Genomic DNA, 56,394 nt, shown 5'->3' with positions numbered 1-56,394 from the left:
AATAATTTTAAAAATACCTTTATTCCCTGGTTTAACATGAATGATTAGTCATTGATATACGTGATCTAAATATAAGCAAAACTAAAATCCTATAGAATAATTAAAAATGACGTATGAAGCAGCAACATTCAAGGGACCAAGTAAGCCATACCTAGAGATTAAGGATGTACCAACGCCAAAACCGGGGCCTGGGGAAATCCTCGTTAAGGTAGCAAGCACGGGCATATGCCACAGCGACATACACCTGTTTAAGGGCGACTTTGGGCCCGTCATGCCGGGCTTCATACCTGGGCACGAGATCTCCGGCTGGGTTGAGGATTTTGGGCCCGACGTTAAGAACCCATGGGGCTTAAGGAAGGGTGACCCAGTCATTGTATCTTGGATCGTCCCAGACGGCATATGCAAGTACTGCGCCAGCGGTAAGGAGAACTACTGCCCAGCGGCTGCGGGCAGGATGCCGGGCCTTGTTGGGCTTAATGGTGGCCATGCTGAGTACCTAACAGTCCCCGAAATAGCGGTTATACCCTGGAGAGAGGTGTCGATGTTTACTACGCATCGCCAATAGCCTGCGCCTACGGCACTGCATATCACGCACTGAGGGAGGCCGGTGTTGGACCTGGCACGAGCCTGGTCATAATCGGCGTTGGCGGTGTCGGTCTATCGGCTGTTCAATTAGCGAGCGCCATGGGTGCGTACCCAATAATTGCCGTGGACATTAGAGACTACGCATTAGATAAGGCCAGGGAGCTTGGCGCCACCCACGTGATAAACTCGAGCAAGGAGGACCCAATAAGCAGGATAAAGGACATACTCCCGGATGGCGCTGACGTAGTTCACGAAGCTAGGCCGGAACCTGACCTCAAGTTATCCATGGAGGTGGTGTCCAGGGCCGGCACGATAGTTGTGACTGGACTTGGCGGTCCAAAGTCGACATTCAGCGTTAATGTGCTGCCGTTTGTAATAAATGGCGTTAGGATAATGGGAAGCCTGGGCTACAGGCCTAGGCTTGACCTACCAGAGATAATTAGGCTGGTGGCTTCGGGTAAGGTGGATATCAAGAAGTTGGTCAGTCACGTATACGCTCCTGAGCAGATAAACGAGGCATACGAAAACCTGGAGAAGGGACTTCACGCAAGGGCCATTGTTAAGTGGGGTTAGGGTTTAACCGACCTTATCAAATCAAACTAAAAACAATGATATCACTGTCTCCTACCGAATATTGCCATTAACTGCCTAGTTATTGGAATCGGCACAGCGTCTGGATTAACGAAGACGTCGGCAATACATGGTCCACTAGACTTATAAATACACCTCTCAAGCCCAGACTCCAGCTCCCTTTTATCACTAATCCTGATGCAGCCCACATTAAGCGATTCGGCGAACTTGCAGAAGTCCATGGGATACGTGTGCGATGCATAGACCTTACCACCATAGAGGAACCTCTGCTGCAGTTTTAGTACTCCCTGAGCCCTATCATTAAATATCACAAAGGCTATCCTAAGGTTTAACTCGGCAGCCGTGGCTATCTCCATACCAGTCATAAAGAAGGCCGCGTCGCCTGTCGTGGCGATAACCGTCGCCTCAGGCCTAGCCACCTTAGCGCCAATCGCCGCTGGTATTGCAAAACCCAGTGAGGTAAAGCCCGCCGGGTTAAAGTAAGTCCTTGGCCTGTAGACGGGTAATTCAAACATGGCCACTTGATTACCCCCAGCGTCACAAGTGACCACGGCCTTTCCCTCACGCATGTCGCTGTCAATGACGTGGGCAAGAGCTCTAACCAATTCACTTGGGTTTATCCTGGACTCATCATAACCAAGCTCCCTCAGTTGTTGATTGCCTACGGAAGCCTTAACCTCATTAATTAGCTTGATCCCTCTATCCCTACCAGGTCCTTTACCCCTAACCCTATCATACAGCGCATTAAGGAATTCCAGAGCATCCGAGACAATCGCCAAGTCGGTCTTGTAATTCCTGCCAATATCGTTTGGGTCAACATTAACGTGAATTAGCCTCCCCCTTATCGGTAGTGACCACATGCCCGTGCCCAGCTCGCTAAACCTAGTGCCTATGGCAAGCACTACATCGGCGTTCTCAACAAGCTTGACAGCCACAGTATCCCCGAAGTAGCCCGCGGCTAAGCCTCCATGTAATGGGTGATCAAAGGGTATTGCACCCTTGCCCATGATTGATGTAACGACGGGTGCGCCCAACTCCTCGGCAACCCTAACTAGGGCCTCACTCGCATTGGCTGTTATGATGCCACCGCCAACGTAAATAACGGGTCTCTCAGCATTGAGTAATTCCTTGGCGGCTGCGTCGACCAGGCCCATGTCAGGTTTAACCCTGGTCGGTTCCTCCTTGGTGTAACCGGTCCACTCAGCTTCGCTATCAATTATGTCCCTAGGCAACTCCACGTAGACAGGGCCTGGCCTACCCTCCTTGGCCACTTTAAAGGCCTTAGCCAACGTCTTTGGTATTTCCCTGGGTTCCTCAACCCTAACGGCTAACTTCGTGAATGACTTAAAGATGCTTAGTTGCGCATTGGTGTCTCTAAACTCGTGGTAATAGCCCCTGCCCGCCGTCTTTATCGGTGTTAAACCGGCAAGCGCCACTATAGGAACGCCCTCAACAGCCGCCTGGGCAAGTGGCGTTACTAGGCCGGTGGCGCCAGGGCCGGCCGTGACGATGACAACACCAACTCTGCCACTGGCCCTTGCATATCCATCGGCCATAAACCCCATGCTAGGTTCAAAGCGCCCAAGCACATGCTTAATCCTCTCACTATAATCATGTAATGCCGCGTATAGGCCTAGCACGTGTGTTCCGGGTAGGCCGAATACGGTATCCACACCTTCCTCGATTAAAGACCTAACTATTACCTCTCCACCGGTTACCATAGCCATCACCTCCTAAGCAACATTAATGCATCCCTAACGCCCCTCACAACGTACAGGGTATACCTCTTAACGGACTCCCGCGTTACCCCAGCAATGTGGCTAGTCACAAATAGATTAGTGACCTCACGTCTCTTAAATGCCCTCAGTAATGGCGATGATTCCTCTGTTGGTGGTTCACCGGTGAGTACATCCGTCGCATACCCAGCTATCTTGCCGCTCCTTAAGCCCTCAAGGATTGCATTCTCATCAACCACCTCACCCCTGGCCGTATTAACAATGAACACGCCATTCCTCATAAGCCCAACCTCCCTCCTACCAATTAAGCCCTTGCTCTCCCTGGTCAATGATGTGTGTATTGTTATGAAGTCAGACTGCTTGAGCAATTCATCAAGGCTCTCGATCCTAACGGCATTAACCTCAATGAACCTCTCCCTATCCACAAACGGGTCATAACCCAAAACCCTCATTCTGAAGGCATTGGCTATTGAAGCCACGTAGGAACCAATCCTACCAAAGCCAATAACACCAAGCGTCTTACCAAATAACTCAATACCTGGCGTTAACAAGGAACCCCACTCACCACCCCTAACCCTATCCATGTTCTCGGGAATCCTCTTAACCATCATCAGTAACAGGCCGAAGGTGAACTCTGCCACGCTATAGGTCGACGCACCGGCAGCACTAACGACCTTAATGCCCCTACTCTCGGCATACTCGACATCAATGTGATCAGTACCCACGGACGCCGTACCAATGACCTTAAGATTCCTGCCGGCATCAATAATATCCTTAGTAATCCTATGCCAAACACTGATAATTACTGCATCATAATCACCAATGATCTCCTTTAATTGCCCAGTGGTCACGGGCTTAACATCAACCTCACCAACCTCACTGAGCATTTTCATGGCCTGAGGACCAACGTCTGGGTCCGTGAGTGGCACTGTAACCAGGATCCTCATATAACCGCTTAATCCCTGGGTCAGTAATTAAATGCTCATTATATATATCATATAGAAACCAGGAAACCAAGTGATTTTAAGTAAAATTTAAGTTTATAGATTCTGCTTATTTATCATGACCTACGCGCAGTGTTTATTATGTCTATGAGCGACGCGGCATCCATTATATTACCCATTACCTTAATGGCACCTGAGAAGTAGGCCTGCATGGCATCGAGCTGCCCCTTAATCATCTTCAACAGGTTATCCTTATTCACTTGTATCGTGGCGGTTGGTGACTTGTGAGTACCCTTAGTAAGCTTTACGGTGCCTCCACCAACCTCTACATAGAACGGTTCATAACCCTCCCCAGTAAATTGAAACACCTTCACAGGACCAGAAACCTTGCTGGCTATTTTTGGTAGTGCCTGCTGGGTCATTGAGTTTAGTAGTTCAAAGGGATCCTCTGACATACTATGAGAGTAATAAGAGGGGTTGTTTTAAGTAATGTTGCTATTTATACTATATATGATCACTCACCCTTAAACTCGGGTCTCCTCCTCATGGCGAAGGCCATGACGCCCTCCTGAGCATCCTTCGTGTTAACCGCCATACTGAAGAAGGCGGCCTCAAGCATCAGACCAATGTCAACAGGCACCTGCGTCCCAAAGTTCACGGCATACTTCGCATAGGTCAGCGCTATTGGTGGACCCTGGGCAAGCCTCAGCGCAAATGACCTAACCTCATCCTCAAACTTCTCCTTGGGCACAACCCTATTAACAAGGCCAATCCTATACGCCTCATCAGCCTTAATCCTATCACCAAGCATTATCAACTCCTTAGCCCTACCCAAACCAACATACCTAATCAACCTCTGCGTGCCTCCCGCGCCCGGTATTATGCCCAGGTTAATCTCAGGCTGACCAAGCTCGGACCTCTCTGTGGCTATCCTGAAGTCGCAAGCCATGGCGATTTCCAAGCCACCGCCAAGGGCGTAACCATCAATTGCTGCAATCACGGGCTTGGGGAACCTCTCAATCTTACTCACAGCCTCCTGGAACTTCCTATTATAAATGAAGAAGTAATAGGTGTGTAGTGGTCCCTGGAATGAAGTCACATCAGCGCCGGCCGAGAATGCCCTATCGCCAGCGCCCCTTATTATCACGACCCTAATCTCCTTATCATCCCAAAGCATATCAAGAGCCTTACTAACCTCATCAAGCATTGTCAGGGTTAAGGTATTAAGCCTGTGCGGCCTATTGAGTATTATCCAGGCAAGCGGCGGTTCCCTCTTGAGTATTATCTCCTTGAACTCCGTAACGCCAGTAGCGCCGTAGTCATAAAAGCCCTTACCACTCTTCTGCCCGAGCTTACCCTCCTGAACCATCTGCGTGAGCAGTGGATCCGGCTTGAATAGGTCGTAATTATACTTGGAGTACAGCTGGTTTAGGGCCTCAACGACCTTATCAATGCCAAACTCATCGGCATACTCAAATACGCCCTTTGGCCAACCAAGGCCCATCTTAACGCCCTTATCGATATCCTCCCTACTCGCTATACCCTCCCTAAGCAACCAAGCCGCCATGTTAATTGCCGGAGCAAATATCAGCACCAGGTCAACCTTCTCACCAGCCTCCCTGGGTATGTTAGCCCTCTCGTACGGGCCACCCTTATACTCATAGAAACCACGGCCACTCTTTTGGCCGAGCCAGCCCTTCTTATATAACTCCTCAATCAGTGGACATGGGACCCTAAGCATTGGGTCCCTAACAGCAACCGCAAAGCCAACCAGGTAACCAACGTCTATTCCCGTGAAGTCCTGAAGCTCAAAAATGCCCATGGGCAAACCAGCCCTGTACTTAACGGCTGAGTCTATCTCGACTACAGAGTAAATATTATTAGCAACCAATAAGCACGCGGCCGAGTTTAGAGCAACTAAAATCCTATTCACAACAAAGCCAGGCACATCCTTATTAACCATTATCGGCTCCTTACCAAGGCTCTTAACGAAGTCGTAAGCCCTCTTGGCAACCTCATCACTAGTCTGCGCACCCTTAATAATCTCAACAAGGGGCATCAGGACCGGTGGGTTAAAGAAGTGAATGCCAACAACCCTCTCAGGCCTCTTTGTGGCACTTGCAATCTCGGTTATCGGCAAACTACTCGTGTTCGTGGCCAATATCGCATGCGGAGGCGCATTTGCATCCGCCTCAGAGAATACTTGCTTCTTACGGTCGATGTCCTCCGTCACAGCCTCGATCATTAGGTCAGCATTCTTAACGGCCTCAGCAACAGACAACGAGGTCTTTATTCTACCCATGACCTCACCAACCTTCTCCTTACTAATCGTACCCCTCTCAGCCAGTTTATCGAGACTCCATTTAATCCTCTCCAAGGCCTTGTTTAGTATGTCCTGCGATATGTCGACCATCACAACCTCATAACCAGCCAGGGCGGACACCTCCGCTATGCCGTGACCCATCATACCTGATCCTATCACCGCGACCCTCTTGATTTGTGTACTCATCATACTTCGAAACTTGGTTAAGTTCTTAAGTGCGATTTCAATTTATTCAAATTATTCGCGTCAATGCCATATATAATGAATATAGTGATAATAACCAAGCAATAGTGAACAGAGAGGCATTATTATTTAAAGCATTCCCGAGAAATACTGGGAACTATGAGAAACGTTGCAGTGGTCGGGATAGGCCACGCCAAGTTCGGACGAAGAACAGACGCAACAATAGGGGAACTTGCCTGGGAGGCCGTCAAAGAGGCCCTTGATGATGCAAGGCTTGACCAAAAGGACATCCAATACTTCGTAGTGGGCAACGCCGGCGGCTGGAGCGCCGAGTCACTACCCGCAGTAGTCGTAGGCGAATACTGCGGATTAAGCCCAGGGGCACGATGAGAGTCGAGGCAGCCTGCGCCACGGGAAGCGCCGCGCTCTATAATGCCTACCTAGCAGTGGCCTCGGGGATGGCGGACGTACCATGGCAATAGGCGTGGAAAAGATGTACGAATCACCAACACCCACAGTAGTCGAATTCATAGGCAGGGCAGGCAACTACTTCTGGGAATTCGAAAACTTCGGACTAACGTTCCCAGGCTACTACGCACTCTACATGACCGCATACATGAACAGGTTCGGAGCAACCGAGGAGGACTTCTGCAAGGTAGCAGTTAAGAATCATTACTACGGCTCAATAAACCCAAAGGCTCAATTCTACGGCTTGAGGATAACCGTCGACCAATGCCTCAAGTCAAGGTACGTAGCATGGCCAATCAAACTCTACGACTCAAGCCCAATAACAGACGGAGCAGCCGCCGTCATACTAGCCAGTGAGGACCTGGCCAGGAAAATAACAGACACACCAGTGTGGATCAGGTCCGTAGGTGTGGCCACAGGCACCGCGAACCTAAGCAAGAGACCAGACTTCATAGGACTAGACGCAGCCTACCAAGCAGCTGAACAAGCATTCAAGAGAATAGGCATTGAACACAAAGACACTTGGAAATACTTCGACGTCGCCGATGTACATGACTGCTTCACAATAGCCGAGGTCATGGCATACGAAGACCTAGGCTTTGTAGAAAGAGGCATGGGCATACAACTAGTTAGAAATGAGCAAACATATAAAGGCGGTTTGATACCTGTTAATTTAGACGGTGGACTAAAAGCAAAGGGTCATCCTATCGGGGCCACGGGCACGAGCATGGCTGTTGAGATGACTAAGCAGTTGAGGCAGGGTGTTGAGCCTAGGGATAGGCAGGCCGATATCTATACTGGTTGGGCATTGGCGCATAATGTCGGTGGTACTGGTCATTATGCCTATGTAACTATTTATTCGCTGGATAAGAATGGTTCGCCGAGGGTGAAGCCCAAGAGGTGATGGTGATGTCCCTGGAGGCCAAGTATGAGGAGTTTTGGAGGCAGTCTATTAAGCAGTTGAATGAGGTTGTCAAGGCCACGGGACTGCCCATAGCGCCTGATGAGAAGGGTCAGTATAGTCTGTGGTATGATGTTAGAGAGATGAGGCTTAGGTTTTCGATTAGTGTTGAGAGGATTAAGAGGTTCTTTGATGGTTTGAGGGAGGGTAAGGTGTATGCAACGAAGTGCAGGAGGTGTGGTAGGTATTACTTCCCGCCCCAGGCTGATTGTCCGTATTGTAGGGCTAGTGATATGGACTGGGTTGAGGTTGGTGGTGAGGGTGAGTTGTTGACGTACACCGTGATAAACACGAAGCCCCTTACATACTCGCATTACCCGGATTATGTGGTGGCTATTGCTAGGATGAGGGAGGGCTTTAATGTGTTGGCTTGGTTGAGGGTTGATGATCCAAAGAGGGTTAGGGTTGGTATGAGGGTTAGGCTTCAGGTTGTTAGGAGGGAGCCTGAGGGTTACTTGACGTATGAGTTTGTGCCTGTGGAGCAGTAGGTGGTTGTTATGTATAAGTATGTGATTGTTGATGATAGGGGTCCCGTAACGGTTTTCACGCTTAATAGGCCTGATAAGTTGAATGCCTGGGGCCTGAGCTTAGGGCTGAGTTGCTTGATGCACTGCGTAGGTTTAATGCCGACCCGGGCAAGAGGGTTGGGGTATTGACGGGCGCTGGTAGGGCCTTTTCCTCTGGCGCTGAGATTTCCGTTAAGCCAGTGGTCCTGGGGCTGTGGATCTTGAGGGTGAGCTTAGGAACTCATTTCACTTGATTCTTAAGGAGATTAGGTTTAGTGATAAGTTGTTTATTGCGGCTGTTAATGGTGTGGCTGCGGGGGCTGGTATTAGCCTTGCCGTGGCTTGCGACTTCGCCTTTGCCTCTAGGAATGCTAGGTTTGTTTTGGCTTTTCAGAATCTTGGTATTGTTCCCGATACTGGTTTGACGCTTATGATGGCTAGGTTGGTTGGTGCTAGGGCGCTTAGGTATTTGCTTATTGGTGGTGAGTTTACGGCTGAGGAGGCGGAGGCCATGGGCCTTGTTAAGGTTGTTGATGATCCATTGGGTGAGGCCTTGAGGTTTGCTAACGAACTTGTTCAGGGCCCATTCAAGGCTTATTCGTATGACAAGAGGTTGATTAATGAGGCGTTGTTTAAGGACCTTGATCAGTTCCTGGCTGTTGAGGCTAGGTTGCAGGGTGAGTTGGGTAATACTCATGATTTTGTTGAGGGTGTTAGTGCCTTCCTTGAGAGGAGGAGGCCGAGGTTCACTGGTTCTTGATCGTTTGATTTATGTAAAAATATTTGGTTTAAGTAATTGAATTTGCATCTATAGATTAAAATATTAGCGAATAATTTTTAAATCCCAGCAATATAGAGATTATTAATGCTGGGTAATTACTTTATTGATTTCCATGTTCATCCTGGTGCAGAGCTTTGGGTATTAAGGGAGAGACTTCACCGTGTTGGTGCCGTTGCATCTGTACTATACCCGATTGATGTTGACCCGACACTTAGCTTAACCCTTAATGGTCTATATAGATTAGGTAGGGACTTGGGTATGTATGTTGATGTCAAGTCCGTGGTTAGGGAGGTTTATGACTTGGTTAACAAGTGGCCTGAGTACATGATTGATAATATGAAGCTTTGGTATGAGGTTTTTAAGGAGGGTGTTAGTGATTTCTTCATACCATTCTCAAGTATTAACCCAAGCTTTGGTAGTAAGTATGTTAAGCAGAAGATTAAGGAATTGGAGCACCTGGGCCTTAGGGGCGTGTTCGTCTCCCCAACACTTCAGTTCTTCAACCCGGCCACAAGTCCAGCGTTTAAGCAGTTGATGGAGTATGCAGAGAAGAATAATGTTTTGATTGTGATGCACTTGGGGATGCCTAAGGATGTTGATGAGAGGATAATTACGCATGTGATGCCTAAGAACCTTGCTGAGGTCCTTGAAGAGTATAGGCCTTACATGGTCATTAATGGTCTTGGGACGCCACCCGAGAGGTTTAGCCTTTGGGTTAGGGAGGTTCTTAGGGTGATGAGGAAGTATGATAATACGTACCTAAGTACGCCGGGGATTAATTGCTACCTGTTTAATGATGAGTCGGCGAAGCGATATTGAATACCCTGGGTCCAGATAGGATTTTGTTTGGTAGTGGTTATCCGTATAGGAGGTTTAGGGATGTTTTGGGTGATGTTAAGTGTGTTGATGGTAGTGATGAGGTTGATAATATCGATAAGGAGATGATCATGATGAATAACGCGATTGAGTTGTTTAAGTACCATGGCTTTAGGATCAATGAGAACCTAAGTACTTAAACTTATTGGCTTTCCGTGCCCTGGATAAATAATCCTCGGCCTTAAGCTAAGTAGCTTATCCATACTTCTCATGGCCTCCTCCATATTTAACGTGAACTCCCTCGGCGGTGGTGCTGGTTTTCCGCCATGCTCAACAATTGCGTCCCCACTGAATATTATACCGTCCTTGAAGTAGGCTGTGCTACCGGGCGTGTGGCCAGGTGCGTATATTGCCTTATAGCCCTCGATAGCGTCGCCGTCATTAACCTTAATATCCACACTCACGGGTTTTATTCTCATGAAGATTGATATAATTGATTGAAGAAGGCCTGTAGCTTGGGTTTTTCCTTACCCTCAATGATGCTGGATTTAAGTATTGACGCAACAACCTTGCAGTTAAAGGCCTTAGCGATTTCGTGGGCATACCTGGTGTGGCCAACGTGGTAATGCGTTATGAATAGGTACTTTATGTCGATGCCATGTTCCCTAGCCACCTTAGTTATGTCGGTAACCCTTGCGCCGACGTCTATAAGTACGCCATCGCTCGTTAGATAACTGTTCGACATGCTCCTTATTATGTAAACCTCCATATTTTTGATGAATTAGCTTTAGTATTTAATAAGGATTTGGTAATTATCAACCAAGACTTATTTGAAATCTCTCCCTGAGCACCTTCTTATCAACCTTCCCAGTGCTTGTCTTTGGCAGTTCGGAATCAACGATTACCACTTTATCTGGTATCCACCACTTGGGCATCTTGCCTCATTAACTAAGCTCATTAAGTAATTCTTTATCTCGTCCTCCGTAACCTTCTGACCGGGTTTAGGCACTACAATTGCCACGGGCCTCTCACCCCACTTTGGATGGGGGGCTCCAATAACAGCCACTTCGTAAACCGCTGGGTGTGTGCTTATTAAGTCCTCGAGTCTCGTGCTCGATATCCACTCACCGCCACTCTTGATTACGTCTTTTGCCCTGTCCATGATCCATACATAGCCTTCGCTGTCCCAAACGGCTATGTCATCGGTGTGGAACCAGCCATCGCGCCAAGCCTTGTTGGTCTTTTCTGGGTCATTTAGGTATTCCCTGGTTATCCACGGGGCCCTAACCACTAGTTCACCCATGGTCTTACCATCCATTGGTACGTCCCTACCCTGCTCATCAACGACCCTAATGTCCACGAGAGGTATTGGTAGGCCGGCGCTTAGTATGATATCTCTCTTTCTGTCCTCAGGCCAGTCCTTCATCTTTGGTTTCTCCATTGTTAGTAGTATTACTGGCGCGGTCTCTGTTAGGCCGAAGCCTGGACCACGTGTATGCCCCTCCTGTTTGCCTCCTCAAGGAGTCCCCTGGGTAGTGCTGAGCCCCCTATTACGAACTTTAGACCTCTTAGGTCATACTTTGGCGAGTCTGGGTGATAGAGTATGTTGTATAGTATTGTTGGTACTCCATTGGTTATTGTAACACCCTCTTCCTTGATTAACCTCAGTATCCAGCCCCAATCGAAGCGCCCTGGGTATACCTGCTTGATGCCGACCAGGGTGGCTATGTACGGTAGTCCCCAGGCATGTACGTGGAACATGGGTACGAGGGGCATTGCTACGTCGTATATGTTGGCGTTAATTGGTGGCGCGGATAGTGATAGGGCGACTGACATTGCGTGTAGCACCAACTGCCTATGCGTGAAGTAAGTGCCCTTTGGCCTGCCTGTTGTTCCTGAGGTGAACATCATCGTGGCTACGGTATTCTCACTGAGTTCTGGGAAGTTGTAGGGCCTTGCGTCCCTGATGAGGTCCTCGTACCAATAAACCTCAACTCCATCGAAAGATATCTCCTCGTGCTCTGGCTTGTCACTCATTATCACCACCTTCTTTATGGACTTCACGAGTGAGGTTGCAACCCTTGCGAGTGGTATGAAGTCCTCATTAATGAATAATACATCATCTTGGGCCTGGAGCAGTGTGTATATTATGTCTTCAGGCGCGAGAAGCACATTCACTGTATGAAGTACTGCACCGTACATCGGCACCCCGTAGTAAAGCTCGAAGTGCCTAATCGTGTTCCAATCAAGCACCGCAACCTTACTACCGAACTTACCAGGCTCGCCTGGACTCGCACCTAATTCCTCAAGCACGGAACCAAGTCTCTGTATTCTGTCCCATTCCTTGGCGTAGTTTGATCTAATTATTGGGCCTCCGGGTGGCGCGTGCACTATCTCGACGTCTGGGTATATCAGCGCTGCCTTACGTATCAGCTTGTCCAGCGTTAACTGATAGTCATATTGCTGTGTGCCCATTCCGATCTACCATAGTAATTATAGCAAAATACATAATAAAGCATTACTTATATATTGGCTATATACCTATTTATACGAAACTATGTAATAATTAATAAATTTGCCTAACCTAATAGTTCCATTCCTAATGATAGTAAAGCCCGCGTCCAAAGCCTCGTTCTTCAACTCATCATTTTTATAGAGCCTGTAATACCTAGTAATGCTTTCATTAAGTCCATAGCTCCAGTTAATATAGCCCTCACAATCATTAATACGCCTTAATCTCTTAAGCGTGGCCTCATTACAACCCCACACGGTGGCCACAAATAAGCCTCCTGGACTTAATGATTCGTGTATACCCCGTAAGGCCGCATTCACCAGGTGTTTGGGTATGTGGTGTAGCGTGGCTATTGAAATAACTAAGTCCACAGAGCCCGGCCTTATTGGTATGTGCGTTGCTGAGCAGTTTATCCAATCAATTGGTTCCTGCGCTGCTTTTATCATGCCGAGGCTCAATTCGCAGCCGATGTACATTGCTGCGTTTAGAAATGACCTTGTGACCCTCAGGTTACCGCCAGCGCCCGCCCCGATGTCAAGTACAACCCTAGTTTAACCCATTAATTAAGTCGTTTATGTTGTTGAGTAGTGTCCTCGCTAGTAGTCCCTCTTCCCTGGCTTCTGCGTAGGCTCTTGATATTGTGTCATATGTATTCATTAAGTCCTTTAGGTATTCCACACGTGTTGTTGAGCATGAAGTTTCTAATCCCTAACTGTCTGTGAGGATGAATGCGATGAATTATCTTTCAAAGTTTGTGGGTAATTGATTTTGGGCATTTGTCTTTCTAGCATGGTGGGCTTTAGTCATTCATTACCCTTGGATTGTCTCAACCATTCTAGTTCATCGAGGTCGAGCCACTTACCATACTTGATCACACTTAGCATGTTCCACATTATCAAGCCAGCCACTATGTGTTTACAAACCTCGCCTCTTATTACCGAGGATTCGCAAGTGCACTTTGCGCCGTATGGACCGACTGACACGTAGTAATTCACGTCGTTCCTGGTCTCTGATGGTACCCTAAGCCTAACGCCGCTTATTGATTTGCCATCATCCCTGACGTCAATTATCTCTGAACGCTGGGCAAGCCTGTAGGAGTCTAGGACTTTATCAATTCTCCAATTAAGCTTACTGGCTAGCTCTAGTAACCACTCCTTCAATTTCCTACTTAATTGCGGTGCTAATTCCTCAGACAAAGTTAACCACCAGGGATTCCTTAGGTATTTCGTGACAGCTTAAATTAATCTTTCTAGTCCATGATTAGGTATTACCCATTACTGATTAATGGCTAGTTCGAGGTATAGCTCATCAATTACTGAGTTCCAATCAAATACTAATGAACCATCAATGTTCTTAACGGCCCTCCTGGCCGCGTCACGTAACTTCCAACTAACCCTGAGACCACACCTGGTGCAGTAAATGCCCACGCTTTTTTTCATCCTCCTCTAGGAACAATGCTCCGCCACACCTTGGACAGTCAAGGTTTAGTCTAATCCTCATCAGTTTTACAGTGAGTAAACGCCTATTTAATACCTCCTAACTAATTAACTAATTAGAATAGCAAAACTTTCACTTAACCCCCATCAAACTAAGGAAATCCCTAATGAACTCACCATTCCTACTAACCACAACACTAAATCTCCTATCACCACTCACTAATTCAATACCTAAATCATCACCATTTAACGTATAAGCATTTACCTTCATTGCCCTAGAAATCACATAAGCACCGGCAATGTCAAATATCCTAAGCCTATTCCTGAGGTCCATGAAAGCGAGAAATCTGCCCATCGACGCCATCACCATCTCAAGGCTAGCAGCACCTAAACTCCTTATCTTAAACTTACCAAACCTATCATAAACAGCCCTAAGCCCCCGCAGCAACCTCTCATCTGCATTAGGCTCCAGGTAAAGTGATATCACGGGCCTATCAATATCCTCACTAAGGTCGCCAAGATCATCACCCCTGAACTCAATGCCCCCCGAACCACCGTAGTAAAGTACGTCCTTCGCAACGTAATAAACGACGCCATCCGTTAAGTCGCTGAATCTTAATGGGTTACCGTACTTACCAGCTGCAATCGATATTGAGTAGAACGGTATACCTAGCACGAAGTTTAATGAACCATCCAATGGATCAACAACGAATGCGTACTCGGGATCCCCATCACCGACCTTAACAACGCCTCTCTCCTCAGTGCTGATTACTGCCCTCAAGCCCTCCTTCTCGATATCCTTAATAATCATGTCCTCAACCTCCAGGTCAATGCGTCTCGAAACATCCGTTGAGCCCCTCTTCATTATTTGCCTGTAGCTAAGGTCATTGGACTTAGATTTAACGAACGAGCCGGCCTTGATGACTAGGTCCTTAATGAGTGATTCAAGGTTAACCTCCACGTTAGTTAACTCTCGATTGCTCTATTTAAAAATCCTACCTAACCCCTGATTAGGAAATAATTCTTCAACTTATTATCCTCAATGATTAGGTAAGCCGCCCTGAGCACACCCTCCGAGTACTCACTACCTGCATTGATGACGGGCACCTTGGCACCAGTATTGCTCTTTACGTAGTCAATGCCGGGCGCCTCATGTATGTGCCCATGCATGCCCATTAATGGTGAGTACTCCTCAATCAAGGCCCTCACGGACTTACTACCGACGTGGGTCCTCAAAAACTCGCCACCCCTAATCATGGGTTTAAAGTCCTTGCTTAATTGATAGGCTTGATCAATGAGCGTGTTATATGGTGGGTCATGAATAACCATGATCAATCTGCTGAGCCTGGATTGATCAACATTCCCAATTAGCCTCTCAACCCTCGCCCTAAGCTCCTCCTCACTGACTTCCCTGGGCGTGTTCCAAGGCGTTGGTGTTGAGTATCCGAAGCCCAGGAAGTAGTAGCCGTTTAGCTCAACAACGTCCTCATCAATTGGCACTAACACGTCGGAGGCTTGCTTCCTCACGTAATCTGCAATTTCTGGGTAGTCATCATTGCCAGGCATTATTAATAACTTAACGCCGGCCTCCCTGTACCTAGTAACCACCTTGCCCAGGTCCTCCTCCAGGGCATTAATCATGAGTTTGATAAAGGTCTCCCTAACCCTGTCCCTATTACTGGCTAGTTCCTCGTAACCAGCCTTATCAGTAACAAGCGGGTAATAACCCCTGCCCCTCAGGTCCTTAACCACCTTGTCAAGGTCCTTATCACCCACAGCCTTAACATCACCGAAGACATTAACCAAGTACTTACTAACGCCAGAACCAAGGCTGAAGGAACCATCATCCCGAATAATAGGCACCAGAGCCTTACCAGTGAGGTCACCCGCAAAGACCACCACATCGGCCTTATAGAACTTAATGGCATTAGATAACTTGCCATACACCACGCTCGAGCCATGCAGGTCCGAGACAAGCAAAATTCTTAATCTACCCACGAAGACGCTTGTTTTAAACAATATTTAAACCTAACCCATCAAAACAGGGGAAATACGAACCAAATTATTTAAACAAATAATTAAATGAAATAATAATCGAAATACGTGGCAATAATAACGCTAATGTAAAATAATTAGAATGATGGGGGGTATTAATGTAAGCATTACGGTTAGGATTGTGATTATTAAATTACATGAATACTTCATTCTATTATTAGCACTAAGAACAGAGAATGCCCTTAATAATTTACCTGCGTTAAATAAGGTCCATAAGGCATATATGTAAAATATAACTTAACTAAATTAAGAGAATAATTGTAATTGTTTAATTATATAAGTTAATATAACCTCAAATATAAACTCTTCTTATGTCAAGTCATTAATTATAATTTATGCCAAAGCGCCTCGATAGAAGTAAGTATCTAAATTATTGCTGGTAGTGGTACCAGTACTTTTCGATTTAAGACCCAAGGAATGTATTAAGGAGTTATATGACTTTAGGGACGAACTTAACAAATTGATTGCGTGCTATAGGGATGGTAGGATCGCAGTAATACTGGCATTATGAGGATGGGTAAGTCGAGTCTCTTAAGGAGTTTCTTAAATAGTTATGGAATACCGTATACACTAATTGATGCCAGGAGGATTATACTTAATGAGAGGGAGTGAACATTAAAGGTTTCATGACTGAGGTTCTCACAGGCATTAACAAACTTCCTACAGCAGAGGTCTAGCTTTAAGGATAAATTAATTAGTTTGTTACGTAATATTGATAGCATCGTAATAGGCATGCAATCCCTGAGTGTATCCATAACCTGGCGTAGGGGTAGGGCTGTACTTACGTCGTTATTGGAGGCCGTGGATAAGGGTGCCAAGGACTTGGGCATAAGGGTTGTGTTAGCCATTGATGAGGTTCAAGAGTTAGGGTCGCTGGGTCTAAGTGTACCCATGTTATTGGCGTATATTTATGATAATCTGGGTAATATCGTGACCATACTGACTGAGTCGTGGGTTGGTATGGTTTACGGCGCATTATGAATGGCATAATGGCGGTTGCGTAAAGTATATAGAACTGGTGCTTTACCAGTTTACTGGTATGCCACCAGTTTTCTGTAAATTCTTCGATACCGGCCTAAGGTTAGTAGGGATTCCGTGTTTGGTAGGGATGATGTGATTAATGAAATTGAACGGTTATTGAATAGCGGCTTTTGGCCGGTTATCCTTGGCCCCAAGAGGGTTGGCAAGACCACAGTTATGAGGGTCGTAATTAACGAACTTGGTGGCATATATATATCGATGCGTCGACAATAACGGGACTTAAAGGCCTCGGACTTAGGCTTGTCGATGAGGTTAAGAGATTAAACATTAAGGTTAAGCTTAACTTAGCAGTGCTTCAATTAGATATTGAAAGAAGGCCCACGGCAACTATTGAGAGATTAATTAAAGAGTTGGGTGATGTGGTTATTGGTATTGATGAGGTTCAGAACATAATTAGTCCAAAACTCTCCGCGCTTCTTTCCGTAGCCTATAACAAATCTAGGGTTAAGTTTGTATTTAGTGGTTCACTCATTGGTACCACACGGTTAATAATGAGGAGTCCTGAGTCTCTGGGTAGGCCATTGATTAGGTTTGAGCTTAAGCCTTCACCAGGGAGCAGCCCATGGAGTTTCTGAGGGTTGGTTCAAGGGAATGTGGTATCGGCATCAGCGATACCGAGATTGAGGATGTGGTGGGAGAGTTTGACGGTATCGTTGGTTGGTTAACATATTATGGAAGCCTTAGATCAAGTGGTAAGAACCGTTTAGAGGCCATGAATGCCCTAAGGGATATTGCCAGGGAGGTTATTAAGGACGAGCTCAGTAGGTTGGGGAAGTACGAGCTTGTCATTTACAGGGCCTTGGCCACGTTAGGTAGGGCTAGGTGGGTTGAGATTAAGAGACTTGCTGAATCCCTGATTGGACACTCAATAGATGATAAGACCTTCACAATGAGCTTAAAGACCTTAGTTAATATGTACATGGTTAGGGAGATTGAGCGAGGTATTTACGAGGTTATCGATGAATACATGGCTAGGCTGGTCCGTGAGTACGGCATTTAATTACGGAGTATCTATCATTAAGGCCTTAATTAGTTCCAAGGGCCCTTAGTCCTGACCGCATATGCTATTGCACTTGTTACCCAGGCAATCATTAACCCAACACCAACACCCCTGAGGTATGGACTTTTGGTAATATAAGATGTTAAGAGTAACATCACACTTAATACTAACTCAAATATTATCAGTACAATGTCTAATTTCCTCAACAACCTAACCCTCCACCCAGCCCACATGGCACTTTACCACAATGTCATTAAATTATTTATTACTACCCATAACTAATGCCCTGACTTAATTACTCTATCTAACTCCCTAATTAACTCATTAAGTGTTTGATCCCTATTAGTCCTCGTCAACTCAATGATTTTAAACCCGTACTTACTCACGAAGGATGCCACGGACCTGTTGGTCCTATAGGCCATGTATATCGTGCCGAGGAAGTGAACACCGCTCACAACCTCCTCAAGAGCCCTCAGGAAGCCCTCGTGCATTAGCTCCATCTTACCAATCTCATCAACCACGAGCAATGAGCCTGGCCTGGCAGACCTTATCGCCGGTATCCCGACATCTTCCATGGCCTTTAGATTGACATTGTACTTACCAACCATTGGCCCACCTGCGAATAGACTCACGTGAGCCAACCAAGCCTCGCTACCGCTATTAATATCCACTATCTTAAAGCCCACCCTAGAACCACCTTCCCTAACCTCGGTGGTTATGAAGCCGAAAACCCCAATGCCCATTGACCTTGCGTGACCAACCAAGCGCTTAATGAGGGTGGTCTTGCCCACGCCCGGTGGCCCTGTTATTAGGACCCTAAGCATCCTCTCCCTAATTGATGATAAGATTAATTAAGTGTTTGCGTTTGAAGCGTGTGGTTGAGGAGGAGGTTAGGAAGGTTGTGGCTTCTGGTAGGTCTTCAATAGCCATTACAATACCTAAGAAGTGGGTTTCGGCGTTGGGGATCGAGGCTGGTTCGTACGTTTTACTTAGATTTATGGGTGACCACATAGCAGTCATTCCATTGGGTCGCTCAATACGTAGTTCAGGCGTTAGTAATGTTATTGAGGTTGATAGGGATAGCCCGGATTACGTGCTTAGGAGGTTGATTACTCAGTACCTTAGGGGTGTTGATGAGGTTAGGGTGAGGTTTAAGGGATTTGTGGGCATTAAGGGTGAGGTTAAGGGGTTGGTTAGGGAGAGGATTTCTGGGGTTGAGGTTATTGAGGAGGGTAGTGATTACCTCGTCTTTAGGTTCGTAACACCAATACCCGAGGTACCAATCAAGAGATTGTTAAATAGGATGGTTCTCACGGTCCTCGGCATGCTCAAGGACTCCCTGGATATGCTGCGGGGATTAAGTACTAGGCCGGAGGATATCATTGATAGGGATAATGAAGTTGATAGACTTTACCTGCTCATTGAGAGGCTGGTCATGATGGGGATCACTGATCAGTCAGTGCTTTCAAAGCTTGGAGCAAGTAGCTCTAGGGAGTTAGTGAATGCGTTGATGGTTTCCAAGTCCATAGAGAGGGCTGGTGATCATGCCTGGAGGATTGCCCAGATAATTGGTGAGGCGGGGCAAATGTGCTGTAAGCTCAGTGGGTTGCCCATTGTTAATGATATAATTGAGCTTGGCCTTAACTCAACCGATATACTTAGAGAGTCGGTTATGGCATTTATTAATGGTGATGTTGAGGATGCCATGGAGGTCCTGGATAGGAGGATTGCCATGAGGGGTAAGAGCCTTGAGGTTATTAAGTCGATCTATGGCAGTGGGCTTCATGTTGATGTTGGTGGTAGGTTGATGATGATTGTGGAGAGCATTAGGAGGGTTTCTGAGTATAGCTATGACATTGCCGAGATAACGCTCGATACGTATGGGTGATCACAACGTCTTCAATATCAATATTTAATAGGTATGCCAGGGACTACGATAATTGGTACGTGAGACATGTGGATATCGCTGAGTCCGAGATTAGGACAGTATCGGTGATGGTGCCCAAGGGCCTTGGTATTGAGATTGGTGTTGGTAGTGGATTCTTTGCCGGTAGGTTGGGATACCAATTGGTCTGGAGCCTGCTCTGGCAATGGCTGAGTTGGCCAGGGATAAGGGTGTTGATGTCGTGGTTGGCGTTGGGGAGGTCATGCCACTTAGGGATTCCTCATTTGACTACGCCGTTATAATAGTGACAATATGTTTCCTGGACGACCCGAGAAAGACCCTTGCTGAGGTATATAGAGTCCTTAAACCCGCTGGTAAGCTTATTACCTGCATAGTACCTAGGGATAGTGAGCATGGTAGGTTTTACATGGAACTAGGCAGGAAGGGCCACAGGTTTTACTCAGCGGCGCATTTCTATACCGTGAATGAGGTAAGGGAGATACTGGAGTCTCTGGGATTCGCGGTGAGTGATAAGGCTGTGGCCGTGCTGTCCAGGGGTGTTGGTGATTATTCCGAGGAACCGCAGATTGTTGAGCTATATGCAGCCGAGAGGTTTGGTTTCGTATGTATTGAGGCTGTGCGTAGGTAAACCGTCATTGCCTTAATAACTTATCCATCACCAATGTTTTTACGATATCGGCGTCATGAACGAACTCGCTTGGTAGTGAATCCATGAATTGGGAAACGATTTCATGTATTATTAAGTCAGTGACCTCATCCTTACTAATACCCCTGAGTCTCAGGTAATTGACTTGGTCCTCATCTGGTGATGCATCTGCAGCGCTGTGCCTCGCGCCATTAACATCACCGGTGTCAACCATTATTATCGGTACTGAGGCTGCGTAGGCGCCCTCATTCATTACAAAGACCTTACCCTCAACATTCGTATCACTCCACTTGGCGCCCTCCGTTATCCTGCCCAGGGCCCTATGTATTATGAAGGACTTATCCCTGGCTATGCCCAGGACCTTCGAATAGCTTGTGCCATGCTCGCCGGTATGGATTGCATTTACCTGATAGTCAATCTTGATGCGCCATGACCAATCTCAAGGCCCAGGTGATTTAGGTCACTCTTCCTGCCCTGTAGTAGGTAGTCCTCCCTATGGTGATTCATAGAGCCCCCCATGATTAGTGTTCTAGCTATTATTGATGAGCCATCACCAGCTATTACCTTAATCAACGAGTAGGTGGGTACCTGCTCATGGGTACTCACGAATAATGCATTCAGCCTAGAGCCTCTGCCCAGGTAAATCTCCACCGTGGTTGATGGGCAACCACCAAATCCATTTATGAAGATGCTGAGTGATGCCGTGACTCCATCATTGATTAAAACCGTGTAATGAGTAGGTAGTAATACCGGCCTTGGCGTTGATGCTGCAACGCCTATTCTAAGTGGTTCCCTTAAGTCATTATTTACTTCAACGTAAACTCCATTGATTAGGTTAGCCACATGCCGAGCCAGAGCCCTTGATTCCGAAATATCCATTGACTTAAATAGCAGTTTACCGAATTCATCACCTAATTCATTGATGCTCATTACATTAACGCCGTTGGGAACCTTCGCGATACTCATATTACCGTTTATAGAGGCTATGTTTAATTCATAGGTATATTCGTCGTAGTAGAGTATTTAGATAATTCTTCGATGCTTGGGTCGACGCACTTCTCAAAGGCGTTCCAATCTGTGTAGTACTTAACTGACGGTGAATCCTTAATTTGCTGATAAGGTATTTTCTGAGCGAGCTCCCGTGCCCTTAACTTTAATTCAACAAGCCACTTACTCATTCAGGACCACCTAAATATTAACAGGGTCTTTAAAGTCATCCTACCTTAGATAACTTACCAAATTCGAGCTCTATGACCCTATTTAGCGTCATTGCATACTCCGTGGGTAAGCGAACGGTTATGTCCTGTATAAAACCAAGAACGATTAAGCTCCTAGCCATTCCTTCATCAAAACCCCTACTACGCAGGTAGAATAGTTTGTCCTCACTAATCCTACCCGTGTATGCCTCGTGAGTCACCGTAGCACTTTCCTCAAAAACCTGGTCATGGGGTATTGTGTAAGCCCTAGACCTATCATCAAGGATTAATGAGTCGCATGATACCGAGGACCTTGCGTACTTGGCGCCTTCCCTAACATAGACAAGGCCCCTATAGACTACGGTACCTCCATTTATACTTACGCTTTTATTAACTATCTTGCTTGAGGTCCTTGGTGCGTCGTGGTATGCCTTGGCGCCATTCTCCTTCCAGAATGGGCCGTTAGCTATTGTCACGCCTATGATGCTTGTCTTAGCGCCCTCGCCCTTAAGCACAGTGCTTGGGTACGTATAGCTAACCTTACTACCGAGGCTACCCTCAACCCACTCAACGGTTGAGTTCTCCATGGCCACAGCCCTCTTATTGTTAAAGTTGATTATGTTCCTGCTCCAGTTCTGTATTGTATTGATTCTCAGGTGGGCATTCCTTGCCGCGTAACTCTCTACCATACCATCGTGAAAACTGAAGCCCCTGTAAACGGGGGCTGCACAACCCTCAAGCCACTCAACACTTGCACCCTCATCGGCAATTATTAATGAATGCTCAAATTGACCCTCGCCAGAACTACCTATTAGGAAGAAGGACTCTATTGGCATATCAAGTTTAACACCTGGCGGTACATAGACGAAGGTACCACCACTCCACAACGCCACATGTAATGCGGCGAACTTATGCTCACCGGGTGGGAATATCCTAGCGAAGTACTGCTTAACAATGTCCGGGTACTTCTTAACGGCCTCATCCATCGTAGTAACTATCGCGCCCTTCTCCTCAAGGTACTTCTTAACATGCAAATAAACAACCTCAGAGTCGAATTGACCAAGCAATCCAGCCAATACCTTGGCCTCAAGCTCGGGCATTCCCAATGCCTCGTAATACTTCCTGATCTCCTTGGGCACGTCATCCCATGACCTTGCCCTCTCAACGCTCGGCTTCGCGTATAAAACCAGGGACTCCAGGTCTATCTCCTCCTTAATTGGTAACCACTTAGGCTCCGGTAATTTCTCGAACATTTCCAGGGCCCTAAGCCTAAGCCTCCTCATCCAATCAGGCTCGCCCTTAATCCTACTGATTTCCTCAATCATATCCTTTGTTATCCTGCCCTTAATCACGGCCTCCCAAGGGACAAACTCCATTTCTGGGCCGAGCAGTTCCTCGACGGAGCTCCTCTCAATAACGGTCTTCAAAGACTCTGCCGAATTATTGCTCATCAGTGTCACCGAGCCTCTCTACTGTGGTTATTTAAAAACCAGTCCCCGGAAATAACTTATAATGAACTACCCGACACCGCCCATCCTCGATAGCTCCAGCTCAATGGCCTTATTGAATATGGACACGTACTCAACGGGTAGATTAACCATGATGTCGTGGAAGTAACCAAGGACTATGAGACTACGGGCCTCCTCCTCACTAAGGCCACGACTACGCAGGTAAAACAACTTATCCTCACCAATCCTACCGGTGTAAGCTTCATGCGTTACCGTGGCCGTCTCCTCAAAAACTTGCTCATGGGGTATTGTGTAAGCCCTAGACCTATCATCCAGAATAAGGGACTCACAACTCACGGATGACTTAGCATACTTAGCACCCTCCCTGACATAAACAAGCCCCCTATATACAGATGTACCGCCGTTCAGACTAACGCCCTTACTCACGACCTTACTATACGTATGTGGTGCACTATGGAATATCTTGGCACCCTCCTCCTTCCATGTCGGCCCGTTAGCTAAGGCCACGCTCGTCACCGTAGTCCTTGAATTGACTCCTTTAAGCACACTCATCGGGTATACAATCGTCGCTTTACCACCCAGGGAACCACTCAACCAATCAACGCTTGCATTTTCCTCAACAATCGCCCTATTATTACCGAAGTAAATAACATCCCTACTCCAATTCTTAAGATCAACAAGCCTAACCCTGGCGCCCTTATGTATGTATGCCTCAGTCATACCATCATGTAGGCTAAGCCCGGTGAATACCGGTGCTGCACAGGCAACTATGAATTCAGCACTCGCATTCTCACTAACAACGATTAGTGAATGCTCAAACTGCCCAATACCAGCACTACTGATTAGGATGACGAGCTCAATGGGCATCTTAACATGGACGCCAGGTGGCACGTACACAAATACGCCACCGCCCCAAAGGGCTATATTCAACGACGCAAACTTATACTCCGGCGGGAATACCCTCGCGAAGTACTGCTTAACGAGGTCAGGGTATCTCCTGACTGCCTCGTCCATGCTCATTGCAATGACATCCGCCTTCTCAAGATCCTTCTTGGTATTTTCATAAACAACTCCGCCATCCACCTGCCCAATAACCCCAGATAAAACTCTAGCCTCAAGTTCAGGTATCCTCAGTGCTTCGTAATATTCCCTTAATTCCTTTGGTAACTCATCCCATGACCTTACCCTCTCAACACTGGGCTTGGCATACAAAACCAATGATTCAAGGTCGATGTTACCCTCAAGAGGAAGCCAATTGGGCCAGGGCTGCTTCTCGAACATTTCCAGGGCCCTAAGCCTAAGCCTCCTCATCCAATCAGGCTCGCCCCTGACCCTACTGATTTCCTCAATAACGTCTCTCGTGATTTTACCTCTAATCTCCAACTCCCACTTAATGGGTTTTGCATGGCCTAATATGCTTGAGTATATCTCTGACTTTGCGAGTTCGAGTTTTACACCATCCCTGCTCATAATTATTCTTTAGAATATATTCATTAAGTTATTATTATTAAGCTTTCTAGTGGTGAGTCTACATAGACACTGCCGAAAAGTTTTTAATCAGTGTCACATATGCTACGTGATCAATAATGACAAGACTTGAGGTAACTAACCTAAGTGTTGAGGTTGATGGTAAGAGGATACTGAACAACGTTAACTTAACCGTTGAGTCAGGGGAGGTTGTCGCCATAATGGGTCCAAACGGTAGCGGTAAGACAACTCTGTTCTTAACGATTGCAGGCCACCCCAAGTATAACATAGTTAATGGTGATATTAGGCTTGATGGTGAATCAATAGTTAAGCTTTACCCTGAGGAGAGGGTTCAGAGGGGAATACTACTCGCCCTGCAGAGCCCAACCCCTGTTCCTGAGGTTAGATTGTCGACGTTAATAACGGCTATGCTCAATAAGAAGGCTGGCAAGCACATAACTGACCCACCATCGCCGCAAGCCATTGCCGAGATGACTAAGTTAACCGCAGAGCTTGGCTTGAAGCCCGAGCACCTATCAAGGGGTGTCCATGCTGGGTTCAGCGGCGGTGAGTCCAAGAGAGCTGAAATGCTTCAACTACTAATGTATAAGCCCAAGGTCGCAATGCTTGACGAGCCTGACTCAGGACTTGACGTGGATGGTATTGCAATAATAGGTAGGTCGATTGCGAGGCTTGCCAGATGGTACTGCGATATTAGTCACCACACACCACGCGGAGATACTTCACTACGTTAAGCCCACCAGGGTTGTCGTGATGGCAAGGGGCTCGGTTATTCATGTTGGTGGTGAGGAGGTCGTTAAGATGATTGAGTCCATGGGCTATGAGAGGTTCTTTAAGGAGGTCGTGAAACTGAATGCGTAATGTAACGGATAACTTTAATTCGGGGTTGTTAATTTCTCATTAATGGGCGTTACCAAGACTGATGTATTAATTAGGCTAGGGCCTACGTAAGGGGTAGTATTAAGGAGACGTACATAGGCATCACGGGCAGTGAAATAACCTACGTTGGTAATGAACCCATTGAAGCAGGTAGTAAATTGGAATTACCTAGCCAATACCTTTTACTTCCCGGTTTTGTGGATATTCATGTCCATTTCAGGGACTTCGAACTATCCTATAAGGAGGATGCAGTCAGTGGAACACAGGCCGCATTGGCCGGCGGCTACATAGCCGTTGGCGACATGCCCAACACAAAGCCTCCAATAAAAACCGTTGAATTATTGAGGAAGAAAATTGAGGAGTTTAATAGGAAGACAAAACTACACATTAGGCATTACTTTGGCGCTCCTCAGGACCCGTCTATACTTAAGGACGCACTTATTAATGGCGCATATGCGGTTGGCGAAGTACTACCCGAGGAGGTTCTTGATTATGGTGGTGACCAATACCTAGAGGCCCTATTTCAGGAGGCGGCTAGGGTTGGGATACCAATAGTAATGCATTGTGAGGACCCAGTAATTATTAATCAGTACAGTGGGCCCAGGGATTTTGAGCATCACAATGTAATTAGGGGCCCAAGGGCTGAGTTGGCCTGTGTTCATAATATCATTAAGTTGGTGTATAGGTATGGAACCAAGGTTCACATGACGCACCTAACACTACCACAATCAATAAGCATGATTAGGTTAAGCGCCTTGACATCACCTTTGACGTAACCCCACACCACATGTTACTAAGCCAGGAGGAGTGCCTCGCAAGGGCTGAGAAGCCTGCTTACTGCAAGGTTAATCCACCACTTAGGGATGAGACCACGAGGAGGGAGTTATTGACCATGTTCGTTAGGGGTGAGGTACCCATCGTAGCCAGCGACCACGCACCACACGCTGATTGGGAGAAGGATAGGCCGTATGATGAGGCACCGCCGGGTATCGTTGGCCTTGAAACAACGGCGCCATTACTACTCACACTGTGGCGTCGTGGGTTTACGGACCTTGGAACAGTAATGAGGGCGATACAGGAGAGACCAGCTAAATTCCTTGGGCTTAATGTGGGAATTAGGCAGGGCTCCTGTGCTGATTTAACAATAATAAATACCAAGGCCAGGCATAGGATAGAGCCCGAGAAGTTCAGGTCTAAGGCTAAGTTTTCGCCATTTAAGGGCTTTGAGGTTGACGTTGCCGTGGCTGCGACAATACTTCATGGTAAGTTGGCGTACATAAGTGAGGGATATATCGATGAAACAACGATAAAAAAACCTAGAAAGTGCACTACAGAGGTAATTCGTATTTTGTCATTTAAAAATTATTCATTAATTACCTGCTTGGCATTGATTTCCTTATTCCTTAGGGGCCTTATACCGATTACTTCGATCTCATCCAATGGCATTATGCCATACTTATCTCTGACCTCCTTTGGTATTGTGAATTGTCTACTGGCTGTATGCCTAGTCCTTAGTAATGCCACCCGCTTCAACGTGATTATACAATCATTGTACTTAATGGTTATTTCCGCATATTTGGCCCATTCAATGCCCAGGGCCTTAACTAGTCTTGCAGGTAATAGAACTTGGTTATTGATATATACCCTGGCTTTATATGGAAGTTCCTCAATCGGTTTTGAACTTGGCATTCGGACCATTAAATCCAGCCCTAAAATAAAAAGTATTCCTATAAAGCTAATAAATAGAAATTGATAGTGAAAGGGCAAGATGCCAGAAATTGAAATGCATACAATATCAAATTAAAATTCCAAATTCCACCCATAATTCTCCAGTCATTTTTACCTAAGCCCCCTTCAACTTAAGAATCATTCCCTCTAGGTCGTCATACCCCATTAATTACATGCCAATATATTAATCGAGTGTTGATTATACGAGAATATTTTTACTTCGAAAATAAAGCCTTAACATAAAAGAAACGGTATAATGACCAAGGCAGACCACGCATGCGGGGGTAGTATGCACCAAAATCAAAACATTTTTAACAACCAAAGGCAAAACATAGGTTAGGCATTTCCTTTTCCCGTTTTAGGTTTAAGCCTTTATTTGCCCTAGTGATTATCCCTTAAAGACCTTATTGAGTACTTCACGGAACTCACCCTCTGGGTCTGTTGGCATTAACCTTCTCCTTAACTCACGTAGCTCCTCAAGTACTATCTTCCTCTCTATCGAGTCTATGAGGAGCCTAGTCGATATAACGGCGTCTGGATTCACCGATACGTAGTCAATACCCACCCTCACAAGGAACTCCGTGACCTCGGGGTAAACCGATGGCGCCTGCCCACATATGCCAACGCTCTTATTCATTGCGTGGGCCCTCCTTATTATCTCATACATGGCCCTGAGCACCGACGGTTCCCTCTCGTCAAAGTACCTCGGGTTCTGCCTAACCAATATGTCGTTATCCCTATCAACACCCATAACGAGTTGCGTCAGGTCATTACTGCCTATTGAGAAGCCATCAACGTACTTCGCGAAGTCCTCGACAAGCAGGGCTATGCTGGGTATTTCAGCCATTGCATATACCTTGAAATCCCTATCTTTCCCGAGCCCTCATCATTTAGTATCTCCATAAATTTCTCGAGTTCCCAGGGAGCCCTTACGAATGGCGCCATTACATGCACGTTATTCAAGTTCATTTCCTCCCTAACCCTCTTGATGGCCCTAACCTCAAGCCTGAAGGCCTTCTCGTAATCCCTACTTATGTACCTCGAAACACCCCTCCAACCAAGCATTGGATTTCTCTCCTCAGGCTCGAACTTCTCGCCACCGGTTAATTGCCTGTACTCATTGCTCTTGAAGTCGCTGAACCTGACGATCACGGGCCTTGGTATATTGCCTTGGCCACGTAGGCCACGCCCTCGGCCAACTTATTGATGAACTTCTCCTCATTACCAATACTGATTAGATGAAGTGGATGATCACCGATGTAGCTGGAAAGCACGAATTCAATCCTCATTAGGCCAATACCATCAAAGGGTAGGTCCTTATACTCGTCGATCTTCTCAGGAACTCCCAGGTTCATGTACACGCCGGTCGCCGTCCTTATTGACCTATAGATGTGTAGTATTAACTCGTTAGTGTTGGCTGATGCCATGGTCTCCTCCTTAACGGCCTTTGCCTTACCCACTAACTCCTTAGCCTCACCCTCATAAACCACCCCATGCACGGCATCTACCGTGTATAACTCACCATCCCTAAGCACTGAGGTTGCGTTTCCAGTGCCCACTATTGCTGGTATACCTAATTCCCTCGATACGATGGCGGCGTGGCTTGTCATACCACCCTCGTCGGTTATTATTGCCGAGGCAATTCTCATATAGGGTACCCAGTCAGGGTTTGTCATCTTCGTTACGAGTATGTCACCCTTACTCATCTTAGCCCTGGCCTCCTCGGGGGTTAGGCATATCCTTACCCTGCCGACGGCTACACCTGGGCTTGCCGCAATGCCCTTAACCACGGCCTTACCCACCGTTGCCTTTGCCTCACTGATTACCTTTGCCTTACCACCGCTATACACGGTCTCCGGCCTCATCTGAACAATGTATATATTGCCCGAGTCCGCATCAATGACCCACTCAATGTCCAGTGGATAACCAAGCGACCCTCAAGTTCAATGCCCACTTTAGCCAGCGCGAGTACTTCCTCATCGCTCAACGAAGGCTTCTCAACGAGGTCCCTGGGCACCTCGACCATTTTCGTTAGCCCAGCCTCATCCCTGACCATCATTACGCTTTTCCTGGATATGACCCTATCCTTAATCATCAACCCACCCTTATCCACAACCCACCTGTCTGGGGTTACCATACCACCGACCACGGCCTCTCCAAGGCCCCAGGAAGCCTCAATAACCGCCTCACTTTCATTGCCGGTCACTGGGTTTATCGTGAACATAACACCCGCAGCCCTACCATTTACTAGCTTCTGCACGATTACTGCCATTTGAGCTTCATCATGTGGTATGTCCTTCTCATCCCTGTATGCCAATGCCCTCGCATTGTAAGTGCTTGCCCACACGTGCTTTACGTACTTAATCAATTCCCCAATGCCCCTAACATTTAGATATGTATCCTGCTGCCCGGCAAAGCTTGCGGTCTTTAGGTCCTCAGCATTTGCACTTGATCTAACGGCTACCGCCACGGCATCCGTATTAAACATGTTGCTTAACTCCATGTATGCCCTGGCAATCTCATCACGGAGATCCCTAGGGACTTCAGTACTGATTATCAACTCCTTGATCCTCCTCTCAGCTTCCTCGTACTCCTCAGGTTTGCCCTCCCTAATAACCTCATTAATTACATTGAGTACCTTGTTCTTAAGCCCGTTTACGGTCATGAAATAATTGAATGCCTCCGTCGTTATTACGAAGCCAGGCGGCACGGGTACACCCATGAGTACTAATTTATTCAGGTTAGCACCCTTGCCACCCAGTATTGATGAGTCCTTAACCTCCTCATTGAGCCAAACTATGAATTTATAATCCGCCACGGCAAGACCATGCCTTGACGGCTTAAATAATTTGGTAAGAATAAATAATTACTATAATTTCAAAAATCGACTATTGCTGAAATACTTTACGTAATTTATGAATTGAATTAGCCCATAGAAAGGAAGTTCTTCAGTATCTCCTTACCCATTGGCGTGCCGACACTCTCTGGTGGAATTGAACACCAAATATCGGGTAGTCCCTATGTTGTATTGCCATAACTTCACCATCATCCTCCGAAACCGCCGTAACAATCAACTCACTGTACATCATCAATGACCAAGCTATGGTATCTCATGCCCTCAATCCTCTCGGGGAACCCCTGAAATATCGGCGAGGGCCTAACCAGCCTAATCATGCTGGTTTTACCATGCTTTATCGTCTTGGCCCTCCTAACCCTGGCCCCAAAGGTGACGCCAATCACTTGATGACCAAGGCAAATACCCAGTATGGTACCCTACCCCTGAAGTGCTGTATTACATCCCTGGATATGCCTATATCCCTGGGGCTAAGCGGACTGCCAGGACCTGGCGATATTATTATGCCATTGGGCCTAAGTCTCTCGATTACCTTAACAGTAACCTCATCATTCCTAAGGACCAGTGGCTTGGCCCCAAGCTCACCCACGTACTGGGCTATGTTGTACGTGAATGAGTCGTAATTGTCTATGATCACCACGAGCTCCATCACACCACCCCCATGGCAATCTTTAAACTACCCAGCTTATGCTCAGTCTCCTGAAACTCAAGCTCAGGTACTGAGTCGTAGACTATTCCAGCCCCCGCCTGTATCCTGGCCACACCACTCATTAGGAATAAGGTCCTTATTATTATTGCGAATTCACCGCCACCACCATGCATCAAACCAATGGCCCCTGCATAGGGTCCCCTAGCCACGCCCTCGTACTTCGCGATTAACTCCATAGCCCTTGGCTTAGGCGCCCCACTAACTGTACCAGCAGGAAACGTCGCGAATAGGGCATCAACAATATCATTACCGCGCTCCAGGACACCCTCAACCCTAGAAACCAGGTGTTGAACACTTTGGTACTTCTCAATGGCGTATAACTCCTTAACCCTAACCGTACCAAACCTACACACCTTGCCGATGTCATTCCTGGCCAGATCGACGAGCATCACGTGCTCCGCCCTATCCTTAATACTATTAATCAATTCCTCCTCAAGTCTCAAGTCATCAATTGGGTCCCTACCCCTCGGTCGAGTCCCGGCTATTGGGTGCGTCTCTACCCTATCACCATCAACCTTAACCAGCAGCTCAGGCTCGTACCAACTATGTACTTATCCCCGAACTTGGTTATGTACATGTACGGTGATGGATTCAAATCGGCCAGCCTCATGTATAGGTTCATTACATCACCCCTCACCGAGTAATCCTCATACCTGGACAGGACTATTTGGAAAATCTCACCATTCCTAATATCCTCAAGCGATGACTCAACCCACCTAATGAAGTCCTCCCTCCTGGTACCACCGACCTTACCAACCACCTCAAAGTCATCTAGATCCGCCGAGGCATTACTAGGTAGTTCACCCTTTACGTAACCCCTGCCCAGTAGGTTGTCGTAAATAACCACGTTGCTCGGTATTATGAACTCGGCAATCGGCCACTGCGGCCTCCTTAGGTAATTCCTTAGGTATGGCTCCATGTGAGCCACGGCCTCGTAGGATAGATAGCCAAGGGCAATATCACCACTCTCAAACCTACCAAGTCTCTTAACCAATCCCTTCAATTCGCTGTATAAATCGCCATCCCAATTAACAACTAGGTGCTCGGTAATTCCCCACGCAACTATTGTGTACCTAGACCTCTCTGGAAAGCCTGGCCCACTCTCGAGTAGTGTCACGAAGTCCTCGCCAGACTTAAGTAGGTAATTAGTGAGCTCCCTGGGTTTCGGCAGGTACTGAATTGGTATCTTCCTAACGGACACCCCTAACCACCTCCGCAATCTTCCTCACTAACGCCTCATCCTTAATTCCAGGGCTTTTCTCAACCCCCGAGCTAACATCGATTAAGAATGGCCTATAGCTCATCACCAGGGACACGTTATCTGGATTTATACCGCCAGCGACGCCAACCCTGGGTATGACTCTGACCTCCCTTATCACGTCCAACGGCAGTTTGAGTCCATGTTCATATCTAGTGAAGTTCGTTTTTGGCGCATCAATGAGCACGTACTCCACGTAATTAATCAACGCAAGCTTAGCGGCCTTATTAATTATTGAGTTATCACCCACGTACGTCAATACCGGCGCCAACTTAATCCCAAAATCATTAACTAGGTCCATAACCTCCCCACTTGGTTCGAAGTCACCATGGTACTGAAGAATTTCAAACCCAAGGTCGCTAATCAATTTAACTGCATCAATGAGCTCAAGCCCCTCCACGACACCTACGACCCTGACTCCCTTAACCGTTTTTATTATTTCTCTGGCCACCTCATTACTAACAAGCCTCGGTGTTGGTATCCTCGAATTCACTATTACACCAACATAATCAGCATAGTTACTAACCATTACGGCATCCCTAACGTTAGTAACACCACAAATCTTAAGCAACGTCATGACCTACTCACCCTGGCAAGCTCACTCACGTAATCCCAAAAACCATCGTCTAGGTGTGACCTTACATACTCAACACCATCCCTGGGATCCCTAACCATGCCCGCTACATATAGTGTAAATGCGGCGTTGGCAATTATGAAGTCCCTGGCCGCCTCATCCTCACCGGATATAGCCAGCCTAACCTTCTCAATGCTACTCAATGGGCTTGAAACCCTAACCTCATCTATCCTATGAATGCCTAGTCCTAAGTCCCTGGCTCAATGAAGTACTTATCCACATTACTCCCCCTAACCTCGATAATCATGGTCTTACCAAAGACTGAAACCTCGTCAATCCCAGGCTCGCCGTGCACAAACACGGCATGTTCATAACCAAGCATTAGCGCCGCCTCGGCCATTCTATTCATTAACGAACTATCCGCAACACCAATTAACTGCCTAGTGAGTAGGGCTGGGTTTGCCAGTGGCCCTATTAGGTTGAATATTGTCCTAATGCCCAACTTCTTCCTTACGGGCATAACGTTTTTCATCGCTGGGTGATAGGCTGGGGCGAAGGCGAAGGTGAATCGGTACTTAATCGCCATTTCGGCTGCCTTATTGGGTGGTAGGTTTATGTTGAAGCCCAACGCCTCAAGGAAGTCTGCACTGCCTGAGGTTGATGAAACGCTTCTATTGCCGTGCTTAATCACGTGGGCTCCCAGGTAAGCCGCCACCAACGCGGCTGCCGTGGATGCATTGAGCGTTCCAAACCCATCACCCCCAGTGCCGGCGGTATCCACGTACTTACCCCTATCATCTATTGGTATCTTGATGCAGAAGTCCCTGAGCGCCTTCGCAAAGCCGGCAATCTCACTGGATGCCTCACCCCTTACCCTCAGGCCCATTAGTATTGCCGCTGATAACGCCTCGTCAATGCTTGTCAACATGCCCTTGGCGACCTCATAAGCCTCATCCACACTTAGCTAATCCTCTAGCTATTTTCTCGAGTACCTCCTTCATTGCCGTCACCTCACATTACCATAAGCATCAACGTCGAGGAGGCCATGTCCTGATAAGTTGAAGAATATGACTGAGCCCTTGGGCATTCTCTTAGCCTCGTCAATCACAGCCCTTATTGCATGGGCAGACTCTGGAGCCGGTATTATGCCTCAGTCCTAGCGAACAGCCTAGCCGCCTCCATGACCTCCTCCTGCCCATAAGCCCTAGCCTCAACAAGGCCCTCCCTAACCAACAACGATAGTGCTGGCGCCGCTCCGTGATATCTAAGTCCTGCTGCGTGTGTCGGTGGTGGTACGTAGTCGTGACCTAGGGTGAGCATCTTAACCATTGGTAGTAATCCGCCAGTGTCGGGGAAGTCGTACATGTACCTGCCACTGGTTAGCTTGGGCGCCGCCTTTGACTCCACCGCGAGGAACTTGGTCCTTTCAAAGCCCTCGCCCCTGAGTTTTGCACCTATCATTGGGAATGAGAAACCACTGAAGTTGCTACCACCGCCAACGCACCCAATCACTAGGTCTGGCTCCTCTGGCATTTGCTGTAGAACCTCCTGCCCAATCACCGTTTGGTGAAGTATTACGAAACCAAGCACACTACCTGGTATGTACTTCCTACCCTCACCCATTAACGTGAATTCGATCGCCTCAGTGATGGCTAGACCCAGGCTACCTGGGTGATCAGGCCTAGCTCTCAATGCCTCTTTTCCGTACTTCGTCAATTCGCTGGGGCTTGGGTAAACCTCCGCGCCGTAGGTCCTCATGAAAAGAACCCTCTGCGTCTTATTGAAGTAGGAGTTCCTTGTCATGAATACCGTGGCCTTAGCACCAAGCAATGCCGCAGCCAACGACACAGCCAGGCCCCACTGCCCCGCTCCGGTCTCTGTGACGACTTCCTTAGCCCCATCCTTAAGTGCGTAGTATACCTGGGGTATTGCCGTGTTTAATTTATGGGAGCCCGTCGGTAGTGCACCCTCGAATTTATAGTAAATCCTAACACCATTACCCAACGCCCTCTCAAGCCCATAGGCCCTCCTAAATGGTGTTGGCCTACCCATTCTCTCGTAGAGTTCCCTAACCTCGTCGGGTATCGGCACGTACCTAAGCGGCGTGAATTCCTGATCAATCAACTCACTGGGTAGTATCCTCATGAGCAGGGCGATCCTTGAATCAGCTCATAGGGATCAATGGGTGGCGGTAATGGCTTTGGCAGGTCCACATTTATGTTATACCAATAGTGCGGTATCATCATGGTAGACCACCCCTGAGCTTTACTATGAATTCCGTGCAGGACCTCGGATCATTTAACTTATCCACAAGCGCCGTTCCGACGACCACAGCATCAGCACCTGCATTGATCACGAGCCTAACCATCTCGGGCATGTTTATGGCGAATCCTGCGACCAACATCACACCATCAACGAGCTTTCTAATCTCTCTAATGTTTCTCTCAATATAGAGTGGTAGCCTTATTCCGGTTGCTGCGTATAGGCCTAGGTATATGAATAGTGGTTCGTACTTAACGAGCATGCTTATTAACCTATACGGTGTGTTGCTTGAAACGAAGAATGAGGGCCTTAACGAGTAATCCCTCATGATGCTTACATATCTTTCAAATGCTTCTAAATGCTCAAATAGTAGGTCTGGGAATAATACTGAGGATGCGCCAACCTCACTTGCCGTCTTAGCGACTAATTCTAGGTCATTCACGTAATCCTCGACGTAACCCATGAGTATTGTCGGTACTTCGCCATATTTAGTCACCTTAATTGCCTCCAAGCCCTTAAGCTCAGAGGCAAAGTGGGTCTTCCTTATGACTGGCCCATCGTACTTCGGGTTTTGTGTTGGTATTCCTATTTCAAGGAAGTCCGAGACATTCGATAGACACTTAACCGCGTTTAGGAAGGATTCTTTACTTGGGTATGTGGCTGTTACGTACGCGCCCAGGCCCGGTTTCCTTATGACCATTGGGGCATGAAATTCACCAACGAGTTGTCTCAGGGGGTATTTAAAAGCTTTATGTATTTAATGTTCATTAGTAATTATTATCGAACAAAAGATATATATTTATATTAATTATATATAGATTAAGAAATGCTTATATGTAATTGTAGAACTAACAAACCGTGGACTTTTTAACCATTATTGGCGAGTTAACAAGAAGGCGGGTGGAGGCCCTTAAGTCCAGTGTAAGGGCCCCAAGCATGCTCAAGGCCATTGAGAGGCGCAATTCTGAGGGCTACCTGGCATTAATAGCGGAATACAAGAGAGCTAGTCCAAGTGGGGTCGTTAGGCTTGACCTCGACCCTTGGGCCTATTTCGACACCGTCGGTAAATACGCCACTGGATTCAGTGTCTTAGTTGAGCCATTTTACTTTCTAGGCTCGCCAGTCTTTGTTAAGATAGCTCTTAATTACGGTAAGCCAGTGCTGTATAAGGACTTCGTTATTAGTAAGGAACAAATTGATGAGGCCAGGGGGCTGGTACTAGCTCGGTACTATTCATTAAGAGACTTCTTGGTGACGCACTTTGGGATTTGGTCGACTATGCCATAAGGCTGGGCTTGGAACCCCTAATTGAGGTTGACAGTGAAGATGATGCGCTTGATGTCGTTAATAACAACCCAAGCGTCATGCTTGGGATAAACTCGAGGGATTTAGGTAATTTATCAGTATCCCTGGATAGGGCGGTATCAATAATTAGGGCTATTAGGGGCAAGGCGAACATCATAATTGCTGAAAGCGGCGTTAAGAACGTTAATGATGCTTTAGAACTGGCCAGGGAAGGTGCAAACGCGATCCTTGTGGGCACGGCACTAATGAAAAACGTGGAACTTGCCCGGGAACTTTCAAGTGTTGTCATTAAATAATGTGTTAATTATTAGGTCAATAACGTGGGTCGAATAATCAATACCAGCCTTCCTTAATTCATTTAGGTCAATGTTGATAATATCCCCATTGATGCTCCCAGCATACTTCATTACTAACTCCCTACTTGGGGCGTTAACGATTAACTTTCTGGCACTTAACGCTCCTGATTACTCCTGAGTAACCTAACATCAAATAACACCGCAATTTCTGGGTTCGTTACTGGACCCTAATGTGAATAGGCTCCTTGGAGACCCTTACATGTATTTTGGCCAGTGTCTCCCTACGCTCGGGATCGTACTCGGGGTAGGAAATTACATAGAGCCCCCGCTTAATTAATCTCTGAACCAATTGGTCCGCGATTGTGTGTATTCCATCCCCACTCTTTCCGTAAAATATTATTTCACGTATTTCGGGCATACGTTTTTCTTATTATCTTAATTTTAATAAAAATGTTTGTATAAATTCTTAAGGAATTATAATTAAGAATTTCGTCAATAGCAGAAGATTTGGTGAACCATTACGTAATACTCATGGAGAATTAAGTATCCTTACTTCGGCACCCAATCTCTCTAGATCCCAAATGAATGTGGGCCAGGACTTACTAATACCTTCCCAATTAATTATCGTTACTGATTCCCTGGCTGATAAGGCACCTATTACACCCATCATAACGATCCTATGGTCATTCAACGCATCAATCTCGCAGCCACCCCTTATTTCATTAACGCCCTCTATCTCGATCACGCCATTGGCTCATCAATGCTCACGCCAGCCCCGAGGCACTTGAGGACATTAGCAACGCCCCTAAGCCTATTACTTTCCTTATAAACCAAGTGACTAACACCCAGTATCCTTGATTTTCCGTGAGCCCTCGCAAGCAATAGTGCCAGTGGCATCACGATGTCGGGCGAATCACCTAGGTTAATGCTCAATGGCTTCAACTCCTTAACCGAGGAACCCTTAACCATTACTGAGTCTTCGTACTCCTCAACCTCTACCCCAACCTCCCTGGCGTACTTAATGAAAACATACTCACTTTCAATGGCTTTACTCTTACTTAGATTTGTTACCCGTAGGTCCACGCCAACAAGCGCAGAGAGAGCTATGTAGTATGCCGCCAATGAGTAGTCACCTGGTATAACGAACTCCTCATTAACAGCCCTAAACTCCTGGGACCCACTTACGTAAATCATGTCCTCACTCCTTTCCACACTTATGCTGAAGTCCCTAAGCACATTTATTGTGGCGTCTATGTATGGACGCGACCTTATCGGTGGCTTGATGTTCACCTCGATACCGCCCTCCGTTAGTGGTGCCAGGTAGAGGAGCGCGGATATGTATTGGGAACTTATCGACCCATTTATCATCACATAACCACCGACTAACCTACCGCCAACGACCCTAATAACACTTCCCAACCTATCAACCTTAGCATTCAAGTTCTTAAGGGCATTCAGTAATTCATCCATTGGCCTATCAATGAGTGAGCCCCTTGGCATTAGTAATGTTACACCATCAATACCCGAGTAGACCCCTGTTAATACCCTAAACGTGAACCCACTTTCACCAACGTCAATAACCCTAAACCTTTCTGTAGCGATTCCGCGCCTAATCCTCACATGGTCCTCCTTAATCTCGACCTCCGAGATCGGCTTAACACCTCTAATCATTGACCATGTATCATCACCCCAATTCAATTTCCTAAGTGATACCCAGGTCCTCGAGAGGCTGAGGCGAGGAGGTACCTAAGGGTTAGTGCCTTGGATGGTGGAGCCTCGATAGTCCCCTCCTGAGCCTGAAGCCATTAATAACTAATTTACTCATTTAGGTTTGTCTTTACCTTGAGGTAAAAAGTTTTGTGTGATTATTAAAAGAGACAATATTATTAATGTGCCTTACGAGTTAACAAGCTTAATTGCTGTATCCATTATTGACTCCTCATCAAGTCCGTAAAGCCTCAACAACTCCTCCTCAGACCTACCCCAATGGCCGTAACCGTCAACACCAAGTATCTTAACCCTAGCAAAGCCACTCACTAGCTCTGCAATTGCCGAGCCAAGGCCACCCCTTGGTGAGTGTTCCTCAATAACGATTATGTTGCTGACCCTACGGGCTATCCTAACCACGGCGTCCTCGTTAAGGGGCTTTATTGTCGGTACATTATAAACACCCATCTTAATACCCATTTTCCTTAATTCTAGGGCGGCTCTCACGGCACTATGGAGTGGTGGTCCGTAACCCATGACCACTATGTCATCACCATCAATTAACTCGTATATCTCGCCAATCCTAAATTCGTAATCCATATCCATGGTTATCGGCGGTGAGTAATCACGGCCAACCCTAACATAAACAGGCCCCTTGTACTCAATGACCTTGGGTATTATCCTCTCCACATCCCACGCATCCGCGGGCGCCACAACGACCATGTTACTAAGCGTCCTCATTAAGGCCACATCCTCAAGTGCCTGGTGACTTGGTCCATCGGCAAAGTCGCTCAAACCAGCATGTGTCGCTATGAGCTTCACATTAAGGTTCATCCTGCCCAGGGAATTCCTAATCTGTTCCCAACCCCTCATCATGAACATGGCATAGGCCATGGCAACCGGCACGTAACCACCCAACGCAAGCCCAACAGCGACCCCCACTAGGTCCTGCTCGGAAATACCAACATTAAAGTACCTATTGGGAAATCTCTCGCCAAAGTACCTGGCCCTCGTTGATTCACCGACATCTGCCGTCACGACAACCAATCTATCATTATCCTCACCAAGCCTGGCCAAGGTAATTCCCAGCGCTTCCCTCATTGAGAATTGCGGCCTTGGTGGTGGATTTAGGGTCTGCTTACTGGTGTTCTCAAGGTTCTTAATTCCCCTGCCCCTAACCGTGCTCAGGAATATAACCGTCGGCTACCCCTGGTCCCGCGTGCTTGGTGATTAGCCTAATTATGTCCTCGTAATCATGCCCATTACCATAAAGAATATTCCAGCCTATTGCCTCAAATACCCTGGCATAATTAATGGGCTTAATACTACTTGCTGGGCCATCAAGTTGATACCTATTCAGGCTGACTATTGCCACTAGGTTATCGAGACCGTACTTAACAGCCGTCATTGAAGCCTCCCATGCCTGGCCCTCATTTAACTCGCCATCCCCCATTAAAACATAAACGACACCATCACTGCACCCCCTGGTCTTACTCGCCAATGCCAAACCCACACCCATGCTGAGCCCCTGGCCCAGTGAACCTGTTGTGGCATCTATGTAGGGTAGGTCCAGGTTATCGGCATGGGTTGATATGTTGGAGGATGATTGATTAACCTCCATAAGTTTATCCACTGGGATTAAGCCCTCAATGGCTAGTATGGCATATAGGCCGGCGCCACATGACCAATACTGAGTATGAACCAATCCCTACAATCATCATTGCCTCTCTTCATGATCCTGATAATTATGTTTATTATATCCAATGCAGCCAGTGAGGAGCCAAGGTGAATGTATGGAAACTCCTTATCAAGCCTAATCAGTAATTCCCGGGCCTTATCCCTAACCTCCACAAGCCTATTTATGTCAATTGCCATCTTTGATCCATCAATCACCATTGGAATTCCCGATATTCCATACGGAGCCACAGACATTTAACAAATATTTAAGGATTATCCTAACCTATATTCTCTATATTCTCAATAACGTAAACCATGTGAAATCACGAAACCAGATACCGAATCTCAACTAACTTAGTGACTAGGTAGTAGCTCCAGGTACTACTTATATAATCTATAAATGGTCCCTCCTCACCTGGCCTAAATATGGCGTATATTGATGGACCATTACCACTTACGCCGGACGCCACTGCACCTAGCCTTAATGCCCTGCCTATGGTCTCCAACGCATTGTAATAACCCAGAGACTCCGCAACGAGTATTCCATTTATTGTTGCTGCCCTCCATAAATCGCCGTTAATCGCCATACTAAATAATGCCTGGTAAATCCCCGACAAAGCCTTAACCTATCAATGGATCTCAGATTTTTACGTTCTCTATGACCTGTTATGACCACAGTGAACGGGTCCAGGTTTAATTGCTTAATGATGCTTAACGACTTATTGTCAGTGAGCACGGCACCTCCCAGTATCGCGCTGATGCGTCATCGAATGCGCCCGTTATTGACGAGCCATGGGCCTTCGTAACCTCAGCAGCAAGTCTAGCGACCTCCACAGGGCTTGCGCTACCCCTCAATGAAGTTAATAAGGTATATATCACACCCACGGCAACGGCACTATTACTCTTAAGGCCGCTGCCTGGAGGGACCTCGCTATTAACCTCGATACATACGTCATTATTGATGCCAAGCCTTTCCCTTAAGTAATTAATTATAAAGTTAATGAATTCATTCATAGCGCAGGGCCTATCATTGATTTTCACCCTTACCTTCAGGTCTACGGCTACAGCACCGCCAAGCCACGCAGGTATTGCATTTATTATTGATATACCTCCATAGGTTATGTATTCCTCATTCCATGATACCATGGTCTATTTAATTTCAGTATATAGTAACAATATTTTTAAGTTTCTACGTATAAATACCTAGTAATGCCTACATGGGGCAAATTACTAATGAACAAGCCAGTGCTGGTATGCGCCATACCCCTGAAGAAGCCGTCATTTTATTACTTACCCACATCCTGCGAAGCAGTGGAACTCAGACTTGATTACATGGATAACCTAGGCCTTACCCAGGAACTTAAGGGCGTGATTGAGGAATACGCATCGCATTACCCAACCATAGTCACTGTGAGAGAGCGTGAGGAGGGCGGTAGCCATTTTGTAAACCCCGAGGTCAAGTATGAAATTCTTGAGTTTAGCAAGAGTGTTGGTGCGTTGCCAGACATTGAGGTGAACCTACTGAGTAAGTACCCGGAGATGTATGGGGATGTTGCCGAGGGTTCAATATTGTCGAGACACGTGTTTAGCAAGGATGTTAATGCATATGAATTAGCGCTTAGGGATTTAGATATTGCAAGGAGATTCAGGGCATTGATATACAAGGTCTTCTCAATTAATGATGATGAATTCCTAAACCTACTTAGATTGCTCGGTATTTATGATGTTCACGTAGCCGTAATCCCAAGGAACCCTGCGTATAGGGCTGTATCGATAATCATGAACACAGCCCTAATGTATTGCTCAGTACGTGGAAGGACAGGCCCTGGTCAATTGAGCATTGGCCTTTGCAACAAGGTAAAGTTACTTAAGGGTTCATTATCGATGTTCAACAGGGAATAACTAGATTAAACCGCTGCGCAATCTCTCAAATACCTCATGCCAAGTTGGCTTTTCAAATGAACCTAACCAAATCCTATCCGACTCGAGGGCTTGCCTAACCAGTATTTCGAGGCCATCAATGTAAGGTATAGACCCCTCCTCAGCCAGTTTTACCAGGTCCGTAACCCCACCTGGCTTATACGCGAGGTCCAGCACAAGCCCGGCACCGGCATTCCTTGGGTTTATTGGAAATTCACCATCAATACCCAGTGGTGTGGCGTTGATTAGTAATTGAATTTTGACACCGACATTCTGCTGAAGGCCAAGTGCTATACAATCAACACCCCAAGAACTAATGAGCGAACATAATTCACGGCCTCTCTCCACAGTCCTATTCATGACGTAAACCCTGGAACACCCCAAGTCCCTAAGGGCCAGTGCCACGGCCCTGGCAACACCACCGGCACCAACTATCAACGCATCACCGCCTGAGTAACCCCTCTCACCTAACGCTTGCTTAATGGCTAGATAATCAGTGTTATAGCCACTAATTCACCGTCCTTATTGACCACGGTATTCACACTACCGAGTTCCCTGGCAGGACCCACCACGCCATCTATGAGCCCCGTAATAGCCACCTTGTGCGGTATGGTTACGTTAAACCCACCCAGGGAGTCCCTGGCAAACTCCACGAAATGCACCAACCTACTTGGCGATACCCTAAGAGGTACGTAAACCGCACTCACCCCCAATACTTTGAACACGTAATTATGTATGTTAGGCGATAATGTGTAGTTGAGTGGATAACCAACTACGGCATAGACCTGCATTTACTGATCACCAATTCAGTCAATTCCTTAATACTCACCCTAACCACATCCCACCTACCCACGTCCGTAACCACGGGAAGTTTTATGAAATCACCACTCCTCTTCTTATCCCTCAACATGGCACCTACGAGCTTATTCACGTCAATGCTAACCTCATTAATTAGGTTGAACATAGATAATGCATTCACTAGTAGGTTAGGAACATCCTTAGGCGTATAGCCCAGCTTAACACCAACGCGGGCCTCACACACCATGCCCAGCGCCACCGCCTTGCCGTGGCTAACCGAGAAGTTTGTCGCAGACTCTATGGCGTGGCCCACGGTATGCCCATAATTAAGAACGGCCCTTACACCACCCTTATCCAGTTCATCAGCCTCAACGATGCTTGCCTTATCCCTCAACGATTTATAGACAACATCCTCGAGAAGTGAGTGGCCCCTATTAATCAATCCATCGGCATTACCCATTACCTTATCAAGTAATTCCTTATCCATCGTCACGCCATACTTAATAACCTCCGCAAAGCCATCGAGGTAATTAGGCATTGGCAGTGAGTCTAGGAAGGATAGGTCAATGATTACGTACCTAGGCTGCCTAATGACCCCAATCACGTTCTTGAGACCCAAGGCATTAACACCCGTCTTACCGCCGAGGGATGCATCAACCATGGATAGCATGGTTGTTGGGACATTAACATAATCAACACCCCTCAGGTATATTGATGCGGAGAAGCCGACGACATCAAGGACACTCCCACCTCCAATGCCTATGAATAGGCCGTCCCTATCAACGCCCATCTCATGCGCGCTCCTCACAATGTTTAGCGCCGTCTCGATACTCTTACCCTCCTCACCATCTACTATCGGAATCACTGGACAGGCAATCTTAACCCTATTGACGATACTCCTCGAGACATACGTAACGCATCCCGTGTAATTCCTAGTAATCCTTTCCAGGGCCTCGCATGATTAATGTTGATTAGTACCTTAACGTCGCCATCCCGTGACCTATACGTGAACTCCCTCATAACGACCTACCAATTGCCCTAGCCACCTCCCTACCCTTAACCATCAACTCCCTAAACATCTCAAAGGTCAGCTGCTGCTCCGCATCCGATAGCGCTTCCCAGGGCCTTGGGTGAACCTCCACGAGGAGCATGTCGCGCCTGCGGCTATGGCTGCCAGCGCCAGCGGTATTACCAGGTCCCTCCTACCCGCTGGATGCGATGGGTCAACGCAAACCGGTAGGTGCGTTAGTCTCTTAACGGCAACCACGGCGCCCAGGTCCAGCGTGAACCTAGTTGCGTGCTCAAAGGTCCTTATACCCCTCTCGCAGAGTACCACGTTGCCATTACCCTCAAGGAGTATGTACTCAGCGGCCTGTAACCACTCCTCAACCGTGTTACCAAGTCCCCGTTTAAGGAGCACGGGCTTGCCCGACTTACCAACCTCCCTGAGTAAGTCGAAGTTTTGGGCATTCCTTGCGCCTATTTGTAGCATGTCTACGTACTCGGCCACGGTCTTCACCATCCTCGTATCCATGACCTCGGAGACAACTGGTAAACCAACCTCGTCACCCACCCTCCTAAGTATTTTCAACCCATCAATACCAAGCCCCTGGAAGCTATATGGATTTGTCCTAGGCTTAAACGCACCACCCCTAAGTAACTTAGCCCCAGCCTCCTTAACGGCAATGGCCGTATCCCTAACCTGCTCATAACTCTCCACTGCGCAGGGCCCTGCGGCCACTACGACCTCATCACCACCTATCTTAACACCACTGACGTCAACAATTGTTCTATCCCTCCAGGCATTACTCGCCAATTGGTACTTGGCCTTAACCTCGATAATAACGGCATTCGGATCCACGGATTTAACGGCATTAACATCAACCTTAGAGTCAGGCCAAGTAATTACTAGGTCATCTCCATAAATCCTAACAACACCGAACCTAACACCAGCCTTGTCCAGTAGGCTGGCTACGTCATCAACCCTATCCCTGGATACCTTGATTATCATGGCCCAACACCCCCACCATGTCGCCCCTATCAAGCCCCTCAACAACCTCCTTTAATAAATCACCCAACTCCCCAACCACACTCCTCGAGTATGGATTAAGCCTAAACAACTCATTACTAACCTCAACCTGCTCCAAAACTCTTTCCAAGGCCTTAAACGTATACTTAAGGCTGTGGGTAACGAGTTGAGTATTTAGGTCGAGGCCGATCCTCCTCAATGCCGCGTAAAGCGTGAGTAATAATACGTGGTGAGCAACCTGCAGATAGGCCATAAGCCTATCATGCTCCTCAGGGCTACTTAGAACAACGACATTGAGACCGGCACTTGTAAATAGGTCCTTAGCATTTTCGAGCTTATCATCGCCAGTCTTTGATGGTATTAGGACCACGGTCTCACCAATTGGATTACTCAACTCACCAAAGAGTGGGTGGACGCTTATGTAGTGGAAGCCAGCCCTCAGTGATTCATTCTCAATTAGTCTAAACATGGGCATCTTAACTGAGAATGAGTCCATGACTATGGAGCCCCTAAGCCTGCCTGAGTACTTACTCAATATGTTTATTGACTCATCCGTGGGTTTCGTGGCCAGTATGATGACGTCATTAGGCACCAACTCCTCATCATGCCTCTGGAGTATTACGTCAGCGACCCTACTAAGCGCCTTGGCGAGGGTTCTACCAACCCTACCACTGCCAATTATCGTCACACCAATATCAAGCCTACTCATCAGCTGAGCCCTTGTCGAAACCCTAATTATTGACTGGGCAATCCCGATGGCAGTCTCGGCATCAACACCAAACTTACTCAATCCCTCAATCCACTTGGCAATAACCTCGCCCTCCCTGTCCTTATCAATGATGGGTAGCCCAAGACTCCTCTTAACCCTACCAATCTCGCAGCAAGCCTAATCCTTTCTCCAATTAGCCTCATCAACTCCTCATCAATATTATCAATGCTACGCCTCAATTCAGAGAGCATGATAACCACCGATCAAGCAATGACTAATCACGACTGGGTTAAGATAACCATTAGGTTTGACCTTGTACCTTACGAATCTAGATATTCCATAGAGGTCCCAGGGTTATTAAGAAACTATATTTTTAAACATTATCACTATTTACTGCGTTTACGAAGCACCTAAGCCCCATCACGGCATCCCTCATCAACTTATCCGGCAATACGTAGGTATTACCCTCCTTAATGAGTAATCCAACAACGCCTTAATCAGTGAGTCAACAATGGAGTTATTCAACTCCCTACCCTCCATGGCCTCAAGGGCCATTTTAATGGTTGACCAGCGACAACCATTGGCGCAAACCTCGAGTATTCTTAAGTACCTTTTCTCTGCCAAGTGCCTACCCTCATTAATGATGTTGCATATCTCCCTACGAACTAGGTCAATAGCCTCCCTCTTGGTCTCGTTTAATGCTTCATTAAAACTCATTCTCAGGCTCTATAGCCGAAGAGCGTTAACCAACCAGGATTACCACCAAGCTCCTCATAGACCCTCCCAGCACCATCAAAGTTAATACCATGTTCCCTAAATCCACGCCTCAGGAACTCAACGGCCTGCTCCTCACTAAATGGTTTAAGTGTAATGCTCACGTAAGCCCTACCAAAAAGTGGAGATTCTGGATAATTTGATTTAAGGAACTTCGTGAAAACCCTGAACTCAGACTCAGTTATTATGAATGTTAAATTCCTCAAATTATCGTATGCATAGGCGAGGACCGGTAATACGTTGAAGCCCCTCGCCTTAACCAGTTCCTGAGCCTCGTCAAGGACTATTATCGCCCTCAACCCCTCATCACCAGCCCAATCATTTATTGAGTCCAGGATATCCGCAAGCATAACCCTATCCCTGCCCCAGGAGAAACTCACCCTGAAACTACTAATACTTACGCCCCTAATCCCTGAGAGAATGTTCAATAACCTTCTTGACCTAACCCTAGCGTTTATGGAATCCTCAAGCGCCTTAACAAAGTCCCTGTAACTCACGTAACCACTTTCCTCAAACCTCCTCAGATCTATGTAGAAGTAATTATTTGGTGCATACTCATTAAGTACTGCCCTAATCAATAAGGACTTACCAACCTCCTAAGCCCAAAGATCACTATTAACGGCTCGTTAAGACTGGCCCTAAGGCTCTTAACCTCATCATCCCTATCAAACAAGTCACTAAGGCTCTCCTTAACCCTAATGTCAAAGAGCAGTTACCCCCGCCTAACTAGGTTACCCCCTCCCAACCTATAAACCTACCTTTTAATGACCCTAGGAATTAACCCAGCCCTAATTGCGTGATCCACGAGGACTATGGCGGTCATGGCCTCGGCCGCGAGTATCGCCTTTGGCGCCGTGGACACGTCATAACGGCCCCTAAAGGTTATCGTAGTCTCCACCATCCTCTCCAAGTCCACTGTCCTCTGGGGCTTCCTAATGCTGGGTGTTGGCTTAAAGGCAACCCTGAACCTAATGGGCTCGCCAATGCTCATGCCACCGAGTATACCACCAATTCTATTAGTCTCAAGCCTTGGCCTACCATCCCTAAGCACTATTTGGTCATTGGCCTCACTACCCCTCATCCTAGCAAGCCTAAACCCAAGCCCAAACTCAACACCAACGGCACTGCCTATCGACATGACGGCCTTAGCAGGTCAGCCTTCAACTTATCAAAGACGGGTTCACCAAGCCCCGGCGGAACCTCGGTGGTTAATACCTCGCCAACACCGCCAACGCTATCCCCATCCTTAGCGGCATTGACCAGCACGTCTATGGCTCTCCTCATGGCTTCATCATCGACCATGGGAAGTGGCTTCTCCCAAGACTTGACCACATCCTCGAAGGTGTAGTCCTCCCTGGATATGGCCACGCCACCAAGCTCGACCAGGTGGCTAGCCACCTCGATATTCATCACCTGCTTAAGTACGGCCTTCGCAATGGCCCCAGCCACTATCCTAGCCACAGTCTCCCTACCGCTGGCCCTACCGCCACCCCTATGGTCATAAAACCTACCAAACTTCAGGTAATAGGCGAGGTCCGCATGGCCAGGCCTAGGCCTCATCCAAAGCTCATTGTAGTAATCAGAGATAGCTCTTCTATTCCAAACAACGATGGCTACCGGCGTACCCTCGGTAAACCCATCCTTAACACCAGACAGTATTTGGAACCCCTCATCCTCACACCTAGGATTGAGGATTGGCAAATGGCAAAAAACGCCTCCTCTCAAGCTCCTTCTTAATGAATGACTCATCGAGGGCCACGCCGGCAGGGACACCGTCGACAACAGCCCCAATGGCAGGTCCATGAGACTCCCCGAAGGTCACAACCCTAAATACGCGCCCAAAGACACTACCCATCAAGTCAACGCACTATTTAACCTATATAAGCATTCAAGGCATCACAGCGCACGAAAAACAACAACCAAAAACTTAAAACCTCAACAGACGCTATTAACCCGCGGCCGTGGTCTAGACTGGTCTAGGATGGCGGCCCCCCGAGCCGCAGAACCCGGTTCAAATCCCGCGGCCGCACCAAATTACAATCAATCCCTAATGAAGTATTATCAATATCATTCCCAATCCCCATATAATTCATTCCCGCAAAACTTATAGACGCGTTAACAATTCAATAAGTGGCCAGTGCATGGTTTATCGCCAACCCATCGCCCTTTATTAAATCAATAATGAACAGAGACTCCTAATCCTTAAGTTACCTAATTGAGGAACTAAGGCAGCGGTACTTAGGTCACGTACCATACCTGTTATGTCGATGAGAACGTCTCTATAAACTTTGATCGCCATTGTCAATCCATGTTTTTAATGTAATGCCTAACCTTTTATATAGTTCGATTAGGCATTGCTTCGCTCTGTCCTTATTAATTCCTGGATCCAGCGCCTTTAGGAAATCAAGGTCGAAACTTAACCTGATGGAGTCTGGGTAATCACCATATTGGTCCGGTATTCTCTTAAACTCCTTATCCGCATAGGCATCAAAGACCCTCACTAGTGAGCTTAATTTTTCATCATCTAACCTGGTTATGTCAAGTATCGACAATGCCCTCCACTGGCCAATATTTATTTCCGTGAATGCCCCCTCTGTCTCCTCCCTATTGGCTAGTACCGTTAGTAGTCCAAACGTCGTATTCAACCAAGTCACTAACGCCTTTTCCTGCATTTCATTCCCATTCTTTAGCTTAACCATGAAGAATCTATTGGCAATTATTGGCTCATCACTATAAACCGCAATCACCCTCCAGGTATTCCACCTAATCCTGTCAGGAACAAGCAACCTAGACCTCAACCTAGTAATTCTCTCAGCCTTAGGCCCACTACCAATGACCCACGCATTTGGCCTCACGAGCATTGCCTTCCTTAACTCCTCCTCACCACTGCAGAGCATGGGTACTGCATTGGGAATGGGTCTCTTTGGCAATGCATTGCAATCAACTCGGGTTACCCCTCTTTGGCAAATTAAATGCCTCAATTATATCTCCCCTCCTATTAACGCCCATGTTGCTTATCAAGTTGTTGAGATATGTAATTGGTATTTCTACGGATATATCACATAGCTTAATGGCACCGTTATTGATTATGTTATCAATTATGTTCAGTAATTCATTATCAGGTATTGTGTGAATATTCCAGTTAATAATTGTATTAAGTAAGTTGTATTAAGTAAGGCACTCCTGGGTACAGTCCTTATTAAATCGCCGTAATAAGTAGCGTTATTAGCCAGCAATTTATCAGCAAGAACCATCGCATCTATGGCACTCTTTGGTTTCTTCGTAAGTATTATGAACTTTGTTTCCTCACTTGGTTCATGTTCGTCAACCCTCTTAGCCACTATAAGTGCCTCACTTAGGCTTGTTCCCTCACTGAAGTTATAACCGTTCTCCGTATCGCTGCTTACTATGACGTACTTAACGTGGAACTTACTAGCCAGTAATGCCCTTGCGAGGAACCAACTAACGCCTGATAGAACATTCCTAGGCAGCACGAAGCTATCACGCCACCTGGCTTCACGTACTTATAGGCCAGGTATAGGAATAGGAGTCCCTCCCCGGCTTGACCGATATTTAGGTACCGCTTGAACTCATCTCTTGTGCCATTAATTATTTCCTTAATTATATCGGGTAAATTCTCCCTCCTTGCAAAGTCCCTTGCTATGTCTCTTAAATCCTCCCTTACGTCTTTCCTAACTTCATCATCAAGTTGATCAAGAAGTTTCTTCCTATATTTTTCCTCACTTATGAATCCGAATAAACCCCTCCTTCCACTAAATTCCTCGCTAACCCTGCCTGTTGCTCTCGTGAATGGTGGGTTCATAATTACTAGGTCGAACTTCTCAGGTAACTCGAACGACCCTTCACTACCCTCAAGCGATACCTTCTCAATGCCCTCGATCTTATAGCCCTCAATGAATGAGAGTATACCACCAACCCTTTTGCTATTGTTCAGAAGCTCCAGTGAACCCAGCCATGGCTGGTTCTTCCCAGTTATGTAGCCTAGGTATATTGTGTGGATGTTCTCCTTAGTAATATTCCCCGGGCTTATTAAGGCGAGGTTTATTGCCGTTACCTGAGCAGCGTACTTGAGAGCGTCAACTCCGTAAACACCCTCTTCAATCACTGCCTTACCTATTTCGTCTAGGTTAATATCAAGCCCCTTATAGTGCTTAAGTGCCGTTAACACATTCATCAATGCCGAGTAGCTAGCAGTGAGTAGCGTGCCATTACCGCAGGCGAAGTCCGTGACTTTAATTTCCCTAATCCTACGGATAAGCTCCTCGAGCTCGCTAACCCTATCAATAGCCCTCTTAATTTCATCCTCCAGCCCCAGCAATGACCTAACAGCCAACGTGGCGAGTAGGTACGCGGCAGGTATCTGCGTGTAGAATGTCGCGAAGCCCTTCCTCACTGCAATTATCGCCAGTAATCTCATGGTAGATCCTGCCAGCAAAGTCGTGCCTGAGCAAGGTCCTGTTCTGGGCAATCTTAATGCCCTCCTCAATTAATTCCTTAACCCTGTCAGCGGCATTTGACGGTAGTTTATCCAGGATCTCCCTCGTCAATTTAATGGCTTCCCTATAATCAATCTTCAGTAATTCATCAAGGGCTTGCTTGAAGCCTCGATAGATCCATGCTCACTTGCATAATTACTCAGTGGGTTCAGATTTGGGTGGGTGTTTCTGACGTGTTCGTAGAATATCGCAGTCAGCAATAACGACAATGCAGCCTGCGTGAGCATTAAATCCTCATCAGTGGGGCTCTGCATCCCATAAAGCCTATACATAACATCGTAAATCTCCCTATAAACTTCCCCACCCCTTAACGAATTAACGAAATTATCATTTATCATATGCTTAATCTTTTCTATTTCCTCTTCAATCCCGCCCTCCTGAATTAGATAATCAATTGCGTACCTAATTACGTTAGCCAACGTAGGTATATCAACGGCGAACCATCCAGAAGTCACTAATGGTCTTCCCGTACCCAATTGCTGGTTTATGAATTGAAGTAGGGAACTTACCTTGACATACTTAGGCGCGATAATCTTTACGTTGAATTGCGACTGCTTGATTTGCTCTATGAGCATACCCTTGGGCATGTTAGGATACCTAACAGGATAATGCAGGCTATCGCCAAGTCGGCGAGACCTTGGTTAATTCTATTCTCAGCATCCCTTTCGGCATTGCTGCCATCGTAGTATGCCTCAATACTTATTATTAAACCGTTATAAAAGCACCTAATGTCAGGCCTACGCCTACCACTAATCCTCTCTGCCTACAGTCAAGACCCAACTCATTGAGTGTATCAGCAACCTGATGTTAACCTCCTCCTCATGAACAAAACCACTACTCATTCTTCACCACCCTTCTCACCTTTATTTCTCCGTTTTTCAGTATCCATTCTATTTGGTCTCCGTCTTTTATGCCCAGTACTGCCCTTACCTCCCTTGGTATTGTTGTTCTCCCGTTATGCCAAGCCTTGGGCCTTGCCAGTACATGCACTGCGCTAGCAAGGTCGCTAGCCAATTAATTAGTGCTTTACTTAAGTGGTATACGTAGACACAGCACCGAACTAAACCACTAAACAACCGAGGAACAAGCCAAACCATCCTCACTCCCATAAAACCCCTCAAGAGCCCTCACAGGATCTCTCACCCTTTATTAACTTCAATGCCTACCCTTCATTACCCCTAGCCTCTATCATCGCTTGGTTATTCGTTATTCCATACATTATAGCCCTGGATCTAATATCTAGTGCTTCCATTAGATTGCATATCTTGTGGATAGTACACCATGCTTACAGCAGGATTATGCTGCAGTGATACTCAATTTGAAGAGGACTCACTGTGGGATTGCACGGTCATTGTATTAACTATATAGGCGGAAACTGCGACAATTTAATGAAATACCGCAGGAACTACCGGCATTAATAGGTTAACCAATGGGTGAGGGCATTTTGATGAAGAATCTAAAGATTATTGTAAGAACAGTTTTTGCCGCTTTTAATTTTGCTCTCTACAGTAATGATACTTCCGAAACAAATCATTGCCCTAACCATACTAACTACCCGTTTACAATCAGCTGATGGTTGTAATTATGAAATAACGACTAATGAAATTACACCGAAATATAAACCCGTGGTATTAATTATGTATATCACGGATTCCTCCGTTATGTACTTACCCTCCGTGTAACACAGGAATAGTACCCGATATAGTACCGCTTCCAAGCGACAACTAAATACTATGAATGTGTCATTGCTCAGACATCACGAATGTTAACTCATGGACCTTCATTGACAACGCAGCGCCACATCACTGGATGGATGAGGCTGGGCTTGTGAATGGTTGGTTTACGCAACATCACCTGCATTAACTCTTTTTTTCGAGCATCTTAACTTCATACTCAACATTAATTAAGTACTCCCAAAGTGCGTCGAATGCCTCGTCCTTGTCAATGAGTCCTAACTTAGCCTTAACTATTACATCAAATGCGCAGTCAAGAAACTTCTCCTTACATTGCTTTATTGTCCTTTTCACAATGTTTTATTTCTATTCTTGATTTTTCAATTTTTTTGCCTATATCGAATAAAAAAGTTTAAATTTAAAATATGAAAACTATAATACACATATGCTATACATATAATTTATATGTATTTTAAGAAAGATCGATAAGGGTAAATAATATAAATATATTAGGATTAAATAATGACAGAGCCCATACCTGCCTTGCATTCACGCCATTGGGCCACCCAACGACCCGCGAAACCGGGCCGCTGGGACCCAGTGGTGTGGGTGCATGCAGGGGGCAAATTATTTAATTATTTATGGTAATGTTGTTCTTATCATGAGGAAAGCCTTTTAACATCATTATTTCATTGAACCAGTTAATGGAGTTCCTAGTCCTTAATTGGCAGAGACTTGTGGATTTATCGTTGGACCTCTCATTGATGATTAAGGATCTGGTTATAGGCCTGACTCGGTAATTGCTATTCTTAGGGGTGGTTATATCGTTGGTAAGCTTATTTCGGATTTTCTCGGTGTTGATGACTTGGTGGTTCTTGGACTCGTGAGTTATGGTACGAGGATTGGGGAGGGTGAGGAGCCTGTGGTTACTTACCAATAATACGTGATTTACGGGGCAGGAGTGTGCTGGTTGTTGATGATGTTACGGACACTGGGAAGACCCTTGCCGTGGCCAGAGACATACTTAGGTTCTATGGCGCCAGGGAGGTGAGGACGGCAACTCTCTATGTTAAGCCTTGGTCGAAGATTAAGCCTGACTATTACGTGGGTACCACGGATAAGTGGATACTATTTCCATGGGAGGTTGGCGAGGTTATTAGGAGCCAGGTTCAGGGTTCAAGTCCAGAGTCGGTAATAAGGAGTCTCAGGCTGAGTGAGTACTTTGGTGAGGACTTTGTGAATAAATTAACGAAGCTACTCCGCTAACTACTCATACTCAATAGTCGCCGGTGGCTTTGGGGTTACGTCGTAACCAACCGCGACGACCCTATCGTCATTGTTGAGTATTTCCCGCGCGATATCCATTAGCGTATCACGTGGTATCCTGGCTACATCAGCGTCATGAAGTCATCAGTGACCACAGCCCTAATGGACACGAAGTACTTACCGGAGCCCTATTCACTAGTTCGTAAATCACGTGTGTGATATCGTAAGCTGCGGCCAAGTACCTATGTAATTCATAGGCCAGGTCCCACCTGACCAGGTGGCCCTTAACCAGTACCACGTTTCCATAGGACCTAGAGTCACCCTTAACACCCGTGGCCCTAACCCTAAATAGGTAGGTTTGCAGATCCCCAAGCCCATTAATGGCCCTGGAAAGCCCCTCATCAGAGGTAAACTCGTACTCCCAAGCCGCGGCGAACCACTGGCTAAGGCCCATACCCTCCAGTCCCTCCTCGACAATGCGCGTTGCTTCCCTAACCACATCAAGCTTCTCAAGCGTTAGTTCTCCCACGGCTCTAATACTCAGTCCAGGTCCAGGGAATGGCTGCCTATTGACAATTTCATTTGGCACGTTAAGCGTTCTGGCCAATTCCCTGACTTGGTCCTTATAAAGCTCCCTAAGTGGCTCGAGGAGTTTGAAGCCGTACTTAGACGCAGTATCTATGCCTATTTGCTCAAGCACGTTGTGCTGAGTCTTGATGCCACCCCTCGTCTCAATCCAGTCAGGGGCTATTGTACCCTGTACCAACCAGTCACAGCCATAGTACCTAGCAATCTCAGAAAGCACTGCGTAAAAAAACCTCCCTAAACCTAATCCTCTTCTTCTCGGCATCACCGAGCCCAAGCATCTCGTGGTAAAACCTATCACTTGCATTAATAATGTCAATAGGAAGAATATCGTTGAGTATATCCTTAACATGCGCAGGTTCATTAAATCTCATGAAGCCTGTATCGATGAATACGGCCTTAAGCCTATTGCCGATGCTCTCCTCACGAGGACCGCCGCCGTGGTACTATCAACACCGCCTGAGATTGCCGCGAGGCACATTTAATGGTAGTGACTTAATATCCTCAATCATTTTGCCGATAATTGCCATGTCCATATTGTTTTTATTCTATTGATTGTTTAAATACTTTAGCCTATGGATAACCCGTATTACTTAATTATTTATTTAATTAAATTTATAAACAATAAACCACCCTCATTTACGTTGGCATAGATCAAGGAAGTTCTTCATTATTGTAAGTCCATGCTCCGTATGTCTAACTTCGGGGTGAAACTGAACGCCAAATCTATCGATTCTCTCATTAGCCATGGCCTCAACAGGTACGGCATCACTATACGCAATAACCTCAAAGCCCCTAGGTTGATTGGCAACACTTAAATTATGGCTCTCCCATGCAGTGAACTCCCTAGGCACTCCCCTGAATATTGTATCCTCCCTAACAACATAGACCTTGACACCGCCAAACTCAGGTCGATCCCTCGCCAATTCACCACCATATGCATAAGCCATCAACTGATGCCCGAGACAAATACCGAGTACGGGCCCTGGGAACTCGAGGATGTATCTAATGGCATTTCCAGTCCTTGGTAAATCCTCGGGTATGTTCCAAGGACCACCACTAATGATTAGGCAGTCAAACAACTGCTTAACCCTATCAAGCGGTTCGTCCGGGCTTAAGAACTCGCCCCTAAAGCCTAGTTCAGTTACACGCCTAAGTATTAAGTGATTGTATTGACCGCCGAAATTAAGAATGCCAATAACCACGAAAATGATTATTTCACAGTTGTTTAAATACTTTTATTAGCGATGAATCAGGTTAGCGTAATTGATCCCAACCAATTATCAGGTTATTGTTTAATGAGTTTATTAAATAATTTAATTGATTATTAAAATAGATGCTCGATAGTTTCACACGAAAGGTTTTTAAATATTCCAATTCTCGATGGAATAATGGAGGTCAAGCAGGGTGTATTTCTTAGGGAGTCCACGGGCTTGATCAAAGAGGCTGGTTTTTGGGATGCGGTTTCAATAAACATAGCAAACATGTCAATAGGCGCTGCGCTGGGTACGGTGGGCCTAACACTGGCTGCCTTGCCGAGCATTGTTGGTGTAAACTTAGTGTATGCATCATTAGTTGCATTTCTACTATCAGTGCCTCAAATAATCGTGTATTCACTACTGACCACGCTAATACCACGCACCGGCGGCGACTATGTATGGTTAACAAGGGCTTTTGGGCCTAGGGTTGCTTGGCTCGTTAATGGCCTGGTCATGGCATTCGTCATACAGGCATTGGCGTACTACGCGCTCATTGCGATAGCCGGCGTTTTCCAGCTCGAGTCAGTACTACCCATACTGGGTTTAAACGTGTCCTTCAGTACATGGGACATGATAGCCATAGCCATAGCCTTCTTCACAGTCATAGTCCTGGCTAACATATTGGGCACTAAGTACGGCTTTAGGTTAATGACCATACTAACCACGATATCAATGATTGGGGTGGTAATCGCAATATCCATAATGCTCCTAACACCGAGGCAAACGGCAATAGCAGCAATCAATAATCTACTACCAAGTGGTTACACATACTCATCACTGGCCAGTAGCTATAAAGGGCCTGAAGCCACATTAAGTGGCATACTCATGGTAATACCCTTCTTCGCCCTCTACGTATACCCATGGCTAATGGCCGGGCCTGCAATAGCCTCCGAAATAAGGGGTAAAAGCGCGATTAAGTATAACGTACCTGTCGCAGCCCTCATCACCATGGCAATGGCAACCATAGGGTTT

At 46.6% G+C, this 56,394-nt stretch carries 69 protein-coding genes, 1 tRNA gene and 11 pseudogenes; 24 read left to right on the top strand and 57 right to left on the bottom strand.

What is annotated here, in order from left to right; translation table 11 throughout:
- Positions 1 to 106 precede the first annotated feature (106 nt).
- Positions 107 to 1,158, top strand: a pseudogene (locus JCM16159_RS05845) (alcohol dehydrogenase catalytic domain-containing protein).
- 41 nt (positions 1,159 to 1,199) lie between these two features.
- On the opposite strand, the gene JCM16159_RS05840 reads toward JCM16159_RS05845, so the two are convergent.
- From JCM16159_RS05840 to JCM16159_RS05825, 4 genes are all read right to left on the bottom strand, one after another.
- Positions 1,200 to 2,897, bottom strand: coding sequence for a thiamine pyrophosphate-binding protein (locus JCM16159_RS05840; RefSeq protein ID WP_243666070.1), 1,698 nt, complete (start codon positions 2,895 to 2,897; stop codon positions 1,200 to 1,202).
- 5 nt (positions 2,898 to 2,902) lie between these two features.
- A complete protein-coding gene (locus JCM16159_RS05835) occupies positions 2,903 to 3,859 on the bottom strand; it encodes a hydroxyacid dehydrogenase (RefSeq protein WP_054857242.1) in 957 nt (318 codons plus the stop codon).
- A gap of 113 nt (positions 3,860 to 3,972) precedes the next feature.
- The gene (locus JCM16159_RS05830) at positions 3,973 to 4,311 is read right to left on the bottom strand and encodes an SCP2 sterol-binding domain-containing protein (protein ID WP_054857241.1); all 339 of its coding nucleotides are present in this window, start codon (positions 4,309 to 4,311) and stop codon (positions 3,973 to 3,975) included.
- A gap of 59 nt (positions 4,312 to 4,370) precedes the next feature.
- Positions 4,371 to 6,365: a 3-hydroxyacyl-CoA dehydrogenase/enoyl-CoA hydratase family protein gene (locus tag JCM16159_RS05825; RefSeq protein WP_243666165.1), complete on the bottom strand. Its 1,995-nt coding sequence runs from the start codon at positions 6,363 to 6,365 to the stop codon at positions 4,371 to 4,373.
- Between the two features lie 156 nt (positions 6,366 to 6,521).
- Between JCM16159_RS05825 and JCM16159_RS05820 the strand changes: the two are divergent.
- From JCM16159_RS05820 to JCM16159_RS18800, 6 genes and pseudogenes are all read left to right on the top strand, one after another.
- Positions 6,522 to 7,734, top strand: a pseudogene (locus tag JCM16159_RS05820) (thiolase domain-containing protein).
- The gene (locus JCM16159_RS05815) at positions 7,734 to 8,279 is read left to right on the top strand and encodes a Zn-ribbon domain-containing OB-fold protein (RefSeq protein WP_054857239.1); all 546 of its coding nucleotides are present in this window, start codon (positions 7,734 to 7,736) and stop codon (positions 8,277 to 8,279) included. Before JCM16159_RS05820 ends, JCM16159_RS05815 begins: the two are co-directional and overlap by 1 nt.
- Positions 8,280 to 8,389: 110 nt before the next feature.
- A complete protein-coding gene (locus JCM16159_RS18810) occupies positions 8,390 to 8,551 on the top strand; it encodes a hypothetical protein (RefSeq protein WP_367834330.1) in 162 nt (53 codons plus the stop codon).
- A complete protein-coding gene (locus JCM16159_RS05810) occupies positions 8,512 to 9,057 on the top strand; it encodes an enoyl-CoA hydratase-related protein (protein WP_367834329.1) in 546 nt (181 codons plus the stop codon). Before JCM16159_RS18810 ends, JCM16159_RS05810 begins: the two co-directional genes overlap by 40 nt.
- A gap of 105 nt (positions 9,058 to 9,162) precedes the next feature.
- Positions 9,163 to 9,897 (top strand): amidohydrolase family protein, encoded by a 735-nt coding sequence (locus JCM16159_RS18805; protein ID WP_367834328.1) that lies wholly within the window; start codon positions 9,163 to 9,165, stop codon positions 9,895 to 9,897.
- Complete coding sequence (locus JCM16159_RS18800; protein ID WP_367834327.1) at positions 9,894 to 10,094, top strand: amidohydrolase family protein; 201 nt, start codon at positions 9,894 to 9,896, stop codon at positions 10,092 to 10,094. The genes JCM16159_RS18805 and JCM16159_RS18800 overlap by 4 nt, the downstream gene beginning before the upstream one ends.
- Here the strand turns inward: JCM16159_RS18800 and JCM16159_RS18795 are convergent.
- From JCM16159_RS18795 to JCM16159_RS05770, 9 genes and pseudogenes are all read right to left on the bottom strand, one after another.
- Entirely contained in the window at positions 10,083 to 10,358 is a 276-nt protein-coding gene (locus JCM16159_RS18795; RefSeq protein WP_367834326.1) for an MBL fold metallo-hydrolase, read from the bottom strand. The two genes, JCM16159_RS18800 and JCM16159_RS18795, sit on opposite strands and share 12 nt — an antisense overlap.
- 11 nt (positions 10,359 to 10,369) lie before the next feature.
- Complete coding sequence (locus tag JCM16159_RS18790) at positions 10,370 to 10,663, bottom strand: MBL fold metallo-hydrolase (protein WP_367834325.1); 294 nt, start codon at positions 10,661 to 10,663, stop codon at positions 10,370 to 10,372.
- Between the two features lie 46 nt (positions 10,664 to 10,709).
- Positions 10,710 to 12,369: pseudogene (locus JCM16159_RS05795) on the bottom strand (long-chain fatty acid--CoA ligase).
- Positions 12,370 to 12,435: 66 nt separating this feature from the next.
- Positions 12,436 to 12,915, bottom strand: a complete 480-nt coding sequence (locus JCM16159_RS05790; RefSeq protein ID WP_243666163.1) for a class I SAM-dependent methyltransferase — start codon at positions 12,913 to 12,915, stop codon at positions 12,436 to 12,438.
- A 37-nt stretch (positions 12,916 to 12,952) separates the two neighbouring features.
- Entirely contained in the window at positions 12,953 to 13,084 is a 132-nt protein-coding gene (locus JCM16159_RS18785) for a hypothetical protein (protein WP_367834324.1), read from the bottom strand.
- 125 nt (positions 13,085 to 13,209) lie between these two features.
- Positions 13,210 to 13,602, bottom strand: a complete 393-nt coding sequence (locus JCM16159_RS05785) for an SWIM zinc finger family protein (protein ID WP_054857237.1) — start codon at positions 13,600 to 13,602, stop codon at positions 13,210 to 13,212.
- Positions 13,603 to 13,680: 78 nt separating this feature from the next.
- Positions 13,681 to 13,833: a hypothetical protein gene (locus JCM16159_RS05780; RefSeq protein ID WP_243666069.1), complete on the bottom strand. Its 153-nt coding sequence runs from the start codon at positions 13,831 to 13,833 to the stop codon at positions 13,681 to 13,683.
- 142 nt (positions 13,834 to 13,975) lie between these two features.
- A complete protein-coding gene (locus JCM16159_RS05775) occupies positions 13,976 to 14,803 on the bottom strand; it encodes an inositol monophosphatase family protein (protein ID WP_054857236.1) in 828 nt (275 codons plus the stop codon).
- A 38-nt stretch (positions 14,804 to 14,841) separates the two neighbouring features.
- Positions 14,842 to 15,840, bottom strand: coding sequence for a metallophosphoesterase (locus JCM16159_RS05770; RefSeq protein WP_054857235.1), 999 nt, complete (start codon positions 15,838 to 15,840; stop codon positions 14,842 to 14,844).
- A gap of 439 nt (positions 15,841 to 16,279) precedes the next feature.
- Here JCM16159_RS05770 and JCM16159_RS18780 point away from each other — a divergent pair, with 439 nt between their 5' ends.
- From JCM16159_RS18780 to JCM16159_RS05755, 5 genes are all read left to right on the top strand, one after another.
- Complete coding sequence (locus tag JCM16159_RS18780; RefSeq protein ID WP_367834323.1) at positions 16,280 to 16,408, top strand: hypothetical protein; 129 nt, start codon at positions 16,280 to 16,282, stop codon at positions 16,406 to 16,408.
- Positions 16,409 to 16,629: 221 nt separating this feature from the next.
- Entirely contained in the window at positions 16,630 to 16,878 is a 249-nt protein-coding gene (locus tag JCM16159_RS05765) for a hypothetical protein (protein WP_243666068.1), read from the top strand.
- Positions 16,879 to 16,992: 114 nt separating this feature from the next.
- A complete protein-coding gene (locus tag JCM16159_RS15230; protein ID WP_243666067.1) occupies positions 16,993 to 17,151 on the top strand; it encodes an ATP-binding protein in 159 nt (52 codons plus the stop codon).
- Between the two features lie 77 nt (positions 17,152 to 17,228).
- Complete coding sequence (locus tag JCM16159_RS05760; RefSeq protein WP_054857233.1) at positions 17,229 to 17,513, top strand: hypothetical protein; 285 nt, start codon at positions 17,229 to 17,231, stop codon at positions 17,511 to 17,513.
- Positions 17,501 to 17,938, top strand: coding sequence for a hypothetical protein (locus tag JCM16159_RS05755; RefSeq protein ID WP_054857232.1), 438 nt, complete (start codon positions 17,501 to 17,503; stop codon positions 17,936 to 17,938). The genes JCM16159_RS05760 and JCM16159_RS05755 overlap by 13 nt, the downstream gene beginning before the upstream one ends.
- Positions 17,939 to 17,967: 29 nt before the next feature.
- On the opposite strand, the gene JCM16159_RS05750 is transcribed toward JCM16159_RS05755, so the two are convergent.
- A complete protein-coding gene (locus JCM16159_RS05750) occupies positions 17,968 to 18,171 on the bottom strand; it encodes a hypothetical protein (RefSeq protein ID WP_054857231.1) in 204 nt (67 codons plus the stop codon).
- 45 nt (positions 18,172 to 18,216) lie between these two features.
- Entirely contained in the window at positions 18,217 to 18,762 is a 546-nt protein-coding gene (locus JCM16159_RS05745) for an NTPase (protein ID WP_054857230.1), read from the bottom strand.
- A 50-nt stretch (positions 18,763 to 18,812) separates the two neighbouring features.
- On the opposite strand from JCM16159_RS05745, the gene JCM16159_RS05740 reads away from it, so the two are divergent.
- Genes JCM16159_RS05740 through JCM16159_RS05735 form a run of 3 tightly spaced genes read left to right on the top strand, consistent with a single transcriptional unit; the run spans position 18,813 to position 20,472 of the window.
- The gene (locus JCM16159_RS05740) at positions 18,813 to 19,826 is read left to right on the top strand and encodes a phosphate uptake regulator PhoU (RefSeq protein WP_054857229.1); all 1,014 of its coding nucleotides are present in this window, start codon (positions 18,813 to 18,815) and stop codon (positions 19,824 to 19,826) included.
- Complete coding sequence (locus tag JCM16159_RS15225; protein WP_243666066.1) at positions 19,823 to 20,125, top strand: hypothetical protein; 303 nt, start codon at positions 19,823 to 19,825, stop codon at positions 20,123 to 20,125. Before JCM16159_RS05740 ends, JCM16159_RS15225 begins: the two co-directional genes overlap by 4 nt.
- Positions 20,029 to 20,472, top strand: coding sequence for a methyltransferase domain-containing protein (locus tag JCM16159_RS05735; RefSeq protein WP_243666065.1), 444 nt, complete (start codon positions 20,029 to 20,031; stop codon positions 20,470 to 20,472). Before JCM16159_RS15225 ends, JCM16159_RS05735 begins: the two co-directional genes overlap by 97 nt.
- Before the next feature lie 4 nt (positions 20,473 to 20,476).
- On the opposite strand, the gene JCM16159_RS15220 is transcribed toward JCM16159_RS05735, so the two are convergent.
- The 5 genes from JCM16159_RS15220 to sufB (JCM16159_RS05720) all read right to left on the bottom strand — a co-directional run bounded on the left by JCM16159_RS15220 (position 20,477) and on the right by sufB (JCM16159_RS05720) (position 24,625).
- Positions 20,477 to 20,887 (bottom strand): SufD family Fe-S cluster assembly protein, encoded by a 411-nt coding sequence (locus JCM16159_RS15220; RefSeq protein WP_243666162.1) that lies wholly within the window; start codon positions 20,885 to 20,887, stop codon positions 20,477 to 20,479.
- A gap of 5 nt (positions 20,888 to 20,892) precedes the next feature.
- Complete coding sequence (locus JCM16159_RS15215) at positions 20,893 to 21,456, bottom strand: hypothetical protein (protein ID WP_243666064.1); 564 nt, start codon at positions 21,454 to 21,456, stop codon at positions 20,893 to 20,895.
- Between the two features lie 23 nt (positions 21,457 to 21,479).
- On the bottom strand, positions 21,480 to 21,668 hold the full coding sequence (locus tag JCM16159_RS15210; protein ID WP_243666063.1) for a hypothetical protein: 189 nt from the start codon (positions 21,666 to 21,668) through the stop codon (positions 21,480 to 21,482).
- Between the two features lie 35 nt (positions 21,669 to 21,703).
- The gene (gene sufB, locus JCM16159_RS05725) at positions 21,704 to 23,137 is read right to left on the bottom strand and encodes a Fe-S cluster assembly protein SufB (protein ID WP_054857307.1); all 1,434 of its coding nucleotides are present in this window, start codon (positions 23,135 to 23,137) and stop codon (positions 21,704 to 21,706) included.
- A gap of 66 nt (positions 23,138 to 23,203) precedes the next feature.
- Positions 23,204 to 24,625 carry a Fe-S cluster assembly protein SufB gene (gene sufB, locus JCM16159_RS05720; RefSeq protein WP_054857228.1) on the bottom strand — a complete coding sequence of 474 codons (1,422 nt, stop codon included), beginning with the start codon at positions 24,623 to 24,625 and terminating at the stop codon, positions 23,204 to 23,206.
- A 116-nt stretch (positions 24,626 to 24,741) separates the two neighbouring features.
- Here sufB (JCM16159_RS05720) and JCM16159_RS05715 point away from each other — a divergent pair, with 116 nt between their 5' ends.
- The 4 genes from JCM16159_RS05715 (at position 24,742) to JCM16159_RS18770 (ending at position 27,275) form a co-directional block, all read left to right on the top strand.
- Positions 24,742 to 25,377 carry an ABC transporter ATP-binding protein gene (locus JCM16159_RS05715; protein WP_367834322.1) on the top strand — a complete coding sequence of 212 codons (636 nt, stop codon included), beginning with the start codon at positions 24,742 to 24,744 and terminating at the stop codon, positions 25,375 to 25,377.
- Positions 25,316 to 25,504, top strand: a complete 189-nt coding sequence (locus JCM16159_RS18775; protein WP_367834357.1) for a hypothetical protein — start codon at positions 25,316 to 25,318, stop codon at positions 25,502 to 25,504. Before JCM16159_RS05715 ends, JCM16159_RS18775 begins: the two co-directional genes overlap by 62 nt.
- A 176-nt stretch (positions 25,505 to 25,680) precedes the next feature.
- Positions 25,681 to 26,298: an amidohydrolase family protein gene (locus JCM16159_RS15205; protein WP_243666062.1), complete on the top strand. Its 618-nt coding sequence runs from the start codon at positions 25,681 to 25,683 to the stop codon at positions 26,296 to 26,298.
- An 11-nt stretch (positions 26,299 to 26,309) separates the two neighbouring features.
- Positions 26,310 to 27,275 (top strand): hypothetical protein, encoded by a 966-nt coding sequence (locus JCM16159_RS18770; RefSeq protein ID WP_367834321.1) that lies wholly within the window; start codon positions 26,310 to 26,312, stop codon positions 27,273 to 27,275.
- Positions 27,276 to 27,638: 363 nt separating this feature from the next.
- Here JCM16159_RS18770 and ppsA read toward each other — a convergent pair.
- From ppsA to trpA, 7 genes and pseudogenes are all read right to left on the bottom strand, one after another.
- Positions 27,639 to 30,068: pseudogene (gene ppsA / locus JCM16159_RS05705) on the bottom strand (phosphoenolpyruvate synthase).
- A 107-nt stretch (positions 30,069 to 30,175) separates the two neighbouring features.
- Positions 30,176 to 30,753: pseudogene (locus JCM16159_RS05700) on the bottom strand (aminodeoxychorismate/anthranilate synthase component II).
- Positions 30,753 to 32,014 (bottom strand): annotated as a pseudogene (locus JCM16159_RS05695) (anthranilate synthase component I family protein). The pseudogenes JCM16159_RS05700 and JCM16159_RS05695 overlap by 1 nt, the downstream one beginning before the upstream one ends.
- On the bottom strand, positions 32,004 to 32,648 hold the full coding sequence (locus tag JCM16159_RS05690) for an N-(5'-phosphoribosyl)anthranilate isomerase (protein ID WP_054857227.1): 645 nt from the start codon (positions 32,646 to 32,648) through the stop codon (positions 32,004 to 32,006). Before JCM16159_RS05690 ends, JCM16159_RS05695 begins: the two are co-directional and overlap by 11 nt.
- A pseudogene (gene trpD / locus JCM16159_RS05685) lies at positions 32,645 to 33,573 on the bottom strand (anthranilate phosphoribosyltransferase). Before trpD ends, JCM16159_RS05690 begins: the two are co-directional and overlap by 4 nt.
- Positions 33,574 to 33,651: 78 nt before the next feature.
- Positions 33,652 to 34,885: pseudogene (locus JCM16159_RS05680) on the bottom strand (TrpB-like pyridoxal phosphate-dependent enzyme).
- 2 nt (positions 34,886 to 34,887) lie between these two features.
- The gene (gene trpA, locus JCM16159_RS05675) at positions 34,888 to 35,607 is read right to left on the bottom strand and encodes a tryptophan synthase subunit alpha (protein WP_054857226.1); all 720 of its coding nucleotides are present in this window, start codon (positions 35,605 to 35,607) and stop codon (positions 34,888 to 34,890) included.
- Positions 35,608 to 35,843: 236 nt separating this feature from the next.
- Between trpA and JCM16159_RS05670 the strand changes: the two are divergent.
- Positions 35,844 to 36,508: pseudogene (locus JCM16159_RS05670) on the top strand (indole-3-glycerol-phosphate synthase).
- Here JCM16159_RS05670 and JCM16159_RS18765 read toward each other — a convergent pair.
- From JCM16159_RS18765 to JCM16159_RS15180, 9 genes are all read right to left on the bottom strand, one after another.
- Positions 36,488 to 36,619, bottom strand: coding sequence for a hypothetical protein (locus JCM16159_RS18765; RefSeq protein WP_367834320.1), 132 nt, complete (start codon positions 36,617 to 36,619; stop codon positions 36,488 to 36,490). The pseudogene JCM16159_RS05670 and the gene JCM16159_RS18765 sit on opposite strands and share 21 nt — an antisense overlap.
- A gap of 106 nt (positions 36,620 to 36,725) precedes the next feature.
- A complete protein-coding gene (locus JCM16159_RS15190) occupies positions 36,726 to 36,926 on the bottom strand; it encodes a 2-oxoacid:acceptor oxidoreductase family protein (protein WP_243666059.1) in 201 nt (66 codons plus the stop codon).
- Between the two features lie 111 nt (positions 36,927 to 37,037).
- Positions 37,038 to 37,253 (bottom strand): hypothetical protein, encoded by a 216-nt coding sequence (locus JCM16159_RS18760; RefSeq protein WP_054857225.1) that lies wholly within the window; start codon positions 37,251 to 37,253, stop codon positions 37,038 to 37,040.
- Positions 37,250 to 38,179: a 3-phosphoshikimate 1-carboxyvinyltransferase gene (locus JCM16159_RS05655; RefSeq protein ID WP_367834319.1), complete on the bottom strand. Its 930-nt coding sequence runs from the start codon at positions 38,177 to 38,179 to the stop codon at positions 37,250 to 37,252. The genes JCM16159_RS18760 and JCM16159_RS05655 overlap by 4 nt, the downstream gene beginning before the upstream one ends.
- A 225-nt stretch (positions 38,180 to 38,404) precedes the next feature.
- Positions 38,405 to 39,316 (bottom strand): transketolase family protein, encoded by a 912-nt coding sequence (locus tag JCM16159_RS05650; RefSeq protein WP_054857223.1) that lies wholly within the window; start codon positions 39,314 to 39,316, stop codon positions 38,405 to 38,407.
- Positions 39,317 to 39,389: 73 nt separating this feature from the next.
- Positions 39,390 to 39,848, bottom strand: coding sequence for a thiamine pyrophosphate-dependent enzyme (locus JCM16159_RS05645; protein ID WP_243666058.1), 459 nt, complete (start codon positions 39,846 to 39,848; stop codon positions 39,390 to 39,392).
- Between the two features lie 20 nt (positions 39,849 to 39,868).
- The gene (locus tag JCM16159_RS05640; protein WP_243666057.1) at positions 39,869 to 40,147 is read right to left on the bottom strand and encodes a hypothetical protein; all 279 of its coding nucleotides are present in this window, start codon (positions 40,145 to 40,147) and stop codon (positions 39,869 to 39,871) included.
- Between the two features lie 68 nt (positions 40,148 to 40,215).
- Positions 40,216 to 40,509, bottom strand: a complete 294-nt coding sequence (locus JCM16159_RS15185) for a hypothetical protein (RefSeq protein ID WP_243666056.1) — start codon at positions 40,507 to 40,509, stop codon at positions 40,216 to 40,218.
- A 94-nt stretch (positions 40,510 to 40,603) separates the two neighbouring features.
- Entirely contained in the window at positions 40,604 to 41,038 is a 435-nt protein-coding gene (locus tag JCM16159_RS15180; RefSeq protein WP_243666055.1) for a hypothetical protein, read from the bottom strand.
- Positions 41,039 to 41,101: 63 nt separating this feature from the next.
- On the opposite strand from JCM16159_RS15180, the gene JCM16159_RS05630 reads away from it, so the two are divergent.
- Positions 41,102 to 41,794 carry a type I 3-dehydroquinate dehydratase gene (locus tag JCM16159_RS05630; protein ID WP_054857220.1) on the top strand — a complete coding sequence of 231 codons (693 nt, stop codon included), beginning with the start codon at positions 41,102 to 41,104 and terminating at the stop codon, positions 41,792 to 41,794.
- On the opposite strand, the gene JCM16159_RS15175 is transcribed toward JCM16159_RS05630, so the two are convergent.
- The 10 genes and pseudogenes from JCM16159_RS15175 to aroC all read right to left on the bottom strand — a co-directional run bounded on the left by JCM16159_RS15175 (position 41,795) and on the right by aroC (position 47,977).
- Positions 41,795 to 42,250: a shikimate dehydrogenase gene (locus tag JCM16159_RS15175; protein ID WP_243666054.1), complete on the bottom strand. Its 456-nt coding sequence runs from the start codon at positions 42,248 to 42,250 to the stop codon at positions 41,795 to 41,797.
- 47 nt (positions 42,251 to 42,297) lie between these two features.
- Complete coding sequence (locus JCM16159_RS15170) at positions 42,298 to 42,603, bottom strand: shikimate dehydrogenase (RefSeq protein ID WP_243666053.1); 306 nt, start codon at positions 42,601 to 42,603, stop codon at positions 42,298 to 42,300.
- On the bottom strand, positions 42,585 to 43,475 hold the full coding sequence (gene aroB / locus JCM16159_RS05620; RefSeq protein WP_243666052.1) for a 3-dehydroquinate synthase: 891 nt from the start codon (positions 43,473 to 43,475) through the stop codon (positions 42,585 to 42,587). The genes JCM16159_RS15170 and aroB overlap by 19 nt, the downstream gene beginning before the upstream one ends.
- Positions 43,472 to 43,630: a hypothetical protein gene (locus JCM16159_RS15165; protein ID WP_243666051.1), complete on the bottom strand. Its 159-nt coding sequence runs from the start codon at positions 43,628 to 43,630 to the stop codon at positions 43,472 to 43,474. The genes aroB and JCM16159_RS15165 overlap by 4 nt, the downstream gene beginning before the upstream one ends.
- Positions 43,627 to 44,621: pseudogene (gene aroF, locus JCM16159_RS05615) on the bottom strand (3-deoxy-7-phosphoheptulonate synthase). Before aroF ends, JCM16159_RS15165 begins: the two are co-directional and overlap by 4 nt.
- On the bottom strand, positions 44,596 to 45,477 hold the full coding sequence (locus JCM16159_RS05610) for a prephenate dehydrogenase/arogenate dehydrogenase family protein (protein WP_367834350.1): 882 nt from the start codon (positions 45,475 to 45,477) through the stop codon (positions 44,596 to 44,598). The pseudogene aroF and the gene JCM16159_RS05610 overlap by 26 nt, the downstream one beginning before the upstream one ends.
- Entirely contained in the window at positions 45,426 to 45,599 is a 174-nt protein-coding gene (locus tag JCM16159_RS15160) for a hypothetical protein (protein WP_367834318.1), read from the bottom strand. Before JCM16159_RS15160 ends, JCM16159_RS05610 begins: the two co-directional genes overlap by 52 nt.
- Before the next feature lie 184 nt (positions 45,600 to 45,783).
- On the bottom strand, positions 45,784 to 46,065 hold the full coding sequence (locus JCM16159_RS05605; protein ID WP_054857219.1) for a hypothetical protein: 282 nt from the start codon (positions 46,063 to 46,065) through the stop codon (positions 45,784 to 45,786).
- 2 nt (positions 46,066 to 46,067) lie between these two features.
- Complete coding sequence (locus JCM16159_RS05600; protein WP_054857218.1) at positions 46,068 to 46,700, bottom strand: ATP-binding protein; 633 nt, start codon at positions 46,698 to 46,700, stop codon at positions 46,068 to 46,070.
- Between the two features lie 176 nt (positions 46,701 to 46,876).
- A pseudogene (gene aroC, locus JCM16159_RS05595) lies at positions 46,877 to 47,977 on the bottom strand (chorismate synthase).
- A gap of 100 nt (positions 47,978 to 48,077) precedes the next feature.
- On the opposite strand from aroC, the gene JCM16159_RS05590 reads away from it, so the two are divergent.
- Positions 48,078 to 48,154: transfer RNA gene (locus tag JCM16159_RS05590), tRNA-Gly, on the top strand.
- Positions 48,155 to 48,401: 247 nt separating this feature from the next.
- On the opposite strand, the gene JCM16159_RS05585 is transcribed toward JCM16159_RS05590, so the two are convergent.
- The 7 genes from JCM16159_RS05585 to JCM16159_RS15140 all read right to left on the bottom strand — a co-directional run bounded on the left by JCM16159_RS05585 (position 48,402) and on the right by JCM16159_RS15140 (position 52,666).
- Positions 48,402 to 49,052 (bottom strand): hypothetical protein, encoded by a 651-nt coding sequence (locus JCM16159_RS05585; RefSeq protein ID WP_243666049.1) that lies wholly within the window; start codon positions 49,050 to 49,052, stop codon positions 48,402 to 48,404.
- Positions 49,053 to 49,226: 174 nt separating this feature from the next.
- The gene (locus JCM16159_RS15155) at positions 49,227 to 49,616 is read right to left on the bottom strand and encodes a hypothetical protein (protein WP_243666048.1); all 390 of its coding nucleotides are present in this window, start codon (positions 49,614 to 49,616) and stop codon (positions 49,227 to 49,229) included.
- Entirely contained in the window at positions 49,529 to 50,536 is a 1,008-nt protein-coding gene (locus tag JCM16159_RS05575; protein WP_243666047.1) for a DNA methyltransferase, read from the bottom strand. The genes JCM16159_RS15155 and JCM16159_RS05575 overlap by 88 nt, the downstream gene beginning before the upstream one ends.
- The gene (locus tag JCM16159_RS15150; RefSeq protein WP_243666046.1) at positions 50,466 to 50,690 is read right to left on the bottom strand and encodes a hypothetical protein; all 225 of its coding nucleotides are present in this window, start codon (positions 50,688 to 50,690) and stop codon (positions 50,466 to 50,468) included. The genes JCM16159_RS05575 and JCM16159_RS15150 overlap by 71 nt, the downstream gene beginning before the upstream one ends.
- A 26-nt stretch (positions 50,691 to 50,716) precedes the next feature.
- Complete coding sequence (locus tag JCM16159_RS05570) at positions 50,717 to 51,226, bottom strand: hypothetical protein (protein WP_054857214.1); 510 nt, start codon at positions 51,224 to 51,226, stop codon at positions 50,717 to 50,719.
- Positions 51,227 to 51,473: 247 nt separating this feature from the next.
- Positions 51,474 to 51,653: an AbrB/MazE/SpoVT family DNA-binding domain-containing protein gene (locus JCM16159_RS15145; protein ID WP_243666045.1), complete on the bottom strand. Its 180-nt coding sequence runs from the start codon at positions 51,651 to 51,653 to the stop codon at positions 51,474 to 51,476.
- Positions 51,654 to 52,498: 845 nt separating this feature from the next.
- Positions 52,499 to 52,666 (bottom strand): hypothetical protein, encoded by a 168-nt coding sequence (locus tag JCM16159_RS15140; protein ID WP_243666044.1) that lies wholly within the window; start codon positions 52,664 to 52,666, stop codon positions 52,499 to 52,501.
- A 609-nt stretch (positions 52,667 to 53,275) separates the two neighbouring features.
- Between JCM16159_RS15140 and JCM16159_RS15135 the strand changes: the two genes are divergently transcribed.
- Positions 53,276 to 53,578, top strand: a complete 303-nt coding sequence (locus JCM16159_RS15135) for a phosphoribosyltransferase (RefSeq protein WP_243666043.1) — start codon at positions 53,276 to 53,278, stop codon at positions 53,576 to 53,578.
- Here JCM16159_RS15135 and JCM16159_RS15130 read toward each other — a convergent pair whose 3' ends face one another.
- From JCM16159_RS15130 to JCM16159_RS05555, 4 genes are all read right to left on the bottom strand, one after another.
- The gene (locus JCM16159_RS15130; RefSeq protein ID WP_243666042.1) at positions 53,579 to 53,677 is read right to left on the bottom strand and encodes a hypothetical protein; all 99 of its coding nucleotides are present in this window, start codon (positions 53,675 to 53,677) and stop codon (positions 53,579 to 53,581) included.
- 34 nt (positions 53,678 to 53,711) lie between these two features.
- Entirely contained in the window at positions 53,712 to 54,383 is a 672-nt protein-coding gene (locus tag JCM16159_RS15125) for a hypothetical protein (RefSeq protein WP_243666041.1), read from the bottom strand.
- The gene (locus JCM16159_RS15120; RefSeq protein ID WP_243666040.1) at positions 54,373 to 54,537 is read right to left on the bottom strand and encodes a hypothetical protein; all 165 of its coding nucleotides are present in this window, start codon (positions 54,535 to 54,537) and stop codon (positions 54,373 to 54,375) included. The genes JCM16159_RS15125 and JCM16159_RS15120 overlap by 11 nt, the downstream gene beginning before the upstream one ends.
- 261 nt (positions 54,538 to 54,798) lie before the next feature.
- On the bottom strand, positions 54,799 to 55,368 hold the full coding sequence (locus JCM16159_RS05555; protein ID WP_054857213.1) for a GMP synthase subunit A: 570 nt from the start codon (positions 55,366 to 55,368) through the stop codon (positions 54,799 to 54,801).
- A 186-nt stretch (positions 55,369 to 55,554) separates the two neighbouring features.
- On the opposite strand from JCM16159_RS05555, the gene JCM16159_RS05550 reads away from it, so the two are divergent.
- Positions 55,555 to 56,394: amino acid permease (locus tag JCM16159_RS05550; protein ID WP_243666039.1), on the top strand; the 840-nt coding region annotated here is incomplete at its 3' end.

This window comes from Vulcanisaeta sp. JCM 16159 (assembly GCF_001316265.1).
Taxonomy (GTDB): Archaea; Thermoproteota; Thermoprotei; order Thermoproteales; family Thermocladiaceae; genus Vulcanisaeta.
The sequence above is the reverse complement of the archived record's forward strand: the minus strand, read 5'-3'. Positions and strand labels throughout refer to the sequence as shown.

Coding starts and splice junctions, on each gene's coding strand:
- JCM16159_RS05840 (WP_243666070.1), bottom strand. CDS start 2,897: ATGGTAACCGGTGGAGAGGTAATAGTTAGGTCTTTAATCGAGGAAGGT.
- JCM16159_RS05835 (WP_054857242.1), bottom strand. CDS start 3,859: ATGAGGATCCTGGTTACAGTGCCACTCACGGACCCAGACGTTGGTCCT.
- JCM16159_RS05830 (WP_054857241.1), bottom strand. CDS start 4,311: ATGTCAGAGGATCCCTTTGAACTACTAAACTCAATGACCCAGCAGGCA.
- JCM16159_RS05825 (WP_243666165.1), bottom strand. CDS start 6,365: ATGAGTACACAAATCAAGAGGGTCGCGGTGATAGGATCAGGTATGATG.
- JCM16159_RS05815 (WP_054857239.1), top strand. CDS start 7,734: ATGGTGATGTCCCTGGAGGCCAAGTATGAGGAGTTTTGGAGGCAGTCT.
- JCM16159_RS18805 (WP_367834328.1), top strand. CDS start 9,163: ATGCTGGGTAATTACTTTATTGATTTCCATGTTCATCCTGGTGCAGAG.
- JCM16159_RS18790 (WP_367834325.1), bottom strand. CDS start 10,663: ATGGAGGTTTACATAATAAGGAGCATGTCGAACAGTTATCTAACGAGC.
- JCM16159_RS05765 (WP_243666068.1), top strand. CDS start 16,630: ATGCAATCCCTGAGTGTATCCATAACCTGGCGTAGGGGTAGGGCTGTA.
- JCM16159_RS05755 (WP_054857232.1), top strand. CDS start 17,501: ATGGAGTTTCTGAGGGTTGGTTCAAGGGAATGTGGTATCGGCATCAGC.
- JCM16159_RS05750 (WP_054857231.1), bottom strand. CDS start 18,171: ATGTGGGCTGGGTGGAGGGTTAGGTTGTTGAGGAAATTAGACATTGTA.
- JCM16159_RS05745 (WP_054857230.1), bottom strand. CDS start 18,762: ATGCTTAGGGTCCTAATAACAGGGCCACCGGGCGTGGGCAAGACCACC.
- JCM16159_RS05735 (WP_243666065.1), top strand. CDS start 20,029: ATGGCTGAGTTGGCCAGGGATAAGGGTGTTGATGTCGTGGTTGGCGTT.
- JCM16159_RS15215 (WP_243666064.1), bottom strand. CDS start 21,456: ATGAGTATCGCGAAGGTTCCCAACGGCGTTAATGTAATGAGCATCAAT.
- JCM16159_RS15210 (WP_243666063.1), bottom strand. CDS start 21,668: ATGAGTAAGTGGCTTGTTGAATTAAAGTTAAGGGCACGGGAGCTCGCT.
- sufB (WP_054857307.1), bottom strand. CDS start 23,137: ATGAGCAATAATTCGGCAGAGTCTTTGAAGACCGTTATTGAGAGGAGC.
- sufB (WP_054857228.1), bottom strand. CDS start 24,625: ATGAGCAGGGATGGTGTAAAACTCGAACTCGCAAAGTCAGAGATATAC.
- JCM16159_RS05715 (WP_367834322.1), top strand. CDS start 24,742: ATGACAAGACTTGAGGTAACTAACCTAAGTGTTGAGGTTGATGGTAAG.
- JCM16159_RS18770 (WP_367834321.1), top strand. CDS start 26,310: ATGTTACTAAGCCAGGAGGAGTGCCTCGCAAGGGCTGAGAAGCCTGCT.
- JCM16159_RS05690 (WP_054857227.1), bottom strand. CDS start 32,648: ATGACGTTGCTTAAGATTTGTGGTGTTACTAACGTTAGGGATGCCGTA.
- trpA (WP_054857226.1), bottom strand. CDS start 35,607: ATGGTCATAAGGAAACCGGGCCTGGGCGCGTACGTAACAGCCACATAC.
- JCM16159_RS18765 (WP_367834320.1), bottom strand. CDS start 36,619: ATGAAGTATGCTGGGAGCATCAATGGGGATATTATCAACATTGACCTA.
- JCM16159_RS15190 (WP_243666059.1), bottom strand. CDS start 36,926: ATGCCCGAAATACGTGAAATAATATTTTACGGAAAGAGTGGGGATGGA.
- JCM16159_RS05655 (WP_367834319.1), bottom strand. CDS start 38,179: ATGATTAGAGGTGTTAAGCCGATCTCGGAGGTCGAGATTAAGGAGGAC.
- JCM16159_RS05650 (WP_054857223.1), bottom strand. CDS start 39,316: ATGAGGGAAGCGCTGGGAATTACCTTGGCCAGGCTTGGTGAGGATAAT.
- JCM16159_RS05640 (WP_243666057.1), bottom strand. CDS start 40,147: ATGTCTGTGGCTCCGTATGGAATATCGGGAATTCCAATGGTGATTGAT.
- JCM16159_RS15180 (WP_243666055.1), bottom strand. CDS start 41,038: ATGGTATCATGGAATGAGGAATACATAACCTATGGAGGTATATCAATA.
- JCM16159_RS05630 (WP_054857220.1), top strand. CDS start 41,102: ATGCCTACATGGGGCAAATTACTAATGAACAAGCCAGTGCTGGTATGC.
- JCM16159_RS15170 (WP_243666053.1), bottom strand. CDS start 42,603: ATGCAGGTCTATGCCGTAGTTGGTTATCCACTCAACTACACATTATCG.
- JCM16159_RS15165 (WP_243666051.1), bottom strand. CDS start 43,630: ATGAGGGAGTTCACGTATAGGTCACGGGATGGCGACGTTAAGGTACTA.
- JCM16159_RS15160 (WP_367834318.1), bottom strand. CDS start 45,599: ATGCTCTCTGAATTGAGGCGTAGCATTGATAATATTGATGAGGAGTTG.
- JCM16159_RS05605 (WP_054857219.1), bottom strand. CDS start 46,065: ATGAGTTTTAATGAAGCATTAAACGAGACCAAGAGGGAGGCTATTGAC.
- JCM16159_RS05570 (WP_054857214.1), bottom strand. CDS start 51,226: ATGCCCAAGGGTATGCTCATAGAGCAAATCAAGCAGTCGCAATTCAAC.
- JCM16159_RS15130 (WP_243666042.1), bottom strand. CDS start 53,677: ATGGATATCGCGCGGGAAATACTCAACAATGACGATAGGGTCGTCGCG.
- JCM16159_RS15120 (WP_243666040.1), bottom strand. CDS start 54,537: ATGAGATTTAATGAACCTGCGCATGTTAAGGATATACTCAACGATATT.